This is a genomic window from Shewanella sp. Sh95 (genome assembly GCF_001308045.1).
In the GTDB taxonomy this organism is placed as follows: Bacteria; Pseudomonadota; Gammaproteobacteria; order Enterobacterales; family Shewanellaceae; genus Shewanella; species Shewanella xiamenensis.
Map to the genome: position 1 here is coordinate 1 of NZ_LGYY01000217.1, position 43,707 is coordinate 43,707.

Consider the following 43,707-nt stretch of genomic DNA (forward strand, 5'->3'; position numbering starts at 1 on the left):
GTGGTCGAGGTTACGGATAGAGATAGCGGGAGCGGCCATGATGAATTACCTGCAAAAGAGAGTAATAGATCAGAATGACCGATCGCCGTCAAGTTTTTTAAATCGAAAATTAGGTGCGGAATGACGGGTAAAACCCAGTCACGAAATCGTGTCGAGTTATTAAGATGGGCTCAGACCTATCAAACCCATTTTGAGTTTTGTAGTTAAGCCTTTGTTGATTGGTATCTTGTTTGAAAGCGAGCGGGTGCGTGGTGTGATACCCAAACGATAAGACGAATAACGATGTACTTTTGCGTGTGATAGGCAAATAAAAACGGGAACATTATCAATGTTCCCGTTTTTATTTAGTCGCCTTCAACTTGAAGGCGACTCATATTTAAAGATTAGTACTGCACAACAGTCGCAACGTTCATATCACCATTTTGGGTTACGCTGATGCTGTTGTTGTTACCCGCTTGTGAGCCTAATACTAAGTTGTCATTACCTGTTTGGGAGATCATTAGGCTGTTGTTGTCACCACTCACGCCAAATGAGTTGGCAGCAAATGAACTACCGCTATCACCACCGACCCAGTTGCCGTTACCCGCTTGAGTGATTTCTGCTGAGTTTCCATCACCTTCGATGATTAAATCGATAAGGTTCAGATCGCCACGGTGTTGCAGTGCAGTTACATCGGCGTTGTTACCTGTTACGCTAATGATGGTCTCGTTTTGATCACCATCTTGCTCAACATCCACTTCGTTGTCGCTACCCACGGCATCCACATAAGCGAAGTTCGCATCACCTTCTTGACTGATTTCGATGCTGTTGTCTTCACCTGTTGCGAAGGCAACCAGCTCGTTGTTATCACCTTTAGAGGATAAGTCGAAGTCGTTGTCAGTACCGTAAGCGCCAAAGGTTGCGAAGTTAGCATCACCACGTTGTTTTAAATCAACGTCGTTGCTATCGCCCCATACTTGGAACTCTGCACCGTTGCTATCGCCTTTTTGCTTGATGGCGATATCATTATCATCACCTTGAATATCAGCAATTAAAGAATCACCAACTGTATTGCTATCACCATCTTGAGCGATGTCGATAGTGTTATCATCACCCGTAGTCATAGAGAGGTAAGCAATGTTATTGCTGCCTTCTTGCTTCATGCTGATATCGTTTTCGCTACCGGCTAAGGCGTAAACAAAGCCAGTGTGGTTATCACCTTTTTGGTAGATATCAACACTGTTGTCGTTACCAGCGATGCCTTTGGCTGCACCAAAGTTATTGTTACCAATTTGTTCAACTGATACGTCGTTGTTATTACCCACGTTGGCAGTCAGATCGAGTGCAATAAGACCCGCTTGGTTGCTGTTACCGTATTGTTTGATATCACCGTCGTTGTTGTCGCCTTGAACACGGAATACGGCAAGGTTTTCATCACCTTCTTGCTCAACAAATGCACTGTTTTCTGTGCCAGTGATTTCAACATAGCTTTCGTTCAGCTCGCCTAATTGGCTAACTGAAACAAGGTTGTCGTTGCCCACGACATCGTTGCTGCTTTGGTTGAAGAAGCCGTCTTGAGTCACTTCAACTTCGTTATTATTGCCTTCCACATCAACAGAGGCTACGTGCCAATCTGTTTGTTGGCTAACAGTCACTTTGTTAGCATCGCCAGTTGAGTTGACTTGTGCTTCATGCCACACACCGTCTTGTAATACGGTGGCAACTTGGTCGTTACCCGTTTGGGTTACTGCTGCTGCGTTAATGACACCAGTTTGAGCGACTAAGGTATCTTGACCTTGGCCTGTTTGCTCAACGCTGATTTCGTTGACTGTGCTTGCTGCTAGCGCATTACCACTTAATCCCGCAGTAATGGCTAATGCAATCAATGACATTTTTGCTTGTGATTTCATGTGACTCTCCCTGTTTAATACTGAGTTATTGAGATTGCGGCACCGTCCGCAATCTGTTGAATCGAAAAATTGCCGCTTCCTAGCTGGTTCAATTGCACCAGGTTGTCATTACCAATCTGGGTAATCGAAGCCATATTTTTAGTGCCGACTTGTCGTAGTTGGACTTCATTATTGGTTCCAATCTGTGTCACAAGCGATACGTTATCGTTACCCGCTTGCGTCACATAGGCGCTGTTATCGTTCCCTGATTGAAACACTATCCCTTGGTTTGCCGTGCCTTGCTGCACTAGGTCGATAAGATTATCGCGCCCTGAACGCTCAATTAGCGCCTGCAGTGTGACGGGCAATTCACTGACATCTGCCGCATGGGATGATGTCAGGCAACTACATATCAAGAGCAGCAGTACCAAAAAGCGTGTTAATGGATTTGGCACAAGTGACTCCTTGCATGTATTGGTGTTTTGGTCAGAGCACAGACTCTTTCCAACTCAGGCATCAAGGTACGAGCCATAGTGCTTAGAGACAATTGGCCAAAAGGGTATTTATTTTTGAGGTGTAATTTAAATGCTAACCAGATTAACTTTTGTTAATTCCATGAATATCTTGTTTTTTGTCGATAAAACCCTGCGTTTAGGCGGTATTTACCTCACCGAGTTGGTCTAGTAGTTAAGTTGTATTTAGCGTGCAGCGTCTTTTTTAAATTGAAACATTATGGCAACAATTTGCAGGCAAACATGCTGGAAATTCGTCGTTTTTATCCATCTCACTTTGAATGGTGGCTGCGTAATTGCCGTTCCAGAATTTCAACGTAAAGGACTATAGGAAGCTTAAGTATGTCAATAAAACTCTCACCATTGGCGTTAGCAATTGCAGGGGCGATGACGTTGTCAGCGGTGCCTGCAATGGCAAAAGATGCACCAGTCTATGAAAAAGACGCCATCCTTGTGGTGTACAAAGATAATGTGACTAAAGCCGAACGTGCAGCAGCACAGCGTTTAGTTCGCGGCACCTTAACCGATGCAAATGCTGATGGCGTAGACGATAAATTCCAGCATTTACTCAATGGTAAACTTACCCGTTTAGCCCTGCGTAAAGGCGCTAATATTGAAGATGCGATTAAGGTGATTAGTCGTCATCCAGCGGTAAAATATGCAGAACCCAACTACATTCTTAAGGCGATAGGTACGCCCGATGATCCAAGCTTTGCTAGCCTGTGGGGCATGAACAACACTGGCCAAAATGGCGGTAGTGCCGATGCAGATATCGACGCGCCAGAGGCTTGGGAAATAACCACGGGTAGCTCGGATGTGGTGATTGGGGTTATCGATACTGGGGTTGATTACAATCACCCAGATTTGCAAGCCAACATGTGGGTTAACGCTGGCGAAATTCCAGGTAATGGTATCGATGACGATGGTAACGGCGTGATCGATGATATTCACGGTTACAGTGCGGTAAATGATAACGGTAACCCAATGGATGGTAATGGTCACGGTACTCACGTATCTGGCACTATTGGTGCTAAAGGCAACAATGGTGTGGGTGTCGTTGGGGTGAACTGGGACGTTAAAATTGCCGCCTGTCAGTTCCTTGATGCCGATGGTTATGGTTCTACAGCTGGCGCTATTGCATGTTTAGATTACTTTACGGATCTGAAGGTTAACCATGGCGTGGATATCAAAGCCACCAACAACTCTTGGGGCGGCGGTAGCTTTAGCCAAGCCTTAAAAGATGCGATTGAAGCGGGTGGTGAAGCAGGCATTTTATTCGTTGCAGCAGCGGGTAATGACGCGGTCGATAACGATGCGAGCCCACATTATCCCTCAAGCTACGATTCTGACGTTGTCCTCTCGATTGCAAGTACGGATCGTAATGACCGTATGTCAGACTTCTCACAATGGGGTTTAACTAGCGTCGATATGGGAGCACCAGGCTCCGCGATTCTCTCTACTGTTCCAGGTGGTGGTTACGCGACGTATTCTGGTACCTCTATGGCTACTCCACATGTCACCGGCGCCGCGGCTCTGGTGTGGTCATTAAATCCAGATCTCTCACCAGTAGAAATGAAATCCTTACTGATGGCATCAGGTGATGCTAATGCAGATTTAACGGGTAAAACCGTGGCTGGTACTCGCCTCAATGTGGCTAACGCACTCGAGCAGGCTAACCCATCTCCTAGCTACAAGTTTACCGTATCGCCAGTATCACAATCTGTCGAAGCGGGTAGCACTGCAAGCTATAACTTTAGTGTTGGTAGCGTTGCAGGATGGGAAGGCGATGTAGCTCTTTCTGTCTCGGTTTCTCCAGCGCTAGAAGGTGTGTCCTTATCAGCCTCAACTGTTTCAGCTGGTGGTTCATTTACCTTAGATGTTGCGACAACGGCGCAAACAGCTTGGGGTGATTACAGCATTACAGTAACAGGTACCGATGGCACTATTGAAAAGGCTAAAGTCGTTTCACTGAATGTGTTCCCTCAAGGATTAAATGACTTTACCTATGGCAATGAGAATGCTGTTGCTATGCCTGATAACAATGCTAGTGGTATTGTGAGCACGATTGAAGTTACTGATGATGTGCAGATTTTTGGCGTGACCGCCGATGTCAATATCAGCCACACTTGGATTGGTGACTTACGCGTTGTGTTAACTTCTCCAGCAGGTACTGAAGTGGTTCTACATAACCGTGATGGCGGCAGCGCTGACAACATTGTTAAGAGCTGGGACTTAAGCGCGTTTGATGGTGAAAACGCACGGGGTACTTGGTCATTATCAGTAGATGACAATGCAGCGGCTGACACTGGTACTCTTAATAACTGGGGCTTAGTGATCAGCGGCTTAGGCGAAGCATCTCCAGCGGCACCAGTGGCGGGCTTCGAGTATGCAGTTGAAGGTTTAAGTGTCGCCTTTACTAACACTAGTACCGATGCGAACGATGATATCGTGAGCTACAGCTGGGATTTTGGTGATGGTTCAACTTCAACTGAAATGAACCCTAGCCATGTATTTGCTGCGGCAGGTACTTACACTGTGGCCCTCACTGTGACTGACTCAATGGAACACAGCAATACTGTGACCATGGAAGTTCAAGTTTATGAGCATAGTATCAACGCATCCGTCACTCGCGCATTGGTATCACGCCGTGGTAGCGCTATGGTAGATATTGAATGGGATAGTGCATTAGGCGAAAGTGTTGCTCTATACCGTGACGGTCAGTTAGTGGTGACAACAGAGAACGATGGCAACTATCGTGATCGCTTCACTACATCTGCATCAAGTGTGACTTATCAAGTATGTGAAACCACTGGAACCTTATGTTCTGCACCAGTAGTAGCACAATTCTAATGTAGTCCTTAAAAATGAAGGCGACCGAAAGGTCGCCTTTTTGCTTTCAACCCCTAAACTAGCTGTTTAGTCGGTAGTTACCATTTACGTTTAATGCTCAACTAATGCGTGTCATTTTTTTTGGGGTTCTTCGTGTTCTACATCGGCATTTATTTGGGTTTTTCTATCCGATAATTGCTGTATAAGTTGGCTATTGATTGTGGTGAGTTTATCAAAATGATCATTAATCTTACTCAGTTGCTTTAAATAATCGGGATCACTTTTGTCTTTATTTTGCCAATATCGCTGCCGTTCTAGTTTCTGTAATTCACTGGCCCTTAGGATTTCAAAATAGCTATTCTCTTGTTTTAGGCTATAGATTTCACCGTCGAGTAATTGCAGCAGTTTCTTTGGGGGTAAGGAGTGATTATTTAACAAAGCTTGCAATGGGTCTACTTTGGTTTCACGTTTATCCGAATCAATTTCGTTGCTAATACCCAACTGATATTCAATTTTATGCTGACTGTATTCCTGCGGACAGGCGATTTGGCTAAAGATGACTTTATCGCCTTTGCGACATTTATAGACGGTATTTGCGAGCGCCGTGAGAGGCAAAAGCATACAAATAAGAGTCACTATAAGTCTTGCCATTCGACGACAAATCCTTTGTATACGCAATGAATGAAGTTATCACAATGGGTATTAAGCTAGAGTTAAATGGAGTTGTCTCACTTATCTCCCTTTAAACTTTAGCTGTTATAAATCCATGTAGTATAAACATATGTTACTTAACGTTAACATTGGTGAGTACTATGGCGTAAGTGAAAGAATAAAACCAGTTTTTTGACGCTGGAATTTATTTGACGCTTCACTGGAACGCCAGCAATACCAGCGTTCTGAGGTAATAAAAAAGGAGCCTAAGCTCCTTTTCTCAAATCTTAAATAGATGTTTAGCGATCAAAGCGCAGATTATCAATAAGACGCGCTTTACCTAAGTAAGCGGCCGCCAAAATCACCAGGGCTTGGTCCGTAGCTTCCGCATGGGCCAGCGTGGTGGCATGGCGAACTTCTAAATAATCCGGTGTAAAGCCTGCGGCGATAAGGCTCGCTTTGGCTTCTGCGGTGACTTGTTTGATACTCACGCCTTGCTTGATCCCTTGTGCCATGGCATCAATCGCTTTTTTCAGCGCGGGCGCTGCGGCTTTTTCTTCCGCCGTCAGGTAGCCATTGCGTGAACTCATGGCTAAACCCGAGGCTTCACGAATGGTATCAATGCCAATTATTTCAATCGGCAGCGACAAATCCTCAACCATAGTGCGGATCACTAACAGTTGTTGATAATCCTTGTTGCCAAAAAACGCGACATCGGGCTGCACTATGTTGAACAGTTTACAAACGATGGTCGCGACGCCACGGAAGTGGCCGGGACGACTGGCACCGCAGAGCACATCGGAGATCCCTGGGACTTCAACATAGGTTTGCTGCGCTAACCCTTTGGGATAAATAATCGCCGGTGTTGGGGTAAACAACAGCTCGGCGCCCGCCGCGGTTAAGGCTTGGCTATCGGCCTCTAAGGTGCGCGGGTAGGCATCGAGATCTTCATTTTGCCCAAACTGCATGGGATTGACGAAGATAGACACGACTACATGATCGCACTTCTTCGCCGCTTCTTTCACTAAGGTGATGTGTCCCTGATGGAGATTGCCCATGGTCGGCACAAAGGCGACAGTCTCGCCCTTGGCACGCCATGCTCGCACTTGAGTACGAATATCATCGATATGGGCGCTAGTGATCATTAACTCTTACCTTGCTAAAACCTAAAATGAGTAGTCTGTGTGCTTAGCACTATTTAGCTTAATGAGTGCTAGCACGCTTAGTTGAACGTGTGATCTGCACTCGGGAAGGTGCCATTGGCCACTTCTTCAATATAAGCGCGAACCGCCGAGCGGATTTCGCCCGTTTGCTTGAGGTAGTTCTTTGAAAAACGTGGAATATAACCACTCGAAATACCGAGCACGTCGTGCATCACCAGAATCTGACCATCGGTGCTGGCGCCCGCGCCAATGCCAATTACAGGGATAGTTAATGCTTGAGTAATGGCGGTAGCAAGCGATGCTGGAATACATTCAACCACTAACAGCTGCGCGCCTGCCGCCTCTAAGGCTTTGGCTTCATCGAGAATGCGCTGGGCATTTTCAGCATCACGGCCCTGCACTTTAAAACCGCCAAAAACGTGTACAGATTGCGGGGTGAGGCCCAAGTGGGCGCAGACAGGAATACCGCGCTCGGTCAGTTTAGTAACCGTTTCGAGTAACCAGTGACCGCCTTCCAGCTTGACCATATTAGCACCCGCCTGCATTAGTGCGGTGGCGTTTTCCATGGTTTGTTCTGGCGTGGCGTAACTCATAAACGGCATATCGGCGATCAGCAGTGATCGCTCGATACCGCGACGCACACAACGAGTGTGATAGGCGATTTCGGCTGTCGTGACGGGCAGCGTATCATCGTGGCCTTGCAGAACCATTCCCAAAGAATCGCCGACCAGTAGCACATCGATGCCTTCGCCGTCGAACGCGCTGGCAAAGCTGGCATCATAGGCTGTCAGAGCGGTGAATTTTCTACCTTCCTGTTTGTATTTCAACAGGGTTGAGCTAGTAACTTTAGACATATGGGTGATCTTCAAACCAAATGGAAGTGGTGTTATAAGCTAACTGGGGGCTGACTTCAATGATCATTGCCCAGTAGTTGTAACTCGGCCAAGAATTTTTCACTGATAAGGCTGTGTAGCGGCGTTTTACAGGGCAACACGAGATCGGGCGCAATGGCAGCTAAAGGAACTAGCACAAAGCTACGTTCTTTCATGCCGTAGTGCGGCACTTTGAGTCTGGGCTCATCGATAATGGCGTTGTCATACAAGAGTAAGTCTAGATCTAATGTTCTGGGCCCCCAACGCTCTTGGCGTACACGGCCTTGGGTATTTTCAATGTGTTGCAGTGCATCTAATAAGGCCAGCGGGGCCAGCTGAGTTTCAAAGCCAGCGACAGCATTAATATAGTCAGGTTGTACAACCTCACCCATTGGCGTTGAACGGTAATAGGGAGATACCCTAAGACTTTGATTTTCAGCCAAGGTGGACAAGGCCGCTACGGCATTGTCCAGCTGTGCTTGGGGATCTTCAAGATTCGCTCCAAGGGCGACAAACACTTGAGTCATTATTCTTCGGCTTTGGCTGCACTTGGGCGGCGACGGCGACGCTGAGGTGAATTGCGATTACGGCTGCTCGAGGCTTTATTACCGCTGCGGGCAATCGCCAAACGCTCGGTTTCATCCGCTTCAACAAACTGTTGCCACCAGGCTGCACTCTTGGCCAGATTGCCCCCTTCGACTTCGCCACGCAGTAACAGTAAGTCGTATGCCGCTCTAAACTTCGGATGCTCTAACAGTTTAAAGGCGCGCGTGCCTTGGCTGCGCTCAAAGCGAAGTTGTAGTTGCCAGATATCCTTGGCTGGTGTGCTAAAGCGGCGAGGAATACTAATGGTTTGGCATTGCTGCTCCATCACATCGCCCATGGCGGCGAAAAAAGCATCGTATAAAGTAAGGCCACTTTCAACGGCAATATCTTCGGCGCGTTGGCGCAGTGGATACCAGAGAATCGCCGCATAGAAAAACGATGGCGTGACGGGCTTATCTTCATTAACGCGATCATCCGTACTCTTCATGATGGCTTGCACCATCTTCATTGCCGGACCTTTAGGCGCTTCTTTTAATAGGGCGTCAACCTGAGGAAATAGGGGCGCAAACAGTTTATATTCCTGCATCATTTCAAAGTTTGCCATGGCTTTGCCGGCGAAGAAGAGTTTGAGCACTTCTTCATACATGCGGGCGGCAGGAATATCTTTGAGCAGTGGTGCTAACTGTTTGATTGGTTTAGCAGTTACTTCATCGATTGTCATGCTGAGCTTAGTGGCAAAACGCACGGCTCTGAGCATACGCACTGGATCTTCGCGGTAACGGGTTTCGGGATCGCCAATCAGTTTTAAGGTTCCAGCCTTAAGATCTTCCATCCCACCGCCATAACTGCGGATAGAGTAGTCGCTAATATCGTAGTAAAGGGCGTTAACGGTAAAATCGCGGCGCTCGGCGTCTTCGTCGATTTCTCCGTACACGTTATCCCTGAGCAAACGCCCTTCGGCATTGGCTTTGGAAATCTTTTCATTGCTTTCACCGTGGTGGCCACGGAAAGTCGCCACTTCAATCACATCGCGGCCAAACACAATATGGGCAAGGCGGAATCGACGACCAACAACACGGCAATTACGGAACAGTTTTTTGATTTCTTCCGGCGTTGCATTGGTAACTACGTCAAAATCTTTCGGTTCAAGCCCAAGGAGCAAATCCCGTACACCCCCGCCCACTAAATAGGCTTGGAAACCAGCTTTATTCAGTCGATATAGTACCTTAAGCGCATTTTCACTGATCTGCTTGCGGGAAATGGTGTGCGCATCCCGAGGCACGATCGCCAAGCTTAAGCCGCCTGAAGTAAGTTCTGGCGTTTGGGGTTCAATCTGAGCTGGAGTTGGAGCGGTCGTTTTAGGCGCGTCTTCAAATAGCTGCTTGCAGAATTGGCTAATACGGCGAAAAATGGGACACCTCGGAATGTATCTGTTATGTGATTAAAAATCTGGCGGCTATGATATACCAATTGCGTCCCGATGGGTATATCGCGATTTTTGAGCTATGCCACGACTTAGCGCTGATAACATGATGCTTTTAGGTCGAGAACTTGCCCGTCAGGCTTTAAGGGGCGATCAGGATTTCCCGCTGTTTAGGGATTGCCGACAATTGAAACTGGGCCACTGCCTGGGCCAGCATTTGCGGCGCAGTTGTGAGCTCTACCGGTGCTTGGCCCAAAAAGGCGAGGGCTGCATTGAGACTCGCTTGCGGATGCTGTTTATCGATAGCCTGCGCGTGATTTTGTTTTGACAGCTTAAAACCCGGACTTAAACTGGCGAGCGGTAAGTGCAACCACTGCGGCGCAGTTAGACCAAAGGTTTGATATAAGCTTAATTGGCGACAACTGGCTTCGATTAAATCGTAGCCCCGCACCACCTCGGTAATGCCTTGGTAGGCGTCATCCAGCACTACGGCGAGTTGATAGGCATAAAGTCCATCACTACGTTTGATAATAAAATCTTCAGCAGCAAAGGCCCGATCTACAATCACTTTTCCCATCAGGTTATCGGTAAACTCGGCCACTTGAGCGCGATTAACTAGCCGAACCGCACCACTGTGATGTGGCGTGGCTAACCGATGGCAGCGGCCATCGTAAATCCCACCCATGGCTTGAATCTGTTTGCGACTGCACTGGCAGAAGTAGGCGTTATCCTCAGCGAGTAACTCATCGAGTTTGGCCTGATAGGCCTCGGTGCGCGCACTCTGGTACAGCACCGCATCGTCCCATTCGAAACCATAAGCCTCTAAGGTGCGTAAAATATCATCGGCGGCGCCTGCAACTTCCCTAGGTGGATCAATATCCTCAACGCGTATTAACCACTTTCCTCCCTCTGAGCGCGCCCGCAGATAACTACCAAGGGCGGCGACTAGCGAGCCAAAATGCAATGCTCCTGAGGGCGAAGGCGCAAAACGGCCAACATAAGGATGTAAAGCGGAAGTGTTGAAAGAGTGAGTCGCCATCATAGGAATTTGCAGGAATAACCAGTCAAAGTGGCTGTATTTTAGGGGGATACTAACAAAAAAGCGAAGTGAAACGAGAGGATGTTTATGCAAGATGCACAAACAAGTAGGCGGGGAACTCCCCGCCTAGGATGGCCGATTAACCCGCCATTTGCTTCTCTTTGATCTCTGCAAGCGTTTTACAGTCGATACACTGATCGGCTGTTGGACGCGCTTCGAGACGGCGAATGCCGATTTCGATACCGCAAGAATCGCAGAAGCCAAAATCGTCTTCTTCGATTTTCTGGAGAGTTTTTTCGATCTTCTTGATCAGTTTACGTTCTCGGTCACGCGCACGTAATTCGAGACTGAACTCTTCTTCTTGCGCTGCACGGTCTACAGGATCGGGAAAGTTTGCTGCTTCATCCTGCATATGACTCAGAGTACGGTCGACCTCCTCACGCAACTGATTGCGCCAAGCTTCAAGAATGATCTTGAAGTGACCCAGTTGCTTAGCGTTCATATACTCCTCACCGGGTTTTTCCTGGTAGGGACTTACACCTGCGATAGCGAGTACGCCAAGTTTTTTGGTGCCTTCAGGCATAACGCATCTCCTGTCATCATTTGCGTTTGTAGGGCGTCCTTAAGAACGGCCGCTATCTATATCAGAATCTTTACAACGAGGCAAATTTTTCGTTTCACCTTGACAGAATTTTTTGACTGCCTTCGCTAATTGAAATGAAAAAGTATTTTACTCAATCTTAACATCATACTCGGACTGGGCATGATTGGGCCAGATGTATCTCATCGGGGGATATTTCGCAGCGATACGCTAGTACTTCTACACCTGATAAAATAGCTTTTTTCAATAGGTTAGAATACTCAGGGTCAATGTGTGCCGCTGGTGCCACACTCATAATGTCAGTATGTTGCACCACAAATAGCAAGACGGCTCTGTGCCCAAGGCTGGCCATGTGCATTAATTCCCGTAGATGTTTTTGGCCGCGAAGACTCACAGCATCGGGGAAATAACCTTGGCCATCCTCGAGCAAAGTACAACTTTTGACTTCTATATAACAGGCGGGTTTTTGAGCAGCCTCAAGCAAGATATCGATGCGGCTATTTTCATCGCCGTACTTCACTTCGCGGCTTAAGCTGTCGTAACCTTTAAGTTCAGTGATAATACCTTTATTAAGTGCCTCCTCGACTAGGGCGTTGGCATTGCCCGAATGAATGCCGATAAGGCCACCCGTTGGCGTGGTCATCAACTCCCATGTATGGGCATATTTACGTTTAGGATTGTTAGACGTGGAAAACCACACGGTTTCACCGGGGAACAGGCAGTTACGCATTGAACCGGTATTGGGGCAATGCAGGGTGATTTCACTGCCGTCTTCGAGTTGGACATCGGCGAGAAAACGTTTGTAGCGCTTAAGTAGCTTTCCCGATTTCAGTGCTGGAGTAAAGTGCATGTGATCCCTGTAGCTAGTTGATTCTGGCGCCAAAGACTAACAAATTTCGCAAATGTTTACAGATTTTACCTCGGTAACTTAGGCCGATGGCTTTCAGTCCTGGGCCACTGGCAGTAAACTGCCGCCAACCCCGTTGTACTATGTATACCCCAAAAGCCTGAGGATGCCGGACGTCTCACCTCAACTTGCATGGGTATAAGAGCAAGAACAAATTAAAATAAGGACCCCTCATGAGTGAACTTAAAGTGACTGAAGTGATGAGAGTTGAGTTAACCAAAGATGCCCCCGCAGCCCATTGGGGCAAAGCCGATGTGACCTTCAATGCCGAAGGCGCATTAGTCCACTTAGGTGGCGGCGATGAGCTACGCCAAATTCAAATGGCGGCGCGTAAATTACGTAATCAAGGGATTAATACCGTCGCATTGGTGGGTTCTCTTTGGGATCTAAATAGCCAATGGGTCTTCGCCCAAGGGTTTGCCACAGCTAAGCCCGGTTACAAGATCCAATGGTGCGGCGATGAAGCTGTTCAAGCCGAATTACAACGTCGCTTAGACGTGGCGACATTTGCCCGTCAACTGATCAACGATACCCCTGAAAATCTGTCTCCTGTGAAACTGGCGCAGCAAGCGGCCAAATGGTTAGCCGAACTCGGTGGTGCCAAGGTCAGTTACCGTATTATTGAAGGTGAAGCATTATTAGCAGAGCAATGGATTGGTATTCATGCTGTAGGTCGCGGCAGTGAGCGTCCACCTGCAATGTTAGAGCTAGACTTTAACCCGCTGTCAGCCGATGCCCCAGTATCTGTTGCCTTAGTCGGTAAAGGGATTACCTTCGACTCCGGCGGTTACAGCATTAAAGCTTCTGAAGGCATGCTGGGCATGAAGTGTGATATGGGCGGCGCCGCCACTGTTACTGCCGCTTTAGGTTTAGCGATTAAATCGGGCCTGAACAAACGCGTTAAATTATTCCTCTGCTGCGCTGAAAACCTGATCAGCGGCCGTGCCTATAAGCTGGGTGATATCCTCACCTACAAAAATGGCGTCACAGTTGAAGTGGTTAACACCGATGCCGAAGGGCGCTTAGTGCTGGCCGATGGTCTGCAAGCGGCTTCTGCGACGGGTGCTCCTTTTATTATCGATGCAGCAACCTTAACTGGCGCAGCTGTGATGGCGGTGGGCTCTAACTACAACGCGATTTTTTCGCCACAGACAGAAGTGTTACAACTGGCGCAACAAAAAGCTTCGACAGTAGCTGAGCGTGTATGGCCATTGCCACTGGATCCTTGGCATAAAGACATGTGTCCATCGGCCTATGCTGACACGGCAAACAGCCGCCCAGTGAAGGGCGGTGGTGCGGGCGGTGCCTCGAATGCGGCCGGCTTCCTGTGGCGTTTCGTTTCGCCAGAAGCCAAGTGGCTACACGTGGATTTAGCGGCCGCCTTCGAAGATTCGGCTTCTGCACTATGGGGCGCTGGCGCGACCACCCACGGCGTGCTGACCATCAGCGAGCTGATTAAAGGCTAAGATTGCTTTCGCGACTGAGTTTGCCTTTGCGGCTAAGCTTGCAAGTAAAGCTTCTTATTGTATTAAAACCGTCTTCGGGCGGTTTTTTATTGCATAAAATTAAAGCGTGGGCAGTATGAGTCTTTATATGTTTATTTTATGATTCAGCGTATTAGCGGTTGGCTATGGTTATGGCCACAGCTAGGGCCTGGGCTATTTATCGGGATGACTATGCTAAGGATACGTAAAGCAACGCAATTAGATGCTAAGGCTTGCTGGGACATTCGCAATGCGGCGATTAATAAAGGCTGCGCCGGATTTTATGCTCAAGATGACTTGCAGATTTGGATGCAGGGCGAATTGACCGAATCTTTTCGTCGTATGGTGGGCGCACATTTTTATGTGGCTGAAATCCTTGATGATGAAACTCAAGAAGGCACTTTGGTTGGTACCATCATGCTGGATGAACCCTATGCTCAGGTCGAGGCGCTGTTCGTTGCTCCCGAGGCGATGGGCTTAGGTGTCGGCAAGTCGTTACTGCAATTTATTGAAACAAAAGCCTTTAACTAAGGCATCGCCCAATTGCGATTAGAATCTACTTTAAATGCGGTCGAATTTTATCGCCACTGCGGTTTCGGCGGTGAAGGTTTTGAGGAGGAGTCTATCTATTGCTCACCCCGCGGTATCGCCTTGGAATGTATGGTGATGTATAAAAATCTGGTTTGCTAGGGCGCAGCAAAAAAACGCTGCTGCTAGAATCTAGGGCGTTGCTTCGCAACTGCGAGAGCGCTTCGCTGCTAGAAGCTATTTGGTTCAGCGTTGCTGACATACCCAAGGGAATCAACAGATCAAGCATTGAAGTGGAATTAACTGCTAAGACTTAACGCTGAATGGGGTTGCGTGGTTGCTGACATACTCAAGGGAATCAACAGATCAAGCATGGATGTGGAATTAACAGCTAAGACTTAACGCTGAATGGGGTTGCTGGCATACCCAAGGGAATCAACAGATCAAGCATGGATGTGGAGTTAACAGCTCAAAATTGTTTTGAAGGTTGCTGACATACTCAAGGGAATCAACAGATCAAGATGGGGGAATTAACTCCCAAGAGTATGCCAACTATCGTTCTTTCGCCTGAAATCCCGATGCCAATAAGATTAACTTCAATGGCTTAAATCAAACTTAATCTATTGCTCAAAAAGGCTTTATTTCATTAGCCTTTAGTCAAACGTTAACGCTATCTCAGTTCGCCTGCGGACTATTAAGCTGTTGGCGTTTTTCCATCAAATCTTTAATCAGCGGTGTAAGGATCAGCTCCATTGCGAGGGACATTTTGCCACCCGGCACCACCAAGGTGTTAACCCGTGACATAAAGGAGCCTTGGATCATGCTCAAATAATAGGGGAAGTCGACGTTGTTGATGCCGCGAAAACGGATCACTACAAAGCTTTCATCAAGGCTCGGAATATCCTTGGCGCTGAAGGGGTTAGAGGTATCTACCGTCGGCACCCGTTGGAAGTTGATATGGGTGCGCGAAAATTGCGGCGTCATATGCTTAATATAATCGTCCATACTGCGGACAATCGAGCCCATGACTTTTTCGCGGCTATGGCCACGCTCCGAAGTATCGCGAATAATCTTTTGGATCCACTCTAGGTTAACGATAGGCACCATGCCGATCAGCAAATCCACATGCTGGGCCACATTGGCATCGCCCGTGACCACACCGCCATGTAAGCCTTCGTAATACAACATATCGGTGTTTTCGGGCAGTGGACGCCATTGGGTGAAGGTGCCAGGCATTTGGTTAAAGGGCACGGCTTCGTCAAAGGTGTGTAAGTAGCTGCGGGTTTCACCTTGGCCCGTGGCGCCATAATCGCGAAAGCATTGTTCTAGGCGGGCAAAGTTATTGGCCTCGGGGCCAAAATAGCTCAGGTTACGATTCTCGGCTTGGGATTTACGGATCATCACTTCCATCTCTGCGCGGGTATAGTGATGAAAACTATCCCCTTCTACAAAGGCGGCATTGATTCCAAGTTGGCGAAAAATATGACTAAAGGCGGTGGTGGTTGTGGTGGTTCCTGCCCCAGATGAGCCTGTAACTGCAATAATTGGATGTTTTGCTGACATTTTTTCTACCTAGGCACCATAAAGAGCCGCTCAGTGGGAGCGATAAACCGTATAAGCTATTTATACGGCACAGGGATACTAATGGTCAATCTTGCCGTTTGGCCACTTGGTCAGCGTGACGAATGGCAAAGGACTCATCCTCTTCACTGTATTCTAAGACAAGTTTACCTTGTTTAAGTGCTTGTTGGCATTGCACAATTGCGCCTGATAGTTCTTGCTCATCTAGGCTAGTAAAACTTCCATCTTCCACTTGCCCTAACAAATATTCGCGGAGCAAATTGACTAAGGTCTCTTTGGGAAGTTGGAGTAAGGCATCATAGGGGATAAGCATTCGGGTTCCTTAAGGTGCCGATGACGCATCATTGGCGAGTAAAAAGTCTAAAATGCGCCGCTCTAAATAATAGCGTGGCTTCCATGGCGTGCCGCCTTCGATAAAACCAACATGGCCGCCATGGGCATGTAACTCATATTCCACATGTTCGGAAAGCTGGCTGGGATGCGGGATGACCTCATCCGTCATAAAGGGATCGTCCTTGGCATGCATAATTAGCGTAGGCTTAGTGATTCGGCTAACAAAGGGTAAGCCGCTGGCGCGGGTATAGTAATCTTCTACACCTAAAAATCCATGGAGCGGGGCGGTGACTTTATCGTCAAAGTCATAAAAAGTATTGAGATTAGCAACTTGGATTGGGGTCAAGGTCATAGTGCCAGCAAGCTCTGGATCATTAAGCTTTTGATTGACCTTATATTGTAACTGCTTGATTAAATGGCTTTGATACACCTTTGAAAAACCATTCTCTAAGCGTTTTGCACAGGCCGATAATTGCAGCGGCGCCGACACGACTACAGCGCGACTCAACAGGCTGTGCTCTTGATATTCGCCTTGATATTTGGTTAATACATTGCCGCCTAAGCTGTAACCTACTGCCAATAAAGGTGATTGCGGATAGGTTTGTTGCAGCTGGCTTAGGCTAAACTGCAAATCGTCGGTGTCGCCACTGTGGTAACTGCGGGCGAGACGATTGGCTTCACCTGAGCAGCTTCTATGATGGTGAACCACGGCGGCTAACTCTTGTTCTTTACAGGCTTGCAGAATGCGTCTGGCATAATGGGACTGGGCACTACCCTCTAATCCATGAATGATAACCACAATGGGTTTACCGATTTCTGGCCTAGTTTGCCAATCTAAATCGATAAAATCGCCATCGGGAAGCTCGAGTCGCTGTCGCTCAAGCACAGGTTTGGCCACTTTAGTGAATACGGGCAAAATGGTTTGTACATGGGGACTTTTGGCCCACCAAGGCGGTGTAAAAGCGTTTGGCATGGGATCTTATCTTGGCATCAACTATTGCTGAAAATTAAAACGTGTGTTTAATTTAGGTTCGCGGTCATTGTAGCACAGTAATTTAACACTAAGCGTCTTGGGGAGACATTGATGAATAGACGAACCTTTTTACTGGGCGCGTTTGCTGGTACAGCGGCGATAGCCCTAGGGGTGAATCTTTATTCTCCCGAATTTAGTCTACCCGATGAAGGCGAGGGGAAAGACTACCGCTTATTATTCAGTGTGCTGTTGCCTGTGATGCTTGATGGGGCTTTGCCTGATGTGGCAACCCATAAGGTGGCGGCGCAAAATCGCACCTTAGATGCCATTAAACAATCGATCGCTGTGTTGCCAGATGAACAGCAGTCAGAGTTATTTGAACTACTCGATATGCTCGAGAATCGCCTTGGATTATTGCTACTTACCTCAAGCATGACGCCACTGTTAATGCGCTCTCCCGCCGAGTTGACCCAAATGCTCGAGACTTGGCGTCACAGCTACTTTGCGTTATTGCAAACGGCTTATTTAGGCCTGCGAGAATTAGTGATGGCCAGTTATTACGCCTGTCCTGAGCATTGGAGCCGACTCCACTACGCCAAGCCTGAGTTGTTCAAATAGGCCAAATTTCTAATAATAACAATAATGTGAAGATGGAGTATTCCAAGTGGCAATCATAGATCCCATAGTGACAGGCTTAAATTCCGGTTGGTTACATACCGATGCCAGTCAGCTGCAAGAAAACCAACAATTTGAAGCCGATGTGGTGATTGTGGGCACGGGCGCAGGCGGCGGCGTAGCGGCGGAGATCCTCACCCAAGCTGGGCTCAGTGTGATCATGATTGAAGCGGGACCGCTTAAATCCTCCAGCGATTTTAATATGGAGGAGCGGGTCGCGTATCCGAATTTGTATCAACAGGCGGCGGCGATGAAAACCGCCGATAAAGCGATTGGTATTTTCCAAGGTCGCGCCGTGGGGGGCTCGACGACCATCAATTGGACCACCTCCATTCGTACACCAAAGGAAGCCTTAGCCTTTTGGGCACAGCATAAATCGGTAGCCGGACTCGATCCTGAAACCCTCGCGCCTTGGTTCGAGCAGATGGAGCAGCGGCTCAATATCCACGAATGGAATTATGAGCCTAACCGCAATAACGGCGCACTCAAGCAAGGCTGTATCAACCTAGGTTGGGATTACACCGTCATTAAGCGTAATGTGGCGGGCTGTTGGAATACTGGCTATTGCGGGATGGGCTGCCCAGTCAATGCCAAACAGTCTATGCTAGTTACGACAATTCCGAGTGCATTAGAGAAGGGCGCACAGCTGATTAGTCGCGCCAAAGTCGTTAAAATTGAACACCATAATGGCCAAGTCTTTGCCCTCAAGGCACAGGCGCTCGACGTTAATTTAAGGCCGACTGCGGTTGAGCTGCTGTTTAAAGCCAAACACTATATTTTGAGCGCTGGCGCTATCCACACGCCGACCTTAATGATGCGCTCTGAGGTGCCCGATCCCTACCAGTTATTGGGCAAACGAACCTTTTTACATCCCACTGTGCTTTCTGGCGGCGTATTTGCCGATGCGATTAATGCCCACAGCGGCGCACCTCAATCTATCTATTCCGATGAGTTTGTTTGGAAAAATGGCGCAGATGGCGAGTTAGGTTACAAGCTCGAAGTGCCGCCAGTGCATCCGATTTTGATCGCCTCTAAGACCATAGGTTATGGATTAAGCCATGCTGAGTTGATGGCGCAGTTTAATCAGTTGCAGGTGACTATCGCCTTGGTTCGCGACGGTTATCATCCCGACAGTCAAGGTGGACAAGTGCATTTAACCCCAACGGGCTTTAGTTTGGACTATCCACTAACCGACGCCTTTTGGCGGGCTGTGCGGCGAGCCTATGCCAGCATGGCCGAATTGCAATTCTCTGCGGGTGCATTAAAAGTACTGCCTATTAGTGACGGTATGCCCTATTTGTCCTCATGGAAGGAGGCGAAAGAGAGCATAGCCCAAATGGACTTAGCGCCGCTAAAGACGGTGGTGGCTTCGGCCCATGTGATGGGTGGCTGTCCATTCGGCGAAGATGAAAAGCTCTCTATGGTCAATAGCTATGGTCAGTCACATTATCTGGATAATCTATCGGTGATGGACGGTTCTATCTTCCCGACTAGCTTAGGTGCAAACCCACAGTTGTCGATTTATGGTATTACCGCTCGCAATGCCACCGCGCTGGCGCAAAAGCTCACCGATGGCAAAGGCTGATATTTCCTTGGCCGCATAAGTCAGTCGCTAACACTTATGCGGTCTAAGCCTAATGAGTCGTCTGCTAGCGTTACATGGCGCTAATGGGTAAATGGCCAGTTTTTACTAAGATAATGGTTTCCTCTTCGACAAAAGGAAAATGGCCGCTCATATGGGGGCTGCGTATCCATGTGTGGCGCGGATATTCACCTAGCTCATCTTGAAACTTGCCCGATAACACTAAGATTTCTTCGCCACCAAAATGCCGATGGGGTTGAAATTTTTCTCCCTTAGGCCATTTCACTAATGCGGTATGTTGGTGCTCGAACTCGTGTAACGGCATGACTTGTAAGCCACCAATACCCGGTAACCATGGTGTCTGCTGAGTATTCATTCTGATCAGTTCGAGATCCCGCGGATCGAATTGGTTAAGTTTTACGAAAATCACGCAACCTGTTTGGCTAAAAGGAGCATGTTGGCTCCCGGGGGGATGGCGAAGATAACTACCCGCGGGATAATCACCGTTTTCATCGGAAAATACCCCTTCGAGCACAAGGATTTCTTCGCCCTGCGGATGCTGGTGGGTCGTAAACTGCGAGCCCGCGTCATATTTCACTATGCTGGTGGTGTGCCCTGATTCCTTAGCCTCCCGCTCCAGTGGTTTACGCCACACCCCTTGAGCAGGGCTTGGCAACCAAGGTTGCTGCTCAGTATCAATAACGATACGTTCACTAAAGTTCATATTAAGCATAGTGTTAGACCCGATTTAACCTTTTCTAATGATTAGTTATGTGTCGCTCGCAGTGTATTAACTCGTGAATTTAGTTGCGTCCTGCCATCACGCCGCCATCAACATCCCAAATTGCACCTGTTACCCAGCTGGTGTCATTGGATAACAAAAAGCACACGCTATTTGCCACATCGGCAGGAGTGCCGACTCGTCCAATTGGATGAAAAGCATCAAAGCTTGCAAGCACTTGGTCTCGCTCTTCCTTTGGAATAAAAGCGTTATAGATTGGCGTATTGACCACCGCAGGTGAAACCGCATTGACGCGAATATGCTTGTCCGCCAGTTCCATCGCTAAGTGTTGGGTTAATGCGTGTAACCCAGCTTTGGCCATCGAATACGCCGACGAAGGCGTGGCTTTAACCGCTTGTTTTGCCCACATCGAACCTATGTTCACTATACTACCACCGCCCGCATCGATCATCTTGTGGGTCACGGCTTGGGTAATCCTGAACAGCGCTTTATTTAACCCCATATACAGTTCGTAATCGGCTTCAGTGTGGTCAATAAAGGATTTGGGATTGAAATACCCCGCCGCATTGACGAGATAGCCGACCTTATGCTCGAGTTGGTTAATGTGTGCAATCAGGCGATTAAGATCCGCAGCTTGGTAAAGGTTGGCTTGAAACCCCTCGACCTGTAACTCGGGGATTGTATTTTCCTGTTTGAGTGCAGCGACGGCGGCGGTGAGTTTTTCTTGTTGATTACCCACGATAAGCACTGGTACGCCTTGCTTGACCAGTTGTTTAGCGGTTTCAAAACCGATGCCGCTACTACCGCCAATAATAATGGCCAGATTTGAGGTATTAAATTGCATTTGCTACTCCTATGTATTATCAAGGTGGTAATCTTATGGACTCAATAACTATCTGAACAGTAAGTACAAATTGGTTAGGCAGGTACTTTTTGGTACATCTTTATGAATAACAATGAAAAAATTATTTCTCGCAAATCGCCGCCTGAGCGCTCAGCCCGAATGGTCGAGACGATTTATGGTTGCAAATGGTCATTAACGGTTTATCAGTTGTTGGCCAATGGGATCCAAAGGCCTGGAGAAATGGTGCGCTCAGTCGAGGGACTTTCCACTAAGGTATTGAATCAATGTTTAAAAAAGAACATTGAATTTGGCATTTTAGATAAGGTCATTTATAACGAATTACCACCGCGGGTCGAATATCAAGTGACGGAGTTTGGCCAAAAATTTCTGCATATTTTGGATGAGCTGGAAAAATTGCAGCAAGAAATTGATGCGTAATGAGCTGTCTTGACTGGCCAGTTACACAAGATAATCAAGGTAACTTAATGTATTAGGTTTTTGCTCTGTTTGATGAGGGTTAATGGATATGTCTAAGATCTTGCAACAGGGCGGTTGTTTATGCGGAGCGATTCGTTATCGGATTGAGGGCAAGCCCTTCGATGCGGATTATTGTCACTGCCGCATGTGCCAAAAGAGTATTGGGGCAGCCTTTGGTGCTTGGATGGATTTTAACGTGTCGCAGGTGACATGGCTTAAGGGCAACATCACTGAGTTTGCCTCATCAGAATATGTAAGACGCGGATTTTGCGCCCAATGTGGCTACTCACTGACCTTTCGGCACACTGAGTATCCCGACTATCTCACCCTAACGATCGCCAGCTTAGATGATCCAAATTCAGTGCAGCCTAATTACCATATTTATACTGAGCAGCAGTTGAGCTGGCTTAACATTGGGGATGGCTGCCAGCGTTATCCTCAAGCTCGCACTAAGTAAACCTGAGCTCGGGATAAGTAGAGCCGCTGAATAGGCATCTTTTCGGGCCTCTCTGCGTTGCTCTGTCTAACCATAGCTCGCTATGGCATACGACAGAGCGCCTTGATATGCGCAAAAATCTGCGCATTCAGTCAGAAAAAAGATTCTTCTTTTCAAAAAAATCATTTATAGCATTGATTTTGATTGTTAAATTTAGATTTTTCCGACACTCGTTATCCCGAGTTCAGGTTAAGTAAGCTGTGCGTGAGGCCAGTTAAGGTGCGATAAGATCTAGCGCAGTAACATCCGCAGCGGATAAACCAAATAGCGCGAGGTAACTCACGAGATTGGTTTGTTGACCGCTAGGCGATAAATCATTGACGGCATGTAAAATAGTGCGCTGCGCCTTGCGTTCCATCATCAACTCAACATCGAGCATTTGCTGATATTCTGCTGCATTCAGGCTGGCTTTGGCGAGACGACGCAAACGGCGATAGGGTGTGAGAAACTTTTCATCCCATTCCCATACTGCATTGACGAGTTGTTGCCATTGCTCGGTTGAATATTCCCGTGGCCCCGCCACATCACTGGTGAGATCTAAATACTGCGCTAGCAGTAATAGATTCACATTCACCTGACAATTATCTTGAAGCTCAAGGCAAAGCACTTTATTTTGCCCATAGCTCATATCACACCAATGCCAAATTTGGCTGTCTAGCGGGGTTACATTCGACATACGGCTTCCTTGTCAATTAGGCGACAGCAGACCGATTATTGGCCCATTAACTCAAGTTCCATTGCATCAATTTCTTCTTGTAGCTCAAGCCATTGCATTTCACTTTCTTCTAGCGTCTGTGTCAAGCTGGTGCGTTCATTCAGTACCGAGGTGAGCTTGGCTTTATTGTCTTGATCATATAACTCGCCATCGGCGAGCAGGTGTTCTAACTCGGCAAGGCGTTCACTGAGTTTTTGTTGATCAATTTCTAACTTGGCTTGTTTACGTTTAAGGGGCGACACTTTTTGGCGTAGCTCAGCCTCTAAGCGCTTTTGCTGCTTCTTATCAACAGCGGGCTTGGTGTCATCGCTGTTGGCCGCTTGGTTGGCACTGGCGGCTTTCGCTGCGTCGAGCAACCATTGGTGGTAATCGTCAAGATCGCCATCAAAGGCTTGTACTTCACCTTGATCAACTAAATAGTAGTCGCTACAGGTTAAGCGCAATAAATGGCGGTCGTGCGATACGATCACCATTGCACCTTCAAAGGTTTGCAATGCCATAGTGAGCGCATGGCGCATCTCTAAATCTAAATGGTTGGTTGGTTCGTCAAGCAGCAACAGATTGGGCCGTTGCCATACCAATAATGCCAACACTAAACGGGCTTTTTCGCCTCCCGAGAAGGGGCGCACTGGCGAGAGTGCCATATCGCCATTAAAGCCAAAACCACCGAGGAAGTTACGCAATTCCTGCTCGCGGGCATTAGGCGCAAGACGCACTAAATGTTGCAGCGGCGTATCGTCTAAGCGTAAAAATTCAATTTGATGCTGGGCAAAGTAACCGATATTCAGTCCGGGATTGGGCTCATACAATCCGGTCATCGGTAATAACTGGCCTGATAAAAGCTTGATTAGGGTTGATTTACCCGCACCGTTACGGCCGAGCAACCCAATACGCGCACCGGGCACTAAGTTTAAATGCACTTTGCTGAGGATTTGCTTATCGCCATAGCCAACAGCCACTTGCTCCATCTTAATCAGCGGATTAGGCAGGGCCTCAGGCGGGCGAAACTCCATATAAAACGGGCTATCTGCTTGAGATGGTAACAGCTCAGTCATCCGCTCCAGCGCCTTTAAGCGGCTCTGCGCTTGTTTGGCTTTACTGGCCTTATAGCGGAAGCGGTCAACAAAAGACTGCATATGCGCCCGTTCTTTTTGTTGGCGCTCAAAGGCGACTTGTTGCTGTGCCATACGTTCAGCGCGGATGCGCTCAAAGGCACTGTAGTTGCCTTTGTAAAAATTGAGTTTTTGATTTTCGACATGAACGATTTCATCAACGATTTCATCGATAAAATCCCTATCGTGGCTGATTAAAATCAGCGTGCCTTGATAGGACTTAATCCAACCTTCGAGCCAGTACATGGTATCTAAGTCTAAGTGGTTGGTCGGTTCGTCGAGCAGCAGTAAGTCCGAGCGGCATAGCAGTGCTTGGGCTAAGTTGAGGCGCATCCGCCAACCGCCCGAAAAGCTTTTCACTGGGTTATTTTGCTCGGCTTCGCTAAAGCCTAAACCTGCAAGTAGGGCTCCGGCGCGGGCGCGAATAGCATAACCGCCAATGGCATCGATTTTACCGTGCAAGGTGGCGATCGCATGGCCATCATTATGTTCCTGTGCAATATGCAGATCAGCCTCAAGCTGGCGATATTCTTTATCGCCATCAAGCACATATTCAAGTGCAGACATTTCGAGTGCAGGGGTTTCCTGGGCGACGCTGGCAATCTGCCAACCCGAAGGCATACTAAACTCGCCTTTATCTAAGCTCAGGTGACCCATAATTAATGCGAGCAGTGAGGATTTACCCGTGCCGTTGGCGCCCACTAGGCCGACCTTATGGCCGGGATAGATGGTCAGAGAGGCTTCGTCGAGCAGGGTTTTGCTACCACGGATTAATTGTGCTTGGTTGATGCTGATCATTAACTACAACTTGGTCATATCATGAATGAGTAAGGGTTGTGATGATAACGTACAAGCTCATGGCAAACCACAACTTAGGCCGAGTTGCTGCGTATTTCTTCGACTTTTTATGGCCTAGTGCGATAGCGCTCTACCGCGTAGTCAGGGAGTATGGCAGCACAAGTTTATTCAAGGACTGGCAATAGCTGGGTAGTATGGCAAAATAGCGCCACATTTTCGCCTTAACGCCGATGATTCGCTTATCGCTGGGCGCGTAGCCATTTATAGGTTTGTATCATGACCACTAAAATAAAAAAACGCTTTGTTGCTGGCGCAAAATGCCCTAAGTGCGGCGCGAAAGACAGCATTTTGCTGTTTAAAGAAAACGGTATCGAAACCGTAGAATGTACTGACTGTGATTATCGTGAGCAGCAAACCGATATCAAAGTGACCGAAAAAGCCACGGGCGCCGTCATTGGGGTGTTTAAACCCGACTAGGCTCATCTTTATGAAGCGCTAAACACGTGCTGGCAAAGTATGTAAGAGATTTTATTAACCGCTGCCAATCGCCCTTGCATCGTTGCGGGGCTGATTTAACTGTATTCTGTCGTCCTATTTTAGGGGCGTACACCCTTATCGATTTCAGCATTACTGGAGACAAAACTCATGACAAACGTGAATGTGGATGTCACGCCGTTAACGACTAAGCCATCACAAGATGGTTTTTATATGCCCGCCGAATGGGCGGCGCAGCAAGCTGTGTGGATGATTTGGCCCTATCGTCCTGATAACTGGCGCGCTGCGGGTGCGTATGCTCAGGCGACTTTCGCTAAGGTGGCCGATGCGATTGGCGCGGCAACGCCAGTGTATATGGGTGTTCCTAAAGCCTTTTTAGCCGAAGCTAAAACGGTAATGCCATCCCACGTTACCTTGGTTGAAATGGACAGTAACGATTGCTGGGCTCGCGATACAGGGCCAACTGTGGTCGTTAATGCCGAGGGCGAATGCCGCGGTGTTGACTGGGGCTTTAATGCTTGGGGCGGCCATAACGGTGGTTTGTACTTTCCATGGGATAAGGACGAGCAAGTCGCGCAGCAAATGCTTGCACAGCATGGTTTTGCCCGTTATCGCGCGCCGCTGATCCTCGAAGGTGGCTCCATCCATGTCGATGGCGAAGGCACCTGTATGACGAGTGCCGAATGTTTACTCAACGCCAACCGTAACCCTGAGTTGACAAAAGAACAGATTGAAGACTTACTACGTGACTATTTGAATGTTAAGCAGTTTATCTGGTTACAAGATGGCGTGTATATGGATGAGACCGATGGCCATATCGATAATATGTGCTGTTTTGCCCGCCCAGGCGAAGTGATTCTGCACTGGACTGATGATGAGACTGATCCCCAATATCCACGTTCAAAAGCCGCGCTCGAAGTGCTGCAAAATACCGTGGATGCCCAAGGCCGTAAGTTAAAAATCCATCTGTTGCCACAACCAGGGCCGCTGTATTGCAGTGAAGAAGAATCAAAAGGCGTGACCGAAGGCACTGGTGTGCCACGCACGGCAGGTGAGCGTTTAGCGGGTTCTTACGTGAACTTTTTAATCACCAATCATCGCATCGTATTCCCGCTGCTTGACCCAGCAACCGATGATATCGCTGCTCAAAAACTGCAAGAAATTTTCCCTGAGCATGAGATTGTGGGTGTGCCCGCGCGGGAGATTTTATTAGGTGGCGGCAATATCCATTGTATTACTCAGCAAATCCCTGCTGGAAAGTAACCCAAGGAGAACAGTATGACGATTGATGTCACTGTTAATACACCACAATTGGCTTTCTGCGGGAGGGCGTAAGATGTTTGAAGTCACTGAAGTTTCTATTGCCGAGCTGCGTGCTGCGCTCGAATCTGGCCGAACTACCGCAGTGGAGTTGGTGAAATCGTATCTCGCGCGGGTTGATGCCTATGACGGCCCTGCGACAAAAACTAAGCTCAATGCGTTAGTGGTGCACAATCCCGATGCGCTGAAAGAAGCTGAAGCCTCAGATGCGCGCCGCGCTCGAGGTGAAACCTTAAGCCCGCTTGATGGTATTCCTTACACCGCTAAGGACAGCTATTTGGTGAAGGGACTGACGGCGGCGTCTGGCAGCCCAGCCTTTAAAGATTTAGTGGCCCAGTACGATGCTTTTGCCGTCGAGCGCCTACGTGCCGCGGGTGCCATTTGCCTAGGCAAAACCAATATGCCACCCATGGCCAATGGCGGCATGCAGCGTGGTCACTATGGCCGCGCCGAAAGTCCATACAATGCTGATTATCTTACTGCCCCCTTTGCTTCGGGTTCTTCCAATGGGGCGGGCACGGGCACGGCGGCGAGCTACTCATCATTTGGTCTTGCAGAAGAAACTTGGTCGAGTGGTCGAGGCCCTGCGTCCAATAATGGTTTATGCGCCTATACGCCGTCTCGCGGTGTGATTTCGGTGCGCGGCAACTGGCCATTAACCCCAACCATGGACGTAGTCGTGCCTTATACCCGCACTATGGCGGATATGCTCGAAGTGCTCGATGTGATTGTGGCCGACGACCCAATCACCCGTGGCGATCTCTGGCGTCTACAACCTTGGGTTAAAATCCCTAAAGCATCGACAGTTCGCCCAGAATCCTATCTAGCGCTGGCGGCTAGCGCCGATACGCTTAAGGGTAAGCGTTTTGGTGTGCCGCGCATGTACATCAATAAAGATGAATTGGCTGGCACCAGCGAAAATCCGGGTATTGGCGGCCCAACGGGTCAACGGATTCATACCCGCCAATCGGTGATCGATCTGTGGGAAGCCGCGCGCAAAGCCTTGGAAGCCGCTGGCGCCGAAGTGATTGAAGTGGATTTTCCGCTGGTTTCCAATTGCGAAGGCGACCGCCCGGGTGCGCCGACTGTGTTTAACCGCGGTATCGTTACACCTCAGTTCCTGCATGATGAATTGTGGGAACTCTCAGGTTGGGCGTTCGATGAATTCCTGCGGGCTAACAACGACCCTAAACTCAACAAGCTTGAAGATGTGGTGGGGCATTTGATATTCCCCCATGATCTTGGCACCTTGCCAAATCGTGAAGGTGACTTAGCGGCAGGCATGGAAGAGTACGTCAACATGGCTAAGCGTGGCCTTAAATCCTTCGATCAGATCGACAGTATTCCCGATGGTCTGCGTGGTTTAGAAAAGACCCGTAAGCTGGATCTTGAAGATTGGATGGACGGGCTAAAGCTTGATGCCGTGCTGTTCCCAACGGTGGCCGATGTGGGGCCTGCCGATGCCCATGTGAATCCAGCTTCTGCCGATATTGCGTGGAGCAATGGCGTTTGGGTAGCTAACGGAAACCTTGCGATCCGCCACTTAGGCGTACCGACTGTGACTGTACCTATGGGCGTGATGGCCGATATTGGCATGCCAGTGGGTCTAACCTTTGCGGGCCGCGCCTATGACGACAATAACCTGCTTAAATTTGCCGGTGCATTTGAGTCAACAGGTAACAGGCGCATTATTCCGCCGCGCACACCAAAACTGAGTCAATAAGCGTTAAACTGACAAATATAGACTTAGCTTAGTCTTAGGGATTTATCTTGTTAGAGATTTAGCCCCTTATAACGGCAAAGTGTAGAGTCATAAAAACGGGATGGGCCTTAATATGCCAATCCCGTTTTTTATGCTAACAAAAGCCTGATACGAGATTTCGCCATTTGCTGCTGTTTGCTACTGTGAGAGAGTAATACAGTCTTATACCAAGCAATTAAGAATCACACTAAATAGCAGCAATCCCATCAATACGCAGCCTTTGATAAAATGTTTTTGCCCCAAAACGAGATAAGTTTGTCGTCAGGTGTGTAGGATGAATTGTCATTGTTTCCCCAGTGACACGCCGTGAATATGTCCCTATAGGCTCGACGGCGACATCCATGTCGCCAACGGTCACTGTTGCAACAGTGACAATTTTGACGACCATTGAACTGTTCATCTGGCTAAAAGCTTTATGCCCCTTTCCGCGCTTCGACTCGTTAGGTCAACCGAAAATTCCCACACCTGCTGCATACATATTCTTATCTATTTGCCTATGTTTGGTCTTACCAGAAATCGGCTAACAATGTATGGGTATACAGTCATATTTAAATTTAGGTATTTTTGTATGATTTTAAGACAAGAGCATTGCGCACTAATTCCATCTGAAACAAGTAAAACTCTATAAAATCAATTGACTATAGAGGCTGAGTTTTAGTTAATAGGTTTGGAAAACGCGCATGCGTGTTTTTCCAGATGGTATATTTAATAGAATGCTGATAAGTTCTTTGCATACAGATAGTTAACTGTGCGCGTTTTCACTGGTCTAACGAGGTAAACGCGCATGCGCATGAATAAAATGTTAGCTTGCCAAGGGGGCGCGCATGAATTTCAGCACCTTGATTGTCACCATTGTTATCGTACTTTTTGCTCAATCAGCTCACGCAGCGTCCGAATGGGTGTACTTGTACAAAGCTATGGACGATAACGCCATTGTCGTCAGAAAGAATGGGGACGCATATCAAATTGAAAAAGGCGTTGGCTGTCTTTCTATATGGCGGTTTGAAGGAAAAGCTGTTCTCATTTCTTCACCGGGCCTGTTTTTGGGGGTCGGCTCAGAATTGATTCTCCCTGATGCAGATCAGAAATGCAGAATTTGGGACTCTTCATCTTTGGGAAGCATTGAGGGTTTGACTGCGCCATCGCAAAGTCAATCGCCTCAGCAATCTTCCGGCTGTGAAGATGGGCACTGGATACAGTCAATTGCAGGCAATGGTGAAATCATAAAACTTGAGGACGGCTCAATCTGGCAGGTAGACGCCGTTGATACGGTTACAAGCAGCATATGGTTGCCTGTTTCGAATGTCACTATCTGTGGCTCATATCTCATCAATACTGATGACGGAGAAAAGGTCAGTGCCACAAGACTTAAATAGTAAGCTAACAATCGCATGCACTCGGACGCACATTTCGCTGCGCTCCATGTGCGCCGGTGATGCGAAGCGTTAACTGCATGGAGTAGCATGGCCAAGTTACTGAAAGTCATTGCATGTGTTCTTATCGTTGTGGCTATCACAGTTTGCGCTGTGCTTTTGTGGTTTGACCGCTCACAAGATATCGATTTCGCTGTTTATCAACCCGATTCTTGGGTTACATGCAATGGAGAAATTGATAAGAACTCAGTTGAATATGATCGACTCAATAAGTGGTTGAAATTAAATAGTTCAAACTGGAAAAACTATGTAGCAACTGCTGCTCCTGGGTACTTTTATAAATCAGAAAAAATTGTGATTTACGTACAAAAGCATGGAGTAGTCGTTAATTATTACGATGGACAAAATTGGTCACAAGTGCATAAGTCTGTTGATACGAATGGAATCTATGATGTTTGCAAAAGCAGTTAACAAGTTAAATCAGCGGAAAACCACTCGCTGTTTAAAGCGTTAGCCATATGGTCTATCTAATTAAGGAGTAAATAATAATTGGCAGGATTTAGTAGTAGTTCAAGGCCTATTAGCAAAGTAGTTGGCGCGATAGAAGATCACGGCTTTGTCATATTGAATGCTCTAGGGCCACTAGGAGTGGCAGTTTTCCTAACATTCGTCGTTGATTGGTGGAGTGGTAACAGCTTAGGGTCTGTATCTTCTTTCAATGAATTCTTGTTAGCACTCAAATTTTTCGTATGGAATCCAATTTCAGGATTAATATTTTTCCTTTTGTTAACATTGTGGGGCGCTGTTGGTCAGGCTAAAGACCTTCGAGCACTTAAAGCTACCAATGACTCTAGTGCCACAGAAATAGCGAGCCTTAAGCTAGAGAACGAGAAGCTAAGAAGAGAGGTTTTAGATCGGGAAAACCTATTGAGAACAGAGATTGAAAACAATTACGTATTAGCAGAAGAGCTGATTAGTTCATTCAAGAAGATCGCGCATCTTTGGACATGCCAAATATTTAATGAAATGGCATTCACTGTTAAGCATAGAATATCTATATATTACTTAGATGCTGATAAGAAAAATCTTGTTCTTCTTGATAGATTTGCAAAAAACCATGAATTCAATCAGCCTGGCCGACCATTCTTTGCAAGAAACCAAGGTGTAATTGGGAAGGCGTGGGCCGAGGGTGAGTATTTCGAAAAAAATTCCCATATTTAACCGGAAAAATACTAAATATTATCAATACCTTGAAGATAATTACGGTTTTTCAAGAGATATTAGTTCTCGACTGAGAATGAAGAGCTGCACTATTGGTGGATTTGCTATTCAGGATGCTCGCGGCCATCATATAGGTGTAATAATTTTTGAAAGCCAAGATCAGAATGACTTTGATGATTCTAGGCTAAGAGATCTGGTAAAAAGAGAGAACCACCGATTGGTTGAATTTATATCAGATGCATCGTCACGAGATATGAGACCTTTGCCAGCACAAGATGACGAAAGAAACAAAGGAGAGGTTGATGAACAAAAAGTTGCATGATCTCATGGCATTTCTTTACTCAAAAATAACCCATAAGGCTGACTTATCCAAGGCTAGGTTTACTAAGTTGGTCTATCTCGCAGACTGGAAAATGAGTCAAAGACATGGTCGCACTATCTCGAATATAGAGTGGCTTTTCAATCACTATGGTCCATACGTGGATGATGTTGTGAATCTCGCAAGAGATAGTTCCGACTTTAATGTGGTTATTACACGAAATCCGTATGGAAGCTTAAAAGAACAAATTGAATTTGTTGGCGATATAAAAAAATGTAGCTCCATCGATTCTGATGAAGCTCAGGTTATCGAAGAAATTGTTCGTGAAACTGACTCTCTGTATTTCAACGATTTCATAGATCATGTCTACTCGACTTACCCTGTAAAAGAAAGTAGTCGATATTCTGTGTTAGATCTTCCGAAAATGGCGCAGAAGGAAGTATTGGCTAACAAAGCGTTGCACCGGACAAGCCGGTGAACGCTGCGTTATCTCCATAGAAATTTTAATCCGAAACTCAATAATTAGAGTTGGGAATCTAACATGCTTTTGTCCCTTAGCTTTTTTAGACTCATACAGCAATTGGGTAGATGAAATTGGCATTGGGGCTACAGTGACCGTCGGCGACATGGTTGCTCATTCACATCCATGTGATTGCAACATTCGTATATCCATATACAGCAGATGTCGCCGTCGAGCCTATAGAGACATATTCACGGCGTGTCACTGGGGAAACAATGACAATAAGCTCCCTCTGAGCAGATAAAATTGCTATTAAGCTTTTGTCCCATATCTTCGGATGACGAAACGGTTGTATGTGGTGTGTGAATTGCCATTGAAGCACCAGTAACCGTTGGCAATATGGCAGCTCATTCACATCCATGTGATCGCTGCATTAGTACATCCTGTACAGCAGATGTCGCCGTCGAGCCTCTGGGCTTTTTGTCAAAGAATGGGATGGCGTGTCACTGGGGAGACAATGGCAATTTCCTTTGTCCTAGTGATAAACAGTTCACACACTTTTTCACAAACGCTTTATTTCGAGAAGTATTGTTTAAGCAAGTTATAACGCCGTTTACTCAATTCCCAACCATTCTACTTTTTCGAAAAATCTAAGCGTGATTTCGCGTTATTCTTTTGCAAATTTCCTTGTTATTCTGCCACCATCAGCATTGCCACAGTTTCACCCTGTCATTTGGGGAGCCAAGAGATAGCGAGTGCACAGGCTAATGCCTTACGAGTTAGGAGCATAAAATGAAAGTTTTAGGTCAGTTTTCTGCTAAACCTGCGATGGATGGCGACGGGGTGAATATTCGCCGTGTGGCGGACTTTGTCACTACCCATTTTGATCCGTTTTTGATGATGGATGAGATCAAATCCGATGATAAACAGGATTTTATTGGTGGCTTTCCACCGCATCCGCACCGTGGGATGGAGACCTTTACCTATATCCGTAAGGGCGGGTTTGAGCATAGAGATCAAATGGGTAACGTCAAAGCGATTCGTGCTGGCGATGTGCAGTGGATGAGCACGGGTTACGGCGTGGTGCATTCCGAAATGCCGCTGGCCGATGCACTCAATGGTTTGCATGGCTTCCAAATTTGGGTCAATATGCCCGCGAAAGATAAACTGCGCCCCGCGACGTATCAGGATACGGCTTCAATCCCAAGCGTTGAAACCACTAATGACACTGGCGCAACCCTTAAAGCCTTGGCGGGTGATTGGGCTTTTGCGGGTAAGAGCGCCATCAGTGCCACCATCCAAGGATTAGCGGGCGAAGCGGCGATTGCCGACTTGATGATTAACGCTAATGGTGAAGCGCTGCTCGATTTATCCAAGCATGAGTTTGCCGCCCTCTATATTTACCAAGGTGGCTTGAGTAAGGGCGAAGGCTCACAGTGGTCATTCAATGAAGGCCAGTTTTTAGTGCTCGATAGCCAAACGCCATTGCAGCTTAAGGCCGATGATCGCGGTGCGGGCATGTTACTGTTTGTGGGTAAACCGATTCGCGAAAAAATTGTGCAGATGGGCCCCTTTGTGATGAACACCCAAGCGGAAATTCAGCAGGCGATTCGCGATTATCAAGAAGGGCGTTTTGGCCAAATCGCTTAATCTGTTAAGTCTGCCGTGCTGATCAAAACCAAAGCCCTGTATCTCAGCAGGGCTTTTTTATTGCGGTTTACGCAGGCGATTTCGATTGTTTAAGGACTTGAGTTTAAGGACTTGAGGTAAAAGCTGCTCGTTGTTGCTACAATAGCGGTACTTTTGGGTTGAGCGAGCGCAGAATTGAATTCTTGCCTTATGTAAACCTGAATCTTGATAAACCCGTTTAATCGATAAGTAACGCAATTTTAGTAACCTAGCAGCCGCTTCGTTACCCACCACAGGATATTCGCCTTGAGCAATTCAGATACTAAGCCAACTCCATCACTGGCTTTCTCGACCCTTAAGCTAAAAACCGAACTGCTTGAGAACCTTTCTTCTATGGGCTACAACGAGATGACGCCCATTCAGGCGCAAAGCTTGCCAGCGATTATAGCGGGTGAGGATGTGATAGGTCAGGGTAAAACGGGGTCAGGTAAAACGGCGGCCTTTGGTCTAGGTTTACTAAATAAATTAGACGTTAAGCGTTTTCGTATTCAAACCTTAGTGCTATGCCCAACCCGCGAGTTGGCCGACCAAGTGGCGCAGGAGATCCGTACTCTGGCCCGCGGTATACACAACGTGAAAGTATTAACCCTGTGTGGTGGTGTGCCAATGGGGCCACAAATTGGCTCTTTAGAGCATGGTGCCCATATTATTGTGGGAACCCCAGGTCGGATTGTCGATCACTTAGACCGCAATCGTTTAGATTTAAGTCATCTGAATATGTTAGTGCTTGATGAAGCTGACCGCATGCTCGAAATGGGGTTCCAACCTCAGCTCGATGCCATTATTGAACAGTCACCACGCGAGCGCCAAACGCTGCTGTTTAGTGCGACATTCCCTGAGCAAATTCAATCGATTGCTAAACAAATCATGTATAACCCTGTGATGGTTAAGGCCGCGGTTACCCATGAAAAAAATACCATCGAACAGCATTTTTATCAGTTAGATGACGATAAGTCGCGCATGCAAGCGCTGCAATTATTACTGTTAGAACATAAGCCAGAAAGCGCCGTGGTGTTTTGTAATACCAAGCGTGAAACGCAAAAAGTGGCCGACGAACTCGAGGGTTTAGGCTTTAGTGTTTTGGCCTTGCACGGCGATTTAGAACAGCGCGATAGGGACGAAACCCTGTTGCAATTTGCTAACAAGAGCGCATGCGTGCTGGTGGCTACCGACGTGGCCGCCCGTGGTTTAGATATCGATGCGCTAGATGCCGTATTTAACTACCATGTGGCCTACGATACCGAAGTGCACATTCACCGTATCGGCCGTACTGGCCGTGCGGGCAGTAAAGGCGCTGCTTATACCTTTTATAACGATCAAGACGGCTACAAGATTGCCTTGCTAGAAGAGTACTTAGATCGAGAAATTACCAGTGAATCACTGCCATCATTAAGCTTGCTTGGCAGTGCGCCTAATACGCCAACCATGATCACTCTGCAAATCGATGGCGGTAAAAAAGAGAAACTTCGCCCTGGTGATATTCTTGGCGCCCTGACGGGTGATAATGGCATTGAAGGTACGCAGGTGGGCAAGATCCTCGTGACCGACTACCGTGCTTATGTGGCGGTAAACCGTAAAGTGGCTAAAAAGGCACTGAGCAAGATCACTAGCGGCCGCATTAAGGGTAAGTCTTACCGCGCGTGGTTGATGAAATAAACTGCTATTGAGTGAACAAAAAGCGAAGCCAAATGGCTTCGCTTTTTTGTTTTTTGCGCATCTAACTTGATAGTGCCTTGTCATAATCCCGAGTGCTTGGTCGTAACTAGCGACACTTGCCATTACTGCATCGGTGTCGATGCAGAGTATGATTGCTAAATGAGGAAAAGGCTGATTTACTTTTTTATTCAATCACATAGTTACTGACATCTTTTCGCCATGGGGTGATGAGGGCTGAGCTGCAATAAATCCCAACGGTTGCCATAGAGATCTTCAAATACGGCAACAGTGCCGTAATCTTGCACTTGTGGCTCGCGAATAAAGTGAATGCCTATTGACCGCATATGCTCATAATCGCGCCAAAAATCATCGGTATTTAAGAATAAAAACACCCGTCCTCCGGCCTGATTGCCGATAAATGATTCCTGCTCGGGCTTGGAGGCTTTGGCTAATAGTAGGGCGGTACCATGGGAATTAGGCGGCGCAACCACAACCCAGCGTTTATCTTGCTCGGGTTGATAACTGTCTTCAATCAATTCAAATTTGAGTTTATTAACATAAAAATCAATCGCCTCATCGTAGTCTCTTACTACGAGTGCGATATGGACAATAGTCTGTTTCATCTCGGTATCTCGGTTTTTGATCGCGACTACAACCGCTATTGCAATCGCTATCGCAATGGTTAGTGCATTGCCGCGACAGCATAATCAACTCATGGCGAAAGTGAGTGGCTTGACGTCACTCACTTATTAGCTGCTCATTGTAAAAGCTAAGGGCAGGGCAATCTAAATTGATCTGAGAGTGCATTGAGACGGCTGAGTAACTCGGGGGAGAGGCTGACCTTTAAGCTGTCGATATTCTCTTTCAGCTGGTATAAGTCCGTGGCGCCAATGATATTTGAGCCAACAAATTTACGTGAGTTAACAAAGGCTAACGCCATTTGCGCGGGGGAGAGATTAAACTCGCGGGCTAAGTCTACATAAGCTGCGGTGGCATCGAGCGCCATTTGCGAACCCGTGTAACGGGCGAAGCGTTTAAACAGGGTTAAGCGCGCGCCTTCTGGCCATTGGTTATTGCAATATTTACCGCTTAAGGCACCAAAGGCCAAGGGCGAGTAAGCCAGCAGTGGCAACTCTTCGCGATGGCTGATTTCACTCATGCCCACTTCAAAGCTGCGGTTGAGCAGGTTATAGGGGTTTTGCACAGTCACAATGCGCGGCAGGCCGTGTTTTTCCGCCAGTTGCAGATACTTCATTAGTCCCCAAGGGGTTTCGTTCGATACGCCGATATAGCGCACTTTACCTTGGCGAATCACTTCGGCGAGGGCTTCGAGGGTCTCGAGGATTGGCGTTTGCTGCTCAATCTCTTGTTCGTCGTAAAATAATTCCCCGAAGAAGTTGGTATTGCGGTCTGGCCAATGCACTTGGTAGAGATCGATAGTATCGATTTGCAGGCGTTCGAGTGAAGCATCGACCGCTTGATGGATATTGTTCCAGTCCAGCGCCATATTTTTGCGAATATAGTCACTCTTGCCGCCGGGTGCGGCAATCTTAGTGGCGATCACTAGGTCATCACGGTTGCCACGGGCCTTAATGTATTGGCCCAAAATGCGCTCGGTTTCCCCTTGGGTTTCTGGCTTTGGCGGCACAGGGTACATTTCCGCAGTGTCAATAAAGTTGATGCCACTGCCGATGGCGTAGTCTAGCTGTGCGAAGGCTTCGGCTTGGGTATTTTGTTCACCCCAAGTCATAGTGCCTAAACAGATTTTGCTCACCTCGAGATTAGAATGCGGTATGCGTCTGTATTCCATCTATTTCTCCTACGGAAACTATCTTAGTCCGAGGCTATCAAGCTTTTGCTGTAAAGCAAAGGTTAATAGGGCGTCAAACATTTTACTGCAGTAAAAATAACCAATGCCTAAAAGCCGGGCGTTGCAGCAGGATTGCGGAGCGCGCAGATTGGATTGCACATGAATTCATCACTGACTCAAGGTTTTGAACCTTTGTGTTAATTCTGGGCTGAAAGGGGAGATTTTTGTCAGTTTTTATCTAGTTAAGTCAAAACTAAATCAGAAATGCAGGAATTATGAATTATTTGTTATAAAACTACATTTGCAACTTTAGGCTGTAATCGATGTGAATCTATGTCACAAAATGGCGCGAATTTACGTATATTACTTACGAAATTGCGGCGGAATGTGACGCCAATATCGGATTATCTGTTAACAAACATCTACCCTAAATTTATCTAAAAATTTTCATGGTTGATATTTGTGATGGCAGATTTTTCAAACCAAGTTATAACGATCAAAAAAGGCCTCGACTTGCCGATTTCGGGTGAGCCTCGGCAGATCATCGAACCCGGTAACAGGCCATCCCAAGTGGCTCTGTTGGGTGAGGAGTATGTTGGCTTAAAACCGACGATGTTGGTGGAAGTCGGCGATAAGGTCAAAAAAGGCCAACCTTTGTTTGAAGATAAAAAAACAAAGGGCGTGCTATTTACCGCTCCCGCCAGTGGTGAGATTGTTGCGATTCACCGTGGTGAACGTCGGGTGTTGCAATCAGTGGTGATCCGCTGCAATGGCTTAGACGCCGATGAGCAGATCCGTTTCGATATCCACACCGATTTACAGGCTCTATCTGCGGATGTGGTTAAAGCGCAACTGGTTAAGAGCGGCCTGTGGACGGCGCTGCGTACCCGTCCTTTCTCCCGCGTTCCCGCACTAGATAGCAAACCCGCAGGTATTTTTGTCACGGCAATGGATACCAATCCACTCGCCGCCGATCCTCGTTTGATTATTGCCGAGCAGCGCGATGCCTTTAAGGCGGGCTTAGCGGTACTGAGTCATTTAACCGAGGGCAAGGTTTACCTCTGCCAAGACAAAGGCGAAGCCTTAGTTGGCGCCGATTTACCTAAGGTTGAAGTGCGCCGTTTTACTGGGGTACATCCTGCCGGATTAGCCGGGACTCACATTCACTTTACCTTACCCGTCAGCATTGAGCGTCAGGTGTGGCATATCGGCTATCAAGACGTTATCGCCTACGGCAAGCTGTTCCAAACCGGTGAACTCTATACCGACCGCGTGGTGGCGCTGGGTGGCCCGAGCGTGCTTAACCCGCGTTTACTGCGCACTCAGTTAGGGGCAGAGCTGAGCGCCTTAGTGGCCGACGAAGTTAAACCTGGTAACAACCGTGTGGTATCAGGCTCAGTGTTATCAGGCCATACCGCGAGGGGCGTGCATGACTTTTTAGGTCGCTTCCACAACCAAGTATCTGTGCTCGCCGAAGATGCGCAGCACCAAGTATTGCCTTGGGTCCGTGGCGGTTCGGACAAGTTCTCTATCACCCGTGCGGTAACTTCCCGTTTATTTGGCCTGACCAAGTCCTTCGAATTTACTACGCATCAAGGCGGCTCTCACCGCGCCATGATGGCCTTTGGTCAGCTCGATCGCGTTATGCCATTAGATATTTTACCCACTCTGCTAGTGCGTGACTTAGTGGTACGAGATACCGACGAGGCGCAGGCCTTAGGCGCATTGGAGTTAGATGAAGAAGATTTAGCCCTGTGTACCTTTGTGTGCCCCGGCAAGTATGACTTCGGTAAAGAGTTACGTGCCTGTCTAGATGTTATCGAGAGGGAAGGTTAATGACGACACAACCTAAAAAACCTGATTTGCAGGACGCCCCTGATTTGCAGCAAGAGTATTACGCCACGGGTAAATCGATGAAGGGCTTTGTGCGCTCATTGGTGATCGCCAGTGGTCGCAGCACTAAGGGACAAGTACACGTACGTGACGCCATTGACGTAAAACGTACCATGACCTTAGTGGGCCTTTGTTTATTACCCGCCATTTTATTTGGCTTATATAACGTAGGCTTACAGGCACAGCTCGCACTAGCAAGCGGCTTAACGACGCCAGAAACCTGGAAACTCGCACTGTTTAACGCCGTAAGCGGTGGTTTAAGTGTCGAGACGGGCGTGATTGGCCTGTTCCTCTACGGCTTAAGTTTTTATTTGCCGATTTACTTAACGGCCTTGCTGACCAGCCTGTTCTGGGAAGTGGCGTTTGCTAAGGTGCGTCGCCAAGAATTGCACGAAGGCTTCTTCGTCACTGCCTTGTTATTTACGCTGATTTTACCTGTTTCGATTCCACTCTGGTTGGTGGTGATGGGGATTAGCTTTGGGGTGGTGATTGCCAAAGAGCTGTTTGGTGGCATGGGATACAACTTCCTTAACCCCGCATTAGCTGGTTTGGCGTTTATCTATTTTGCCTATCCTTCTGAAGTATCAACCGTTAAGCAACTGGTTGCTGTAGATGGCTTTTCAGGCGCGACTGCGTTAGCGCAAGCCGCAGCCGGTAAGCTGCAATTTGCCGATTACGCTTGGTACAGCGCCTTTAGCGATCCTAACTGGTGGAATAATTTCTTCGGCTTTACCGTAGGCGCGATTGGTGAAACCAGCACGCTTGCTGTGCTGCTCGGTGGGTTATTGCTGCTTATCACCCGTTTAGCCGACTGGCGCATCGTGGTGGGCGTGATGTTGGGCATGATTGCCACTGCAACCTTGTTCAATGTTATTGGTTCAAGCACTAACCAGATGATGGCAATGCCTTGGACATGGCACTTAGTCACGGGCGGCTTTGCTATCGCGATGATGTTTATGGCGACCGATCCAGTGACGACCTCTTATACCCGCCAAGGCAAGTTTGCCTACGGCGCCTTAATTGGTTTTATGACAATCCTTATCCGTGTGGCTAACCCCAAAATGCCAGAAGGTGTGATGTTAGCCATCCTGTTCGCCAACCTGTGGGCACCGCTGTTCGATTATCTGGTGGCCCGTGCCAACATCAAACGGAGAGTAAAACGTCATGGTATTTAAGAAAGATACTGTGGTGGGGACCATGATCTTCACCATCACGCTCTGCCTTTTGTGCTCCTTTATGATTACTGGTACCGCAGGCGTGTTGAAAGAGCGTAAGCTCGCGAAAAAACGCGATGAGTTACAACGTTATGTGTTGATGGCTGCAGATGTAAATATTGGCCAAGGCAATGAGTTTAGAGAGATTTTTGCTAAATCCGTTAAGCCATTATTGATTAATCTCGACACAGGCAAAGTGGACTCGGATGCCAATGTACTCGACTTTGACGAGCGCATGGCGGCGATTAACCCAGAAACCTCAAGCGCCCCTAAAAAGGATATCGCCAAAATCAAGACCCGCGCCAACGATGCCCGCGTGTTTAAGGTGTTCGATGACAGCGGCAAGTTATCCAGCGTGGTCGTGCCTTTCTACGGTAAAGGGCTGTGGTCGATGATCTACGGTTACGTGGCCGTCGAACCTGACTTTAACACTATTAAAGGCATGGTGGTTTACGAGCACGGTGAAACCCCAGGTATCGGCGACTTTGTGACTGACCCACATTGGTTATCCCTGTGGAAGGGTAAACAACTCTTTGATGAAAAAGGCAAGTTTGCGATGCGCCTCGTGAAAGGCGGCGCCAAAGAGGGTGATATCCACGGTGTTGATGCTGTGAGTGGCGCGACCATGACCGGCCGTGGCGTGCAGCGTGCAATGGAGTTTTGGTTTGGCGTCGAGGGTTTCCAAACCTTCTTCAACCAATTAAAAGCATCGGCTGAACAAGGTGAGTTGGGAGGTGCAAAATGAGCAACAGTTTATCCATGCGGGACATGTTAGCAGGCCCTGTATTTGCCAATAACCCAGTGGCAATGCAAGTGCTGGGCGTATGTTCGGCGCTGGCGGTGAGTAACTCCATGCAGACTGCCGTGGTGATGACACTGGCGGTGACCTTCGTACTGGTGTTCTCAAACCTTATCATCTCTGCCATTCGCAACTTTATCCCTAACAGTGTGCGGATTATTGCCCAGATGACGGTCATTGCCTCCTTGGTGATTATCGTCGATATGGTGTTACAGGATGTGGCTTATGAGCTCTCTAAGCAACTCTCTGTATTCGTTGGGTTAATCATCACTAACTGTATCATCATGGGCCGCGCAGAAGCCTTTGCAATGAAGTATCCACCTCACTTAGCCGTGGTCGATGCTGTGGGTAACGCGGCGGGTTATGGCTTGGTGCTGATCAGTGTGGCCTTTGTGCGTGAGTTGTTAGGCACGGGCAATCTGTTTGGGCATAGCGTGTTGACTACGGTTGAAAACGGCGGCTGGTACTTACCCAATGAGATGTTTAAGTTGCCCCCAAGCGCCTTCTTCCTGATTGGCCTGCTGATCTGGAGCATTAACGTGATCCAGCGTAAACGCGGTTAAGGAGCGGATATGGAACACTATATTAATCTGTTTTTACAGGCCACATTCTTAGACAACATGGCGCTGTCGTTCTTCCTCGGTATGTGTACCTTCTTAGCCGTGTCTAAAAAGGTGTCGACCGCCTTCGGCTTAGGCGTGGCGGTTATCGTGGTGATGACTCTAGCCGTGCCTTTAAACCAACTGATCTATGTGAAGGTGTTAGCACCGGGCGCATTGGCTTGGGCGGGCATGCCTGGTATCGACTTAAGTTACCTGCAACTGATCACCTTTATCGGTGTGATTGCGGCCTTAGTGCAAATCCTTGAAATGTTTTTAGATAAATACATTCCAAGCCTGTATGACTCCCTCGGGATCTTCCTGCCACTGCTCACCGTAAACTGCGCGATTTTTGCTGGGGTGATCTTTATGGCTAACCGTGATTACAACTTTGCCGAATCGGCGGTGTTTGCCATGGGGTCGGGCACGGGGTGGGCGCTGGCGATTGTGATGCTGGCCGGGCTTCGTGAGCGGATGAAGTTTCATGCGATTCCCGAAGGCTTACAGGGGATTGGTATCACCTTTATTACCACAGGGTTGATGGCACTTGGCTTTATGTCTTTCTCGGGGATCTCGCTGTAACGCGTGGCAGAGAAAGTGAAACCGCATTCTGTTTAGAAAAAGGGTTATCGAATGGAAATGGCAATAGGCATAGGCATGTTCACCTTAGTGGTGTGCCTACTGGTGATAGTAATCCTTATCGCCAAAAAGAAATTAGTGACTACCGGTGAGATCACTATCGGGATTAACGACGATGCCGAGAAAAGCATTAAAGTTGCCGCGGGCGACAAGCTGCTTGGCGCCTTAGCGAGCAAGAATATTTTTATTCCCTCGGCCTGTGGTGGCGGCGGTACCTGCGGCCAGTGCCGGGTGAAAGTTAAATCGGGCGGCGGTGATATTCTGCCAACAGAACAAGGGCATATCACTAAAAAAGAAGCCAAAGAAGGTTGTCGTCTCGCCTGCCAAGTGGCGGTGAAAACCGATATGGAACTTGAGTTAGAAGAAGAAATCTTCGGCGTGAAGAAGTGGCAATGCGAGGTGATCTCAAACGATAACAAGGCCACCTTTATCAAAGAGTTACTGCTAAAACTGCCCGAAGGTGAAGACGTACACTTCAAGGCCGGTGGCTATATCCAAATTGAAGCGCCAGCCCATGTGGTGAAGTATGCCGATTTTGATATTCCGGCTAAGTACCGCGACGATTGGGAAAAATACGGTCTGTTCGACTTAGTCTCCACCGTTAATGAAGATGTGCTGCGCGCCTATTCAATGGCGAACTATCCCGATGAAAAGGGCCGCATTATGCTTAACGTGCGTATTGCCACGCCACCATCGGCCAATGTGCCACCGGGTAAGATGTCTTCTTACATCTTTAACCTCAAGGCGGGGGATAAGGTGACTATTTCTGGCCCATTCGGTGAGTTCTTTGTGAAGGATACCGATGCAGAAATGGTATTTATCGGCGGTGGTGCGGGCATGGCACCGATGCGCTCACATATTTTCGATCAGCTAAAGAGTAAAAAGACCAAGCGTAAGATGAGTTTTTGGTACGGTGCCCGTTCGACCCGTGAGGTGTTTTACCAACAGGATTTCGATGCATTAGCGGCTGAGAATGACAACTTTGTTTGGCATGTGGCGCTGTCGGAGCCGTTACCAGAGGATAACTGGACGGGTTACACCGGCTTTATTCATAATGTGATTTACGAAAATTACCTTAAACATCATAAGGCACCAGAGGATTGCGAGTACTACATGTGTGGCCCTCCAATCATGAACTCCTCGGTGATCCGTATGCTTGAAAGCTTAGGGGTCGAGCCTGAAAATATCCTGCTCGATGACTTTGGTGATTAAGCGGTAAGTGGAATAGAAAATCGCGTTAGGCACAGCTAGAACAGCGGAGCCTAACGCGATTTTTGTTTATAGGGCTTTTAGTTTTAGGCTTTGATATCTAGCTAAAGGATTTACCGCCATGGCGGCTTAAATAGCTCACCATACGCTGACTTTCAGTGGTATAGCATCCCATGCGAAACTCTCCTTGCCAGTAAGCAATATCGAGCGGACGATACCCCAGCGCATTTGGATGATTCACATCGGCACCCGCATCAACCAATAGTTTGAGCAGTTCAAAAGACTGTAGCTCACAGGCATGCAACAGTGCCGTCATCCCATTCTCGTCAACCCCTTGAATATCAGCGCCATTAGCAATAATGCGCTTAACCCTGAAGGATCCCCTCATAAATCAGCCATAGCATAGCCATATTTGAGCAACTGATTGGCGAATAATACCCAGGCCGCCAGCAATTCTTTCTCCGTGATTTGATAATCAGGCCGCCTGAGTACCTCCAA

42 protein-coding genes and 2 pseudogenes are annotated in these 43,707 nt (G+C 47.7%); 24 read left to right on the forward strand and 20 right to left on the reverse strand.

All coding sequences use genetic code 11. From position 1 onward, the window contains the following. Positions 1-129: 129 nt before the first annotated feature. Positions 130-207: pseudogene (locus AEA42_RS22395) on the forward strand (DNA-binding response regulator); the annotation flags it as partial. A gap of 176 nt (positions 208-383) precedes the next feature. Here the strand turns inward: AEA42_RS22395 and AEA42_RS16140 are convergent. Together AEA42_RS16140 and AEA42_RS16145 are read right to left on the reverse strand one after the other, a co-directional pair. Then, positions 384-1,889 carry a curlin gene (locus AEA42_RS16140; protein ID WP_055648263.1) on the reverse strand — a complete coding sequence of 502 codons (1,506 nt, stop codon included), beginning with the start codon at positions 1,887-1,889 and terminating at the stop codon, positions 384-386. 14 nt (positions 1,890-1,903) lie between these two features. After that, complete coding sequence (locus AEA42_RS16145; protein ID WP_037414543.1) at positions 1,904-2,323, reverse strand: curlin; 420 nt, start codon at positions 2,321-2,323, stop codon at positions 1,904-1,906. Positions 2,324-2,722: 399 nt separating this feature from the next. On the opposite strand from AEA42_RS16145, the gene AEA42_RS16150 reads away from it, so the two are divergent. Next, positions 2,723-5,230, forward strand: coding sequence for a S8 family serine peptidase (locus tag AEA42_RS16150; RefSeq protein ID WP_055648264.1), 2,508 nt, complete (start codon positions 2,723-2,725; stop codon positions 5,228-5,230). A 111-nt stretch (positions 5,231-5,341) separates the two neighbouring features. Here AEA42_RS16150 and AEA42_RS16155 read toward each other — a convergent pair whose 3' ends face one another. From AEA42_RS16155 to sfsA, 8 genes are all read right to left on the reverse strand, one after another. Then, positions 5,342-5,860 carry a hypothetical protein gene (locus AEA42_RS16155; RefSeq protein WP_055648265.1) on the reverse strand — a complete coding sequence of 173 codons (519 nt, stop codon included), beginning with the start codon at positions 5,858-5,860 and terminating at the stop codon, positions 5,342-5,344. Positions 5,861-6,159: 299 nt separating this feature from the next. Next, positions 6,160-7,005, reverse strand: a complete 846-nt coding sequence (gene panC / locus AEA42_RS16160) for a pantoate--beta-alanine ligase (RefSeq protein WP_055648266.1) — start codon at positions 7,003-7,005, stop codon at positions 6,160-6,162. 77 nt (positions 7,006-7,082) lie between these two features. Next, positions 7,083-7,877, reverse strand: a complete 795-nt coding sequence (gene panB / locus AEA42_RS16165) for a 3-methyl-2-oxobutanoate hydroxymethyltransferase (protein ID WP_055648267.1) — start codon at positions 7,875-7,877, stop codon at positions 7,083-7,085. Positions 7,878-7,933: 56 nt separating this feature from the next. Next, positions 7,934-8,422 carry a 2-amino-4-hydroxy-6-hydroxymethyldihydropteridine diphosphokinase gene (folK, locus tag AEA42_RS16170; protein WP_047539687.1) on the reverse strand — a complete coding sequence of 163 codons (489 nt, stop codon included), beginning with the start codon at positions 8,420-8,422 and terminating at the stop codon, positions 7,934-7,936. Further along, a complete protein-coding gene (locus AEA42_RS16175; protein ID WP_231640407.1) occupies positions 8,422-9,723 on the reverse strand; it encodes a polynucleotide adenylyltransferase PcnB in 1,302 nt (433 codons plus the stop codon). The genes folK and AEA42_RS16175 overlap by 1 nt, the downstream gene beginning before the upstream one ends. A gap of 283 nt (positions 9,724-10,006) precedes the next feature. Then, positions 10,007-10,903: a tRNA glutamyl-Q(34) synthetase GluQRS gene (gene gluQRS, locus AEA42_RS16180; RefSeq protein WP_047540833.1), complete on the reverse strand. Its 897-nt coding sequence runs from the start codon at positions 10,901-10,903 to the stop codon at positions 10,007-10,009. Positions 10,904-11,042: 139 nt separating this feature from the next. Further along, on the reverse strand, positions 11,043-11,486 hold the full coding sequence (dksA, locus tag AEA42_RS16185; protein ID WP_037414555.1) for an RNA polymerase-binding protein DksA: 444 nt from the start codon (positions 11,484-11,486) through the stop codon (positions 11,043-11,045). Positions 11,487-11,649: 163 nt separating this feature from the next. Then, the gene (sfsA, locus tag AEA42_RS16190) at positions 11,650-12,354 is read right to left on the reverse strand and encodes a DNA/RNA nuclease SfsA (protein ID WP_055648269.1); all 705 of its coding nucleotides are present in this window, start codon (positions 12,352-12,354) and stop codon (positions 11,650-11,652) included. Between the two features lie 230 nt (positions 12,355-12,584). Here sfsA and pepB point away from each other — a divergent pair, with 230 nt between their 5' ends. Continuing rightward, positions 12,585-13,877 carry an aminopeptidase PepB gene (pepB, locus tag AEA42_RS16195; protein WP_055648270.1) on the forward strand — a complete coding sequence of 431 codons (1,293 nt, stop codon included), beginning with the start codon at positions 12,585-12,587 and terminating at the stop codon, positions 13,875-13,877. A gap of 210 nt (positions 13,878-14,087) precedes the next feature. Further along, positions 14,088-14,585: pseudogene (locus AEA42_RS16200) on the forward strand (GNAT family N-acetyltransferase). 513 nt (positions 14,586-15,098) lie between these two features. Here the strand turns inward: AEA42_RS16200 and AEA42_RS16205 are convergent. From AEA42_RS16205 to AEA42_RS16215, 3 genes are all read right to left on the reverse strand, one after another. Then, positions 15,099-15,986: a phosphoribulokinase gene (locus AEA42_RS16205; protein WP_011071167.1), complete on the reverse strand. Its 888-nt coding sequence runs from the start codon at positions 15,984-15,986 to the stop codon at positions 15,099-15,101. Positions 15,987-16,071: 85 nt separating this feature from the next. After that, positions 16,072-16,317, reverse strand: a complete 246-nt coding sequence (locus AEA42_RS16210) for a YheU family protein (protein WP_055648271.1) — start codon at positions 16,315-16,317, stop codon at positions 16,072-16,074. A 9-nt stretch (positions 16,318-16,326) separates the two neighbouring features. Next, positions 16,327-17,310: a hydrolase gene (locus AEA42_RS16215; RefSeq protein WP_055648272.1), complete on the reverse strand. Its 984-nt coding sequence runs from the start codon at positions 17,308-17,310 to the stop codon at positions 16,327-16,329. A gap of 111 nt (positions 17,311-17,421) precedes the next feature. Here AEA42_RS16215 and AEA42_RS16220 point away from each other — a divergent pair, with 111 nt between their 5' ends. Together AEA42_RS16220 and AEA42_RS16225 are read left to right on the forward strand one after the other, a co-directional pair. Then, positions 17,422-17,928 (forward strand): hypothetical protein, encoded by a 507-nt coding sequence (locus AEA42_RS16220; protein WP_047539290.1) that lies wholly within the window; start codon positions 17,422-17,424, stop codon positions 17,926-17,928. Between the two features lie 46 nt (positions 17,929-17,974). Continuing rightward, a complete protein-coding gene (locus AEA42_RS16225) occupies positions 17,975-19,570 on the forward strand; it encodes a GMC family oxidoreductase (protein ID WP_055648273.1) in 1,596 nt (531 codons plus the stop codon). A 70-nt stretch (positions 19,571-19,640) separates the two neighbouring features. On the opposite strand, the gene AEA42_RS16230 is transcribed toward AEA42_RS16225, so the two are convergent. Both AEA42_RS16230 and AEA42_RS16235 read right to left on the reverse strand, forming a co-directional pair. Then, positions 19,641-20,300: a cupin domain-containing protein gene (locus AEA42_RS16230; protein ID WP_055648274.1), complete on the reverse strand. Its 660-nt coding sequence runs from the start codon at positions 20,298-20,300 to the stop codon at positions 19,641-19,643. A gap of 70 nt (positions 20,301-20,370) precedes the next feature. After that, positions 20,371-21,153, reverse strand: a complete 783-nt coding sequence (locus AEA42_RS16235) for an SDR family oxidoreductase (protein ID WP_037414571.1) — start codon at positions 21,151-21,153, stop codon at positions 20,371-20,373. Positions 21,154-21,255: 102 nt separating this feature from the next. Here AEA42_RS16235 and AEA42_RS16240 point away from each other — a divergent pair, with 102 nt between their 5' ends. Both AEA42_RS16240 and AEA42_RS16245 read left to right on the forward strand, forming a co-directional pair. Continuing rightward, entirely contained in the window at positions 21,256-21,591 is a 336-nt protein-coding gene (locus AEA42_RS16240) for a helix-turn-helix domain-containing protein (RefSeq protein ID WP_037414574.1), read from the forward strand. Between the two features lie 88 nt (positions 21,592-21,679). Continuing rightward, the gene (locus AEA42_RS16245; RefSeq protein WP_055648284.1) at positions 21,680-22,087 is read left to right on the forward strand and encodes a GFA family protein; all 408 of its coding nucleotides are present in this window, start codon (positions 21,680-21,682) and stop codon (positions 22,085-22,087) included. Positions 22,088-22,340: 253 nt separating this feature from the next. Here the strand turns inward: AEA42_RS16245 and AEA42_RS16250 are convergent, their stop codons facing one another. Both AEA42_RS16250 and AEA42_RS16255 read right to left on the reverse strand, forming a co-directional pair. After that, on the reverse strand, positions 22,341-22,802 hold the full coding sequence (locus AEA42_RS16250; protein WP_055648275.1) for a DUF2390 domain-containing protein: 462 nt from the start codon (positions 22,800-22,802) through the stop codon (positions 22,341-22,343). A gap of 35 nt (positions 22,803-22,837) precedes the next feature. Further along, positions 22,838-24,751, reverse strand: a complete 1,914-nt coding sequence (locus AEA42_RS16255) for an ABC transporter ATP-binding protein (RefSeq protein WP_055648276.1) — start codon at positions 24,749-24,751, stop codon at positions 22,838-22,840. Between the two features lie 276 nt (positions 24,752-25,027). Between AEA42_RS16255 and AEA42_RS16260 the strand changes: the two genes are divergently transcribed. The 10 genes from AEA42_RS16260 (at position 25,028) to dbpA (ending at position 35,046) form a co-directional block, all read left to right on the forward strand. After that, complete coding sequence (locus AEA42_RS16260) at positions 25,028-25,228, forward strand: YheV family putative zinc ribbon protein (protein WP_011071175.1); 201 nt, start codon at positions 25,028-25,030, stop codon at positions 25,226-25,228. Positions 25,229-25,396: 168 nt separating this feature from the next. Then, positions 25,397-26,509, forward strand: coding sequence for an agmatine deiminase (gene aguA, locus AEA42_RS16265; RefSeq protein ID WP_055648277.1), 1,113 nt, complete (start codon positions 25,397-25,399; stop codon positions 26,507-26,509). Between the two features lie 73 nt (positions 26,510-26,582). Further along, complete coding sequence (locus AEA42_RS16270; protein WP_055648285.1) at positions 26,583-28,289, forward strand: amidase; 1,707 nt, start codon at positions 26,583-26,585, stop codon at positions 28,287-28,289. 863 nt (positions 28,290-29,152) lie between these two features. Continuing rightward, on the forward strand, positions 29,153-29,704 hold the full coding sequence (locus tag AEA42_RS16280) for a hypothetical protein (protein WP_055648278.1): 552 nt from the start codon (positions 29,153-29,155) through the stop codon (positions 29,702-29,704). A gap of 87 nt (positions 29,705-29,791) precedes the next feature. Further along, positions 29,792-30,172, forward strand: coding sequence for a hypothetical protein (locus AEA42_RS16285; protein WP_037429018.1), 381 nt, complete (start codon positions 29,792-29,794; stop codon positions 30,170-30,172). A gap of 78 nt (positions 30,173-30,250) precedes the next feature. After that, a complete protein-coding gene (locus tag AEA42_RS16290) occupies positions 30,251-30,922 on the forward strand; it encodes a hypothetical protein (RefSeq protein WP_055648279.1) in 672 nt (223 codons plus the stop codon). Next, a complete protein-coding gene (locus AEA42_RS22400; protein ID WP_055648280.1) occupies positions 30,891-31,244 on the forward strand; it encodes a hypothetical protein in 354 nt (117 codons plus the stop codon). The genes AEA42_RS16290 and AEA42_RS22400 overlap by 32 nt, the downstream gene beginning before the upstream one ends. Further along, the gene (locus AEA42_RS16300; protein WP_037429013.1) at positions 31,225-31,719 is read left to right on the forward strand and encodes a Panacea domain-containing protein; all 495 of its coding nucleotides are present in this window, start codon (positions 31,225-31,227) and stop codon (positions 31,717-31,719) included. The genes AEA42_RS22400 and AEA42_RS16300 overlap by 20 nt, the downstream gene beginning before the upstream one ends. A gap of 774 nt (positions 31,720-32,493) precedes the next feature. Further along, complete coding sequence (locus AEA42_RS16305) at positions 32,494-33,351, forward strand: pirin family protein (RefSeq protein ID WP_037429011.1); 858 nt, start codon at positions 32,494-32,496, stop codon at positions 33,349-33,351. Between the two features lie 285 nt (positions 33,352-33,636). Continuing rightward, positions 33,637-35,046, forward strand: coding sequence for an ATP-dependent RNA helicase DbpA (gene dbpA, locus AEA42_RS16315; RefSeq protein WP_181382078.1), 1,410 nt, complete (start codon positions 33,637-33,639; stop codon positions 35,044-35,046). Between the two features lie 200 nt (positions 35,047-35,246). Here dbpA and AEA42_RS16320 read toward each other — a convergent pair whose 3' ends face one another. Further along, entirely contained in the window at positions 35,247-35,669 is a 423-nt protein-coding gene (locus tag AEA42_RS16320; RefSeq protein WP_037429007.1) for a VOC family protein, read from the reverse strand. A gap of 146 nt (positions 35,670-35,815) precedes the next feature. Further along, positions 35,816-36,856: an NADP(H)-dependent aldo-keto reductase gene (locus AEA42_RS16325; RefSeq protein ID WP_011718176.1), complete on the reverse strand. Its 1,041-nt coding sequence runs from the start codon at positions 36,854-36,856 to the stop codon at positions 35,816-35,818. A gap of 465 nt (positions 36,857-37,321) precedes the next feature. Here AEA42_RS16325 and AEA42_RS16330 point away from each other — a divergent pair, with 465 nt between their 5' ends. From AEA42_RS16330 to nqrF, 6 genes are read left to right on the forward strand one after another with little or no spacing between them, the layout of a single operon-like run. After that, the gene (locus tag AEA42_RS16330) at positions 37,322-38,692 is read left to right on the forward strand and encodes a Na(+)-translocating NADH-quinone reductase subunit A (protein WP_055648281.1); all 1,371 of its coding nucleotides are present in this window, start codon (positions 37,322-37,324) and stop codon (positions 38,690-38,692) included. Continuing rightward, entirely contained in the window at positions 38,692-39,924 is a 1,233-nt protein-coding gene (locus AEA42_RS16335) for an NADH:ubiquinone reductase (Na(+)-transporting) subunit B (RefSeq protein WP_055648282.1), read from the forward strand. Before AEA42_RS16330 ends, AEA42_RS16335 begins: the two co-directional genes overlap by 1 nt. Further along, positions 39,914-40,708, forward strand: a complete 795-nt coding sequence (locus tag AEA42_RS16340) for a Na(+)-translocating NADH-quinone reductase subunit C (protein ID WP_011621546.1) — start codon at positions 39,914-39,916, stop codon at positions 40,706-40,708. Before AEA42_RS16335 ends, AEA42_RS16340 begins: the two co-directional genes overlap by 11 nt. After that, positions 40,705-41,325: an NADH:ubiquinone reductase (Na(+)-transporting) subunit D gene (locus AEA42_RS16345; RefSeq protein WP_011071186.1), complete on the forward strand. Its 621-nt coding sequence runs from the start codon at positions 40,705-40,707 to the stop codon at positions 41,323-41,325. Before AEA42_RS16340 ends, AEA42_RS16345 begins: the two co-directional genes overlap by 4 nt. Before the next feature lie 9 nt (positions 41,326-41,334). Next, positions 41,335-41,943 (forward strand): NADH:ubiquinone reductase (Na(+)-transporting) subunit E, encoded by a 609-nt coding sequence (gene nqrE / locus AEA42_RS16350; protein ID WP_011621548.1) that lies wholly within the window; start codon positions 41,335-41,337, stop codon positions 41,941-41,943. Between the two features lie 51 nt (positions 41,944-41,994). After that, positions 41,995-43,212, forward strand: a complete 1,218-nt coding sequence (gene nqrF / locus AEA42_RS16355; protein ID WP_011718172.1) for an NADH:ubiquinone reductase (Na(+)-transporting) subunit F — start codon at positions 41,995-41,997, stop codon at positions 43,210-43,212. A 97-nt stretch (positions 43,213-43,309) separates the two neighbouring features. Here the strand turns inward: nqrF and AEA42_RS16360 are convergent, their stop codons facing one another. Next, positions 43,310-43,597 (reverse strand): ankyrin repeat domain-containing protein, encoded by a 288-nt coding sequence (locus AEA42_RS16360; RefSeq protein ID WP_055648283.1) that lies wholly within the window; start codon positions 43,595-43,597, stop codon positions 43,310-43,312. Positions 43,598-43,707 lie beyond the last annotated feature (110 nt).

What these genes read in the sequence shown, in the direction of transcription:
- AEA42_RS16335 (WP_055648282.1), top strand. Translation starts at nt 38,692, where the DNA reads ATGACGACACAACCTAAAAAACCTGATTTGCAGGACGCCCCTGATTTG.
- AEA42_RS16260 (WP_011071175.1), top strand. Translation starts at nt 25,028, where the DNA reads ATGACCACTAAAATAAAAAAACGCTTTGTTGCTGGCGCAAAATGCCCT.
- AEA42_RS16150 (WP_055648264.1), top strand. Translation starts at nt 2,723, where the DNA reads ATGTCAATAAAACTCTCACCATTGGCGTTAGCAATTGCAGGGGCGATG.
- AEA42_RS16235 (WP_037414571.1), bottom strand. Translation starts at nt 21,153, where the DNA reads ATGCAATTTAATACCTCAAATCTGGCCATTATTATTGGCGGTAGTAGC.
- AEA42_RS16215 (WP_055648272.1), bottom strand. Translation starts at nt 17,310, where the DNA reads ATGCCAAACGCTTTTACACCGCCTTGGTGGGCCAAAAGTCCCCATGTA.
- AEA42_RS16360 (WP_055648283.1), bottom strand. Translation starts at nt 43,597, where the DNA reads ATGAGGGGATCCTTCAGGGTTAAGCGCATTATTGCTAATGGCGCTGAT.
- AEA42_RS16250 (WP_055648275.1), bottom strand. Translation starts at nt 22,802, where the DNA reads ATGTCGAATGTAACCCCGCTAGACAGCCAAATTTGGCATTGGTGTGAT.
- AEA42_RS16140 (WP_055648263.1), bottom strand. Translation starts at nt 1,889, where the DNA reads ATGAAATCACAAGCAAAAATGTCATTGATTGCATTAGCCATTACTGCG.
- AEA42_RS16240 (WP_037414574.1), top strand. Translation starts at nt 21,256, where the DNA reads ATGAATAACAATGAAAAAATTATTTCTCGCAAATCGCCGCCTGAGCGC.
- folK (WP_047539687.1), bottom strand. Translation starts at nt 8,422, where the DNA reads ATGACTCAAGTGTTTGTCGCCCTTGGAGCGAATCTTGAAGATCCCCAA.
- aguA (WP_055648277.1), top strand. Translation starts at nt 25,397, where the DNA reads ATGACAAACGTGAATGTGGATGTCACGCCGTTAACGACTAAGCCATCA.
- nqrF (WP_011718172.1), top strand. Translation starts at nt 41,995, where the DNA reads ATGGAAATGGCAATAGGCATAGGCATGTTCACCTTAGTGGTGTGCCTA.
- AEA42_RS16205 (WP_011071167.1), bottom strand. Translation starts at nt 15,986, where the DNA reads ATGTCAGCAAAACATCCAATTATTGCAGTTACAGGCTCATCTGGGGCA.
- nqrE (WP_011621548.1), top strand. Translation starts at nt 41,335, where the DNA reads ATGGAACACTATATTAATCTGTTTTTACAGGCCACATTCTTAGACAAC.
- AEA42_RS16320 (WP_037429007.1), bottom strand. Translation starts at nt 35,669, where the DNA reads ATGAAACAGACTATTGTCCATATCGCACTCGTAGTAAGAGACTACGAT.
- panC (WP_055648266.1), bottom strand. Translation starts at nt 7,005, where the DNA reads ATGATCACTAGCGCCCATATCGATGATATTCGTACTCAAGTGCGAGCA.
- gluQRS (WP_047540833.1), bottom strand. Translation starts at nt 10,903, where the DNA reads ATGGCGACTCACTCTTTCAACACTTCCGCTTTACATCCTTATGTTGGC.
- sfsA (WP_055648269.1), bottom strand. Translation starts at nt 12,354, where the DNA reads ATGCACTTTACTCCAGCACTGAAATCGGGAAAGCTACTTAAGCGCTAC.
- AEA42_RS16210 (WP_055648271.1), bottom strand. Translation starts at nt 16,317, where the DNA reads ATGCTTATCCCCTATGATGCCTTACTCCAACTTCCCAAAGAGACCTTA.
- AEA42_RS16330 (WP_055648281.1), top strand. Translation starts at nt 37,322, where the DNA reads ATGGCAGATTTTTCAAACCAAGTTATAACGATCAAAAAAGGCCTCGAC.
- AEA42_RS16270 (WP_055648285.1), top strand. Translation starts at nt 26,583, where the DNA reads ATGTTTGAAGTCACTGAAGTTTCTATTGCCGAGCTGCGTGCTGCGCTC.
- AEA42_RS16345 (WP_011071186.1), top strand. Translation starts at nt 40,705, where the DNA reads ATGAGCAACAGTTTATCCATGCGGGACATGTTAGCAGGCCCTGTATTT.
- AEA42_RS16280 (WP_055648278.1), top strand. Translation starts at nt 29,153, where the DNA reads ATGAATTTCAGCACCTTGATTGTCACCATTGTTATCGTACTTTTTGCT.
- AEA42_RS16305 (WP_037429011.1), top strand. Translation starts at nt 32,494, where the DNA reads ATGAAAGTTTTAGGTCAGTTTTCTGCTAAACCTGCGATGGATGGCGAC.
- AEA42_RS16285 (WP_037429018.1), top strand. Translation starts at nt 29,792, where the DNA reads ATGGCCAAGTTACTGAAAGTCATTGCATGTGTTCTTATCGTTGTGGCT.
- panB (WP_055648267.1), bottom strand. Translation starts at nt 7,877, where the DNA reads ATGTCTAAAGTTACTAGCTCAACCCTGTTGAAATACAAACAGGAAGGT.
- dksA (WP_037414555.1), bottom strand. Translation starts at nt 11,486, where the DNA reads ATGCCTGAAGGCACCAAAAAACTTGGCGTACTCGCTATCGCAGGTGTA.
- AEA42_RS16155 (WP_055648265.1), bottom strand. Translation starts at nt 5,860, where the DNA reads ATGGCAAGACTTATAGTGACTCTTATTTGTATGCTTTTGCCTCTCACG.
- AEA42_RS16230 (WP_055648274.1), bottom strand. Translation starts at nt 20,300, where the DNA reads ATGCTTAATATGAACTTTAGTGAACGTATCGTTATTGATACTGAGCAG.
- pepB (WP_055648270.1), top strand. Translation starts at nt 12,585, where the DNA reads ATGAGTGAACTTAAAGTGACTGAAGTGATGAGAGTTGAGTTAACCAAA.
- AEA42_RS16300 (WP_037429013.1), top strand. Translation starts at nt 31,225, where the DNA reads ATGAACAAAAAGTTGCATGATCTCATGGCATTTCTTTACTCAAAAATA.
- AEA42_RS16220 (WP_047539290.1), top strand. Translation starts at nt 17,422, where the DNA reads ATGAATAGACGAACCTTTTTACTGGGCGCGTTTGCTGGTACAGCGGCG.
- AEA42_RS16340 (WP_011621546.1), top strand. Translation starts at nt 39,914, where the DNA reads ATGGTATTTAAGAAAGATACTGTGGTGGGGACCATGATCTTCACCATC.
- AEA42_RS16325 (WP_011718176.1), bottom strand. Translation starts at nt 36,856, where the DNA reads ATGGAATACAGACGCATACCGCATTCTAATCTCGAGGTGAGCAAAATC.
- AEA42_RS16255 (WP_055648276.1), bottom strand. Translation starts at nt 24,751, where the DNA reads ATGATCAGCATCAACCAAGCACAATTAATCCGTGGTAGCAAAACCCTG.
- AEA42_RS16245 (WP_055648284.1), top strand. Translation starts at nt 21,680, where the DNA reads ATGTCTAAGATCTTGCAACAGGGCGGTTGTTTATGCGGAGCGATTCGT.